Raw genomic sequence first — 57671 nt, forward strand, 5'->3', positions numbered from 1 at the left:
CCATCGACCCCCGGAATTTATTTAGCGCAGGTTCCGGGGGTTTTTTATTTGCCAACTTCTCTTTTATTTGGTATAATATTTTCATAAAATAATCTAAGGATGAGAAAGATTCTTTACATTGTTTTAGATGGTTTAGGCGACCGGCCACATCCAAATTTTGGGGACCAGACTCCTTTGGAGTCAGCAGCTATTCCTTACCTTAATCGGCTGGTAGAAGCAGGGCAGTCAGGTTTGGTTTATACGGTGGGGAAGAACATTGCTCCTGAATCTGATGTGGCGGTAATTAGTATATTGGGTTATGATGCGCATAAATATTATACCGGTCGTGGTCCCTTAGAGTGTTTTGCCGAAGGTTTAAAAGTAAAGGATGGAGATTTGGCTTATCGCGTCAATTTTGCGACACTGGGGGAGAAAAGAGAGATAATTGACCGGCGAGTAGGGAGAAACCTTACTACTCCGGAAGCTACTCTTTTGGCAAAAGAGATAAATGAAAAAGTAAAACTCAGGGAAGCCGAGTTTGTTTTCAAAAATACCATTGGGCACCGCGGGGTACTACTTATCCGCTCTAAAAAAGGGAAATTGTCCGCCAAAGTTACCAACACTGACCCCGCCTATGGTAAAGAAGGAGTTTTTGGGGTTGCAAAAGAAGAATTTGAGAACTTTGTACAGAAATGCCTTCCCGAAGATTCTACCCAAGAGGCAAAATTAGCAGCAGAACTTACTAATGAGTTTATGGAGAAAAGTCAGGAGGTTCTTGCTAAATCAGAGATAAATAGGAAGAGAGTAAAGGAAAATAAGCTACCTGCCAATGTAATTTTAACCCGGGATGCTGGAGATAAACTGCCAAAATTTCCCTCCCTAAAAGAGAAATTTGGGATAAATTTTGGTTGTTTTGTGGAGATGCCTGTAGAGAAGGGAATTGCTTTGCTTACGGGAATGGAGATTATAGATTTGCCTCTTCCTACTGGAGATCTAAAGAACGATTATACTCTACGTGCTTCTCGGACTTTAGAAGCGATTAATAAATTTGATGGCCTCTATATCCATCTCAAGGGTCCCGATGAACCCGCCCATGATGGGAATTTTCTTAAGAAGAAGGAAATCATTGAAGCGATAGATCGATTTTTCTTTGGAAGGCTATTAACCTCCCTTGAACTTAAGGATTGTGTTATCGCGGTTACTGCTGACCATTCCACGCCCTGTATCCTTAAAGCGCATTCCGCTGACCCCGTACCGCTAGTTATCTCAGGTGGAAATATCCCAAGCGATGAAGTAAAGTTGTTTTCAGAGAATCAGGCTCGAAACGGAGCATTGGGAGAGTTGGAGGGAAGGGAGGTTCTTTCCAAGATTATAGAGTTTGCTTCTCGTTAATTTTTTTTCTTGCCATTTACCTTATTTTTAAGATAGAATTATAAAATAAAATAATAATTTTAGAGAGCAGAGTTTTTAATTCTGCAAACCCCGGAGGTGAATGATGGAAAAGAAAGATTTGGCTAAATTTACAAAAGAAGAACTTCTGGAACTGGCCAAGAAACTGAAAATTGTTGGCAGGTATGCGTATACTAAAGATGAGTTGATGGATAAGATTGTTAAAAGATATAAAACTCTGAATAAAAATAAGGCTAAACCTGCCCCTGAGAGGAAACTGCCACGGATAATTGAGAAAGTAAAAAAGGTTATTACTCGGGGAAGGAAGAAGAAAGAAGTTAGCCCTGTTGTTTTAGGAGAAAAAAGAGTAGAAGAAAGGGCCCCCCGGCCATATTGGGAGGCACCGGTAGAACCTGCTCAAACAGTTCCTCAGCCACAAAAGGAAGAAATTTCTGTAGCCGTTGCCCCTGCGCGAGAGGAAATGTTTACCTTCCCTCGTGCATATGGTGATACTAAAATTGTTCTTTTAGTACGCGACCCTTGGTGGTTACATGCCTACTGGGAGATCAATAGGGAAAAAGAGGAAGAACTGAGGAAGAAATTGGGAGATTTATATGCTCGTTCAAAATACCTTTTAAGAGTTTATGATATTACGGATATTATTTTTGATGGGACAAATGCCCACTCCTATTTTGATATTGAGATTAATGGTGGAGCAGACAACTGGTATATTGAAGTGGGGAAACCCAATCGTTCCTGGTGTGTAGATTTGGGATTGTTGACTCCCGACAAAAAATTCTTCTTAGTCTGTCGTTCCAACGTAGTGCGCACCCCCCGTTTTGGAATGTCGGAGATTACCGATGAAGAATGGATGAGTCTGGAAGAGGATTATTGGAAGTTATTTGGGGTAGCCGGCGGGTTTGGTTTAGGTAGTTCGCCTGTTCAGGCAAAGCGTGCCTTTAAACGTCGTTTCAAAGAAGACATTTCTTCGGGTGCTCCCTGGAGTCTTTTTAGTCTGCTGGAGAAAGAGAAGGAACGCAAATTCTGGTTGGTAGTGAATACCGAGTTGATTGTCTATGGAGCAACCGAGCCCGATGCCAAGGTTACAGTGCAGGGGAAGCTAATTAAACTGCGCAATGATGGGACATTTACTCTGCGTTTTGCTTTGCCCGATGGAATGCAATACATCCCGGTAGAAGCAGTTTCTTCTGATGGAGTAGACAAGCGGAAAGTTACTCCGGTAGTTTCCCGTCGCACCGAATAGAAGAAAGCAAACTCAAATTGCAAAAATCAAAAAAGTAAGAGGATTCTTGTTTTTCAAAAATTTACCAAATGAATGAGAAAGGTTATCTTGCTTTAGTTTTACACGCCCATCTTCCTTTTGTCCGCCATCCGGAATACGAAGACTTCTTGGAAGAGCGTTGGTTATTTGAAGCCATTACGGAAACCTATATCCCTCTTTTAAATGTTTTTGAGCGTTTATTAGAGGAGAATATGGATTATTGTCTTACCATGTCTATAACCCCGACACTTGCCTCTATGCTTACCGACCCCCTTTTACAGCAAAAATATTTAAGGAATTTAGAAAAACTGATTGAGCTTGCCGATAAAGAAGTTACCCGCACCCGTTGGCAGAGTGATTTTCACCAGCTTGCACTGATGTATTATCACCGTTTTACCCATACCCGCTATGTATTTGTAGATAAGTATAAAATGAATCTTATACCCGTCTTTCGCAGACTTCAGGAAGCAGGAAGGCTGGAGATTATTACCTGTGCAGGAACCCATGCTTATTTACCTCTGGCTTTACATCGTCAGGCAGTAAGGGCACAGATAAAGACAGGGGTAGATTTATATCAGAAGTTGTTTGGAACGCGTCCAAAGGGAATTTGGCTTCCAGAATGCGGTTATAATCCCGGTGACGATGAAATTCTTAAAGAGGAGGGTATAAAATATTTTATTATGGATACACATGGGATACTTTTTGGCTCTCCCCGGCCAAAATATGGAGTTTATGCACCCTGCTATTGCAAATCAGGAGTGGCTGCTTTTAGCAGGGATATGGAATCTTCTAAATCTGTTTGGTCTTCTATTGAAGGTTATCCCGGAGATTATAATTACCGTGAATTTTATCGCGATGTGGGATATGACTTGGATTATGAATATATTAGACCCTATATAAATCCCGATGGAACAAGAGTAAATACCGGTATAAAATATTATCGGATTACCGGAAAAACCGACGATAAACAGCCGTATGTTCCAAGTTGGGCAACTGCCAAGGCAGCCGAACACGCCGGTAATTTTATGTTTAACCGGGAAAAACAAGTAGAGTACCTCTATAGCATTATGCATCCACGCAAACCCATTATTATTTCCCCTTACGATGCCGAGCTATACGGCCACTGGTGGTTTGAAGGACCACAGTGGCTTGACTTTCTTATTCGTAAAATAAATTTTGACCAGAAGACTATCAAATTGATTACTCCTTCTCGCTATTTAGAAATTTATCCCAAGAATCAGGTGCTTACTCCTTCAATGTCTAGCTGGGGCTGGAAAGGTTATTCCGAGGTTTGGTTAGAGGGGTCCAATGATTGGATATATAGACATCTACATAAGGCAGCCGAGAGAATGGCGGAACTTGCAAAGGCAAACAATCATCCTCATGTGGATGGTCTTAAACAGCGCGCTTTGAATCAGATGGCACGTGAACTGATGCTTGCTCAATCAAGCGACTGGGCCTTCATCTTGAAAACCGGAACTTTTACCACTTATGCAGTAAGGAGGATTCGCGACCACATTGCCCGCTTTACCTACCTTTATGAACAGGTCAAAGAAAACCGCATAGATGAGGGATGGCTGAAGTCAATTGAGGATAAAGACAATCTCTTTCCGGAAATTAACTATCGAATCTATGCAGAGTAAAGGCGGTATAAGACCATAATCGAGCAAATCCCATCCTCTCTTTTCAGCTTTATTTCCCCTAAGCTATTAAATTGATTTGACAGCATTAATTTTTAATGATAATATTATTCCCTAAAGAAAGGAGATTGAGCATGGTTAAGAAAATTTTATGGTTTATGGTTATTTCTCTCTTCTTTATTAATCAAGGTGTTCAAGCATACTGGATTTGGACACCTAAAACCGGAAAGTGGGTTAATCCGAAATATGCGGTAAAAGACTCTCCCCAGGAACAATTAGAGTGGGCAATGAATTTATATATGAATAAGAATTACGAAGGGGCTATTGGCGAGTTTAAAAAATTAATCAAATATTATCCCAATTCTCCTCAAGCCTGTGATGCCCAGTATTTTATTGGTAAAGGGTATGAGGAGCTGGGTAAGTTTTACGAAGCTTTTAAGGCTTATCAAAAGGTAATTGATACCTATCCGTATACACAAAAGGTAGAAGAAGTTATTGAGCGAGAGTATCGTATAGGAGACCTTTATTTCACTGGGCATCGAGATAAAATCTTAGGGATGGGAATAGCTTCTCCGCTGGAACGTGCTCTGGAGATATTCCAAAAGGTAGTAGATAATGCCCCCTATGGCCAATATGCACCCCCCAGTCAGTATAAAATAGGTATCATTTTGGGGAAATTGGGGAGGAATGAAGAGGCAAAGCAGGCATTCTTGAAGCTGGAGAAAAACTATCCAGATTCAGAATTTGCCAAGGAGGCAAAATACCAGATCGGTCTTTTGGGCTATAAAGCTTCTCCCAAGTCTTTTTACTCCCAGGAAGAAACGGAGACTTCCATTAAAGAGGTAGAGGAATTCTTGCGCACCAATCCTTCCTCTTCCCTTAAAGACGATGCCCAGAAAATTCTGGGTGATTTAAGGAATAAGAAGGCAGAAAGCCTTTTTAAGACCGCGCAATTCTATGAACGTCAGAAGTATTTTGATTCCGCAGTGTTATACTACGATGATATTGTTAATAATTATGCAGACACAGAATGGGCAGCTAAGTCATTGGAGCGTATTTCTATTATTAAAGAAAAGAGAAATAAATGAACAAAGATTTCAAACATTGTATTACAGAGGTTTTTCTATTCGTTGGAATTTACTGTTTACTGGTTACGGGATTTAGTGGCTGTGGTTACACCACCCGTTCTGTTTTACCCTCTTCTTTTAAAACTATCTACATCCCTACTTTTGTAAATAGCATAAGATTTGACGACACTGGTTCAGAATATCGGACATACTACCCTGGTTTAGAAATAAAAATCACCAATGCAGTGGTAGACCGTTTCGTTTATGATGGTAATCTTCGTGTTGTCAGAGAAGAAAATGCAGATTTGAAATTAGAAGGGGATTTGGTAGATTATCTTAAACAGCCCTTGCGATATTCAGAGTCTGATGAAATTGAAGAATACAGAATCTCTCTTGTTGTAAATTTGGTTTTAAAAGATAGAGAAGGTAACATTGTTTGGGAAGAGAAAAATTTTATGGGAGATACGACCTATCGTCTTTCCGGTTCCTTAGCGAAGACTGAACAAGAAGCCTTGGGGGATGCTGCGGAAGATTTAGCGCGTCGAATAGTTAACCGGACCATAGAGCATTGGTAAAATCCTTTCTTTCTAATCCTTTCGTACGACTTGCTAAGATAAAATGGGGAGAGTTTTTCTCTATTTAGGGGAAGAAGATTTTCTTAAAAGAGAGGCTTTAATAAAATTAAGAGATTCTTATGGAGAGAAAACTGCTTATTTTTCATTTTGTCCAGAGGATGATGGTTTTAGGATGGAAGAAGTCATACGTTTAGCAAGGACCAATAATCTTTTTTCCCCCCACCAGATAATCGTGATAAAAGACATTGATAAGGTTTCACCATCAGATAAAGAGGTTCTTCTTTCTTATATAAAAAATCCCACCCATTATACCGATTTAGTTTTACTTACAAGATTGAAGATTAAAAAGTTGGATAATGAGGATAATCTCTGGATAAAAAAACTCTGTAATGAGCCAGGTGTAAAATTTAGAGAATTTTCTCCCCTTTCCGAAGAAGAACTTCGAAATTGGATAGTTGCTGAGGTTGATAAATGCGGTAAGAAAATTTCTCCTCCCGCTTTAGCTCTTTTGTTTAACAAATTAGGCAATAATACCTTTCTTATCTCTCAGGCGATAGAGAAGGCTATTCTTTATATCAAGGATAAGAAAACAATAGAATGGGGGGATTTGGAACAGACGGTCGGCAAGGAAATTTCTCTTGATGTGTACAAAATGCTTGGTGCATTTCTTAATGGAAAGATTTATGAAGGGATGGAGATATTACGGGATATACGGGATTTTAATGTGAAACCGGATAAAATATTAGGAATATTAGTAGCAGAATGGAGGAAATTCTATCAGGCAAAGAAACTTCTCCGAAAAGGGCTATTACCTGCCCAGATTAAAAAAGAACTAAATTTATTTTACGCTGATATTTTCTTCTCTAATTTAAAAAAGATTACGCTAGATAAGATAGAGAAATCTCTGCGCGAGCTTCTTACTATAGATTACGCGATAAAAACAGGGAAATCAAAACCATTTTTTGCTCTGGAGTTGTGGTTCTTGAAGAATTTTAGTTAGTTTTGTCTTTAGGCGATATTGCCTGGTTGAGTTTTTTATAAAGGCGAGAAATCTTGCGGCGAGCATTGTTTTTGTGGATGATGCCCTTTGTTTTTGCTTTACTGATTTTTGAAATAAGGAATTGAAGATATTTCTTTGCTTCCTCGGTTTTCTGTTCAGCAAGTAAGACGTTGAACTTTTTTATATAGGTTTTAAGGGCTGATTTTATCTGTTTGTTTTGCAGAGTTCTTTTTCTGTCTTTTTTTATTTGTTTATAGGCAGAATGGTGCACGGGCATAAGTACCTCCTATTTTTTATTTTTAATACTATAACATAACTTACCTTTTTTGTCAAATATAATTATGGGAGAACTTGGTAAAGTCCATAGGAAATTAGCTAATTCGGCGGTAATAATTGGCATAGGGACAGCTATTAGCCGTTTCTTGGGTTTGATAAGGGATATAATCATTGCCCGTGTTTTTGGCACCTCAATTTTAGCAGATAGTTTTTTTGTTGCTTTTAGGATACCCAATCTTCTCCGCGACTTTGTAGGGGAGGGAGCGACCAATTCCGCTTTTGTTCCCGTTTTTAGTGAGTATTTGGTAAGAAAAGAATTTAATGAGTATCAGCGGTTGGTCAATGCTTTGTTCAAAATTGCTGTATTGATTCTCTTAACAGTAAGTATTCTAGGGATAATTTTTTCTCCGTTTATTGTAAGTATTATTGCCCCTGGTTTTAAATTAACGCTTAATAAATATCAAATTACTGTAAGCCTTACGAGAATAATTTTCCCTTACATATTTTTTATTGGTCTTACTTCCTTCTTTATGGGGATATTGCACTCCCATCAGCTTTTTGCCTCCTCTGCGTTCTCCCCTTGTATGTTAAATCTTGCTTTGATTATGGGAGCTGTTTGGTGGGTAAAGTACATTGGCGTTTATGGTCTTGCTTGGGCAGTAATTTTAGGTGGTATTCTACAGGTTCTAATTCAGATTCCTTCACTTAAAAGGACGAATTTTAAATTTAAATTAAAGGATTGCTTCAAACACCCCGGCGTAAATAAAATAGGTAAGCTTCTTCTTCCACGGGTCTTAGGTTCAGGTGTCTATCAGATAAATTTATTTGTGGATACTATTTTGGCTTCACTTTCTAAGATAGTAGGCGAGGGAGGAGTTTCTGCTCTATATTATTCCAACCGACTCGTTCAATTACCTTTAGCCATCTTTGGCATTTCCGTTGCTCAAGCAGCTCTGCCTACAATGGCGATTGAGTCTCAAGAGAATAATTTTGATAAATTGTCACAGACGATTTTATTCTCCTTGAGGAATGTTTTTTTTATTACCCTACCTTCTGCGGTGGGCTTAATAGCACTCTCTGTTCCCATTACCCGCATCCTTTTTCAGCGAGGGGAGTTTGGGATATATTCTACCCAAATTACTTCTTCGGCTTTGTTATTTTATTCTTTAGGGCTGTTCGCTTATGTAGGAATAAAAATTCTTGTTTCTGCTTTTTACTCACTCCAGGATACTTTTACGCCGGTAAAGATTTCCAGCCTTTCCTTACTTATAAATATAATCCTTAATGTTATTTTAATGTTTCCTTTGAAGGTTTCTGGTTTAGCTTTAGCCACTGCCCTTTCTGCCTCGTTTAATTTTTCTTTGCTTTTTAAACACCTTAGAAAGAGAATTGCGTCTTTAGAAGCAAAAGATTTGTTATTTTCTTCAATGCGCATTCTTCTTGCATCCCTGTGCATGGGAATAATGGTTAAGATTTCCTTTTATATTCTAAATTATCTTCTGAAAAACGAAATTTTACAAGTTTTGTTAGCAATTGGCATAGGTATAGTTTTTTATATTGTTTTTTGTTTTATCTTTAGGGTGAGAGAATTGTACCAGGTGAAGAAATGGATATTAGGGAGAAGATAAAGAATATTCCCGATGCTCCGGGGGTTTATCTTTTTAAAGATAAAGAGGGAAAAGTGATTTACATCGGTAAAGCCTCTTCTTTGCGTAAGCGGGTAATGAGCCATTTTTCTCAGAAAGATTCTTTAAAAGAAGAAATCTTAAAGCATAAGGTTAGAGATGTAGAATATTTGCCCACCGTTGATGAAGCTTTCGCCTTGCTTTGGGAGGCAGCATTGATTAGAGAAAAACAACCTACTTATAATGTTAATTATAGAGATGATAAGAGTTATCCCTTTCTGAAGATTAGCATAGCGGAAAAATTTCCCCGTATTTTTATCGGGAGGGGCAAGGGAGAAAAAAAGTGGTTGTATTTTGGCCCATATAGCAATGTTAAACTTCTTAGAGAAGCGGTAAAAACAATCCGCAAAATATTCCCCTTCCGTTCCTGTCGTGTTCTGCCTAAGAAACCCTGCCTCTATTATGCTTTGAGACTCTGTCCTGGACCTTGTGTAGGAAAGGTTAGCGAAGAAGAGTATAGAAAAATAATTTCTCAGATAGTTCTTCTGTTAGAAGGAAGACGAGAAGAATTGGAGAAAGAGTTGATAAAAAAGATGCAAGAGAAAGCAGCACTACACAATTTTGAAGAGGCAGCCCAAATAAGGGACCAGATTCAAGGTCTTTCCCAGCTGAAAGCCCTACGCCTGGGAACCGAAACTGTTTTAAAAGAGTTGAAAGATGTTTTGGGACTGAAGCGGTTTCCTTATCGTATTGAAGCCTTTGACCTTTCTCATCTTTCAGGCTCGGAGGCTGTGGGGGCAATGGTGAGTTTTTATAGAGGAGTTCCGGATAAAAATAATTATCGAAGGTTTAGAATCAAAACCGCACATCCTCAAGACGATTTATCGATGTTAAAAGAAGTTATCTGGCGTCGTTTTAGAAGACTTAGCGAAGAGAAAAAAGAACTACCGGAATTGGTTATTATTGATGGAGGGAAAACGCATCTGGAAACAGCTTTTAAGGAAATAGAGAAATTAGGTATAGAAATAGAGCTTATATCTTTAGCCAAGGGTGAAGAATTGATTTATACTTTAAAGAAAAAAGCGCCTTTAATTCTTCCTCGGGATTCAGTTGTTCTTAGATTTATCCAGCGCATTAGAGATGAAGTCCATCGTTTTGCGATAAATTATCATAAAAGATTGCATCGCAAAAATTTTCTTTTATCAAAACTGGACAGGATAAAGGGGATAGGTGATAAAAGAAAGAAAGAGTTACTGAAACATTTTGGTTCAGTAGAGATTCTTGAAAAAGCCAATCTGGATGAAGTTGCTAAAGTTAAAGGAATGAACCGGAAGATAGCCGAAACTTTGCTGAACTCTCTTAAGACTAATGAAAAGTAAGTTAGATAATCATAAGCTAACTCCGTTTCAAAAAGAAGTTTATAAGGTGGTAAAGAAGATTCCTTTTGGGGAAGTGCGTAGTTATAAATGGGTAGCCGAGAGAATTGGTAAACCGCGGGCCTATCGTGCAGTGGGTCAGGCTTTAAAAAAGAATCCCTATACCCAAGTAATTCCCTGTCATCGAGTTATCTGTTCCAACGGTTCTTTAGGAGGATATGTAGAGGGATTGAAGAAAAAACTCCTTCTTTTAGAAAAAGAAGGAGTTGACATAAAGCAAAGAAAGTAATTTCGTTGTTTTTATTGTTTTCTTGTAATAAAATAAAATGGTAAAAAAGGAGTGGAAATGCGTGAAGAATTAAAGTCACAGTGGAAAGATTTAGAGAAGAAATTGGAAGAACTAAGGGGGTATCTTTGAAGTAGATAAACGTTTTGAAGAGATACGCTTATTAGAAGAGAAGATGCAGAGTGCGGATTTCTGGAATAATTCCAAATCTGCTAACGAGGTAATTCAGAAGTTAAAAAAAGAAAAGAGTATCGTTGAACCGTGGCAGAGAATAGAAACTAATTTAAAAAATTTGCAGGAACTTATTCAGATTGTAGAAGATAGTGATGTAGCGTCACAAAAAGAGCTAAAAGAAGATTTGGATAAATTGGAACATGATTTAAAATCTCTGGAATTTTCCTGTATATTCTCTGACGAATCTGATAGTAATAATGCTATATTGAGCATAAATGCAGGAGCAGGAGGAACCGAATCCTGTGACTGGACGGCAATGCTTTTAAGAATGTTTATGCGCTGGGCAGAAGAAAGAGGTTTTTCCGTCAAAGTCCTGGATATGCTCGCGGGTGAAGAAGCAGGAATAAAAAATGTTACTATTTTAGTAAAAGGCGATTACGCTTATGGGTACCTTAAGTCTGAGCATGGGGTACACCGTCTTGTGCGCATTTCCCCTTTTGATGCTAATAAGAGGAGGCACACCTCTTTTGCTTCCGTAGAAGTGATTCCGGAGATAGGAGATGAGATAGAGGTAAAGATAGAGGATAAGGACCTGCGGATAGAAACATTTCGTGCCGGCGGTCCAGGTGGGCAACATGTAAATGTTACAGACTCTGCAGTGAGAATTATTCATATTCCTACAGGTATTATGATTTCCTGCCAGAATGAAAGGTCTCAGTATCAAAATAAGACAACCGCAATGAAAATCTTACGTTCTCGTCTTTATGAATTGGAAAGAAAAAAACGGGAGGAACAAGTGGTAAAACTTTCGGGAGAGAAGAAAGAGATTGCCTGGGGGAGCCAGATTCGGTCCTATATCCTGCATCCCTATCTTTTGGTCAAAGACCATCGCACGGGGTTTGAGACGGGTAATGCTCAAGGAGTTCTTGATGGGAATCTCGATGGGTTTATGGAAGCATATCTAAAATGGAGAAAAAATCCGAATAACTAAATATGGTTGGGTTTATTTTACGTAAAATTTTTGGCGATGCTAATGAGCGAGAATTGAAAAGACTTAAGCCAATTGTAGAGAGGGTTAATCAGCTTGAGCCAAAGATAGAGAGTTTGCGTAACGAGGAGATACTTGCTAAGACAGAAGGGTTTAGGGATTATATCCGTAAAAGGAAGCAAGAGTTTAATGTCCAGGAACTCGAACCAAGTTTGCAGAGGAAGAAAGAAGAAGAGATTTTGGAAGAGATTCTTCCTGAGGCATTTGCCTTGGTGAGGGAAGCGGGAAGGCGCACTATTGGTCTGCGTCATTTTGATGTGCAGTTGGTAGGGGGAATAGTTCTTCATCGGGGTAAAATTGCGGAGATGGCTACAGGAGAAGGGAAGACACTTGTAGCAACTTTAGCGGTGTATCTCAATGCTCTTTTAGGACGAGGGGTCCATGTAGTGACTGTTAACGATTATTTAGCCCGAAGGGACGCAGAATGGATGGGGCCGATATACAGGCTTTTAGGATTAACGGTGGGAGTTATTCAACACGATTCTTCTTCTGAAGATAGGAAAAAAGCTTATCTTTGTGATGTAACTTATGGTACAAACAATGAATTTGGTTTTGATTATCTAAGAGACAACATGGTTGTGCGTAAGGAAGAGCGGGTGCAGAGGGAACTTTTTTATGCAATTGTGGATGAAGTGGATTCTATTCTCATTGATGAGGCAAGGACTCCCTTGATTATTTCTGGACCGGTGGCTTTTGTTAATACCATCTACGAAGAAAGGAGACCGCTTATTGAAGAACTGGTGCGTAAACAGCGCCGTCTTATTGAGGAGATTCTTAACGAAGCAGAAACGCTCTGGAATCAGCCTGAAAAGGAATACTCCGCAGCGATAAAATTTCTTATAGCTTCACGAGGAGAACCAAAGAATAAAAGATTACTTCATTTCTTAGAGGATAATAAGATTCGTCGTCTCATTCAGAAAGTGGAACTGGATTATATTCGTGATAAGCGTCTTCATGAACTTGATGAGGAGCTTTTTTATGTAATAGATGAAAAAGCAAACTCCATAGATTTTTCGGAAAAAGGAAGAGAGTTTTTGGGTTCGCGTGACCCCGAGTTATTTGTCTTGAAGGATATTGCCGAAGAGATAAAGCACTTGGAAGATAAAGAGGATATTAGCTGGGAGGAGAAAATTAAACTAAAAGATGAACTTTTCCGTAAGGAAGCCCAGAAGCAGGAAAAGATTCATGCCGATAGGCAACTCATTCGTGCCTATGAACTTTTTGAGAATGAAGTGGATTATGTGGTTAAAGATGGGAAGGTACTCATCGTCGATGAGTTTACAGGAAGGCTTATGCCCGGGAGACGCTGGTCTGATGGATTACATGAGGCGGTGGAAGCAAAGGAACGTATTGCCCCAGAGCGAGAAAGTCAGACTTTGGCTACGATTACTTTGCAGAATTATTTTCGGATGTATAAAAAACTTGCGGGAATGACAGGAACCGCAATTACTGAAGCGCAGGAATTTCACGCCATTTATAAACTTGATGTCGTGGTGGTTCCTACTAATCGTCCTCTCATCAGGACAAATTATCCTGATGTAATCTATAAAACAGAGCGGGAGAAGTTTAAAGCGGTGGCGGAGGAAATTGTGGATTTGCATAAAAAGGGAAGACCAGTTCTTGTGGGTACGCTTTCTATTGAGAAGTCTGAACGTTTAAGCAGGATGTTAAAGGAGCGTAAAATTCCCCACAATGTATTGAATGCCAAGTATCACGAGTTAGAAGCGCATATTGTTGCCCAGGCAGGAAGGCTGGGGGCAGTTACCATTGCTACCAATATGGCGGGTAGAGGAACCGATATTCTTTTAGGGGGAAACCCTGAATATTTAACTAAAGATTTTTTGAAAGCAGGTCAAAGAGATGCCTCCAGTGTTTCTAAAGAAGAGTTTTTGAAGATATACGAAGAGGTGAAGAAGCAGGTAGAAGAGGAGCATAGAAAAGTTGTGGAATTAGGAGGATTACATGTAATTGGCACAGAAAGACATGAGGCAAGAAGAATTGACAATCAGTTGCGAGGAAGAGCAGGCAGGCAAGGTGACCCCGGTTCTTCCCGTTTTTATCTTTCTTTAGAAGATGACTTACTGAGATTATTTGGTTCTGATAGATTGGTGCTTTTGATGGAACGTTTTGGAATGGAAGAAGGGCAGGTCATAGAACATCCTTTGATTTCCAAGGCAATCGAAACTGCCCAGAAGAGAGTGGAAGAGTTTAATTTTTCAGTCAGGAAACAGCTTTTAGAATACGATAATGTAATGAATCGTCAGCGTGAGATTATTTATGAAGAGAGAAAACTTATACTGGAATCAGAGAGTCTTAAGAATCATATTTATGAAATGCTGGAGGAGTTGCTGGAAGAGAATATTCACCGTTATCTTTTATCGGCAACGGATGAAGCAGAAAATAACTATTCGGGTTTGTCTCTTTGGATTTATGAGAAATTTTTGGTGCGTATTAATCCTGAAGAGTTAAAAAAGTTAAATAATCCTGAGGTCAAAGAGTATATTTATAATAAGATTATAGAAAGTTACGAGGAGAGGGAAAAATTATTAGGAGAAAGACAGTTGCGTGAGTTTGAGCGTTTTGTTCTTTTGCGGACTATTGATGAGCGCTGGAAGGAGCATCTTTACAATATGGATGCTTTAAGAGAAGGGATAGGTCTGCGTGCTTATGGCCAGCGTGACCCGTTGGTAGAATATCAACATGAAGGGTTTGCGATGTTTGAGGAGATGATTTCCCGCATAAAAGAAGAATCCTTGAGTTCTCTTTTTAGATTGTACGGTATGGCAGAAAAAAGAATTTTTGGCGTATTTGAAGGTTTACCGCAGGAATTGGTGCATCGAGAGGTAGGACAATTCCAGAACTTGCCTTCGCGAATGCCGCAAGAGGCGCTTCCTACTACTAAGGATTTAGAAGAAACTCCTATGGCAAAAGGAGCAAAGAGAGGGGAGACTACTACCATTCCTTTTCGTCGTTCAGAACCGAAGGTGGGACGCAATGACCCCTGTCCTTGTGGAAGCGGGAAAAAATATAAGAAGTGTTGTGGTAAGTAAGAACTGCTTAACTTGAGATTCGTAAATCCGTAAATCGTAACTGGTAATCCGTAATTTGTAAAAACTTTTACATACGGATATTTTTTTTATTAAAGGCAAATATATTTATACATTTTAAATCGAAACAGATGTTTTTTTCTTTTTCCTTATGTTTTATTAGTGCTCTACTTTTAATTTTGTCTTTTCCCTCTACAGATTTTTATCTTTTTGCCTGGTTTGGTCTTGTTCCTTTGTTTTTTGCTTTAAAAAATAAAAATAAAAAACAGACATTTTTTTTATCTTATTTGTGGGGTTTAATTTTTTGGGCAGGAATTCTCTATTGGTTGGTTAAGGTGACTTTCTTAGGATATCTTTTTTTAGTTTTATATTTAGCCATCTATTTAGGGCTTTTTGGTTTAATTACTAATTACGGATTACGAGTTACGGATTATGGATTACTTTTTCTTCCCAGTGCTTGGGTTTTCTTAGAATTTCTTCGCAGTAATCTTTTTACCGGTTTTGCTTGGGTACTCTTGGGCTATTCTCAATATAAAAACCTTCCGCTTATTCAAATTGCCGATATAACCGGTGGATACGGCGTTTCTTTTCTTATTGTCTTGGTCAATGTAGCAATTTATTTAGTATTTATTAGTAAGGAGTCAGTATTCAGGAGGATGAAAAGAATACTTGCAGTTTTCGTCCTGCTTTCTCTATGCTCAATCTATGGCTACTTTAAAATACACACGCCACTTTCAGCTCACCACTCACTACCTCTGCGGATTTCCCTTATTCAGGCAAACATTTCTCCTTATGAAAAATGGGATGTGAAATTTAAAAATGAAATCATAGAACGTTATGTTTATCTGACACAAATGGCGGTAAGAAAAAACTCTTCGCTTATTATTTGGCCCGAAACCGCTTTTCCTGGTTTCTGGGAGGTGGAGGAAGATTTAAGGACAAAAGTTTTAGACCTAACCAAAGAGGTTAAAACAGGTATTCTCCTGGGAGCTCCTGTTTGGGAAGGAGAGTTAATTTATAACGCCGCAATTTTTATTTCTGGAGAAGGCGAAGAAATTAAGAGGTATCGCAAAATTCATCTCGTTCCTTTCGGTGAGTATACCCCTTTTCCCAAAATTCTTGGATTTTTGCAGCATAAGTTTGATATTGGAGATTTTACAAGAGGTAAAGAATATGCGGTTTTCCTGCACCGCCTACCGTGTACCGGATATCCCTTTAGCGTTTTGATTTGTTTTGAAGATATTTTCCCAAATTTAGTGCGTAATTTTGTAAAAAAGGGCGCGGAATTTCTCATTAACCTTACCGAAGATGGTTGGTATGGAAAAAGTTCTGCTTCCTTTCAGCATCTTCAAGCGCTGGTTTTTCGAGCGGTGGAAAACAGGCGTTATATGGTGAGGGCTGCTAATACCGGCTACAGTTGCGTGGTTAGCTCTTTAGGAAAGATTGTTTCGGAATTGAAGGATGATAGAGGAGAACGGTTATTTATCAGGGGAATTCATACCAGCGATATTCTCCCCAATTCAGAAAAGACAATCTATACCCGTTTTGGAGATTGGTTTGTTCTATTGTGCGTCGTCTTTTTAATTTTTCTCCTTTAAATCCTCGATGTCTTTTGTTATAATTTCCTCAATATGGAAGAGATTAATGAAATAATCAAAGTGAGGCTTAAAAAATTGGAGGAAATCCGTAATCAGGGGATTTATCCCTACGGAGAAAAATTTATTTATCAACCCATAGGGGAGATAAGAGCAGATTTTTGTGAGCAGAAAGAAGTGAAAATTGCAGGAAGAATTATGGCAATTCGTGCGCATGGCAAGGCAAGTTTTTTGGACATTCAAGACTCTACAGGGAAACTACAACTCTATTTTAAAGATGACCTTCTTGAAGAGTCCAAGGCAAAGCTGTTTAATAAGTTAGATATAGGAGACATTATCGGTGTAGAGGGAAAACTTTTCAGGACACGTACTCAGGAAGAAACTGTTCAAGTAAAAGATTTTAAACTTTTAGCCAAATCTTTAAGACCCCTTCCTGAAAAATGGCATGGCTTGAAAGATGTAGAACTGAGATATCGCCAACGCTATTTAGACATTATTGCTAATGCGGAAGTAAAAGAAATATTTATCCTGCGTACAAAAATTATCAAGAAGATTAGAGAATTTCTGGATAATCGCGGGTTTTTAGAGGTGGAAACTCCTATGCTCCATCCAATACCCGGAGGAGCGGTGGGCACTCCTTTGAAAACATCTTTAGATGTGTATGGCAAAGAACTTTTCTTAAGGGTCGCTCCGGAGTTATATTTGAAAAGATTATTGGTTGCGGGGTTTGATAGAATCTATGAATTAAACCGCAGTTTTCGCAACGAAGGAGTATCCACAAGGCATAACCCTGAGTTTACCATGTTGGAAGTTTATCAAGCGTATGGGGACTGTTCAGAGATGATGCGTTTGATTGAAGATTTAATTGTTTATCTTGCTAAAGAGGTTTTAGGAAAGACCAAAATACTTTACCAAGACAAGGAAATAGATTTAAGTCCCCCTTGGCGGAAGATTTCTTTTTCGGAAATGATGAAGGAAAAATTCGGAATAACTCCCGACCAACCACCAGAGGTCTGGGCAGATAGATTGGGGCTGCGGATGGATAGAGGTAAATTAAGTCGTTCTCAGATCGTCAACTTTATTAGTGAACAATTGGAGCCAACAGAGGAAAATCAACCTCTTTTTATTATTGACCTTTATTCAGCTTTTTGCCCTTGGGCAAAAACAAAGCCCGATAATCCTTATTTAAGCGATAGATTTGAGTTGTTTATTGGAGGTTTAGAGATTGCTAATGCCTATTCTGAGTTAAATGACCCTCTTGAACAAAGGAAAAGATTTGAAGAGTTGGTGAAGGAAAACCGTACAGAGAAAATTGATGAAGATTTTCTGTTAGCCTTAGAACATGGTATGCCACCCGCGGGAGGTTTAGGGATAGGAATAGACCGCTTAATTATGTTATTTTCCGGCCGTGCATCAATCAGGGAAGTGATTTTATTCCCCCAGTTAAAACCCGAGCAGGATTGATATGCGTTTTGAATTTTGGATTGCTTGGCGTTATTTTTTGAGTAAACGTCGTACGCGTTTTATCTCCTTAGTAAGTATTATCTCTGTCTTAGGGGTTACCGTTGGTGTAGCGGCGCTCATTGTTGTTCTGGCAGTAATGAGTGGTTTTGACTCCGAACTTAAAGAAAAAATTGTAGGGGTTAATCCCCATATTATCATCGAAAAAGATTATGGAATTTCTCATTTCCATTCGCTTATAGAACAGATAAATACACTTCCGGGAGTAAGAGGGGTAGCTCCTTTTATCAATGGTCAGGCAATGCTTATCCATCGTCAAAATGTTTTTGGTTTGATAGTAAGAGGGATAGAACCAGGATTGGAATTGAAAGTTACTCGTCTTGATAAATATCTTAAGGAGGGAAATTTTGAGATAAAAAAAGGGGAAATTATTATTGGTAATGTTTTAGCAGAGAAACTGGCGTTACAGTTAGGGGATAATTTACAGTTAATCTCTCCTTTTGACGGACAATATTATTCTTTTAAGATTTCGGGTATTTTTCACTCAGGAATGTATGAATATGATGCGAATCTGAGTTTAATAAATTTAAAAGATGCCCAGGAAATCTTTGGGCTCGAAGGGTTTGTTTCCGGATTGGGATTAAGTATCGATAAAGTAGATTCAGCAATGTATATTCGTAGAACTATCAGTGAAAAAATCGGGCCAAGTTACTTTGTGCTTACTTGGATGGACTTAAACAGAAATCTTTTTTCTGCACTGAAGCTGGAGAAAACAGTAATGTTTATTATCCTTACTTTAATTGTAATTGTGGCAGCATTTAATATTGCCTCCACTCTCATCATGTTGGTGATGGAGAAAACAAAAGATATAGGAATTCTTAAGGCAATTGGCATACCCACCTCTTCTATAAAATTAATCTTCAGTTATGAGGGGATGATTATTGGAATTTTAGGAACTGTTTTAGGATTAGTAAGTGGATGCGGTTTATGTTATCTTTTAGAAAATTATCAATTTATTAAACTTCCGCCAGATATCTATTATATAGACCGCATACCAGTGAGAATGGAGAGGTTGGATTTGTTTTTGGTGACCTTTTTTGCCCTACTTATCAGTTACATTGCTACCATTCACCCTGCGAGACAAGCCTCGCGACTTGAACCCATTGAGGCATTGCGGTATGAATAAAATTAAAATATCAAAAATCAAAATGTAAAATGGTAGAGGTTAAAAAAGTACACAAAATTTATACCAGTGAGGGTAAACCTTTGGAGGTTTTAAAAGGAATAGACCTTAAAATAGAAAAGGAAGATTTTGTAGCTATTGTCGGACCATCAGGCGCGGGTAAATCCACACTGTTACATCTCATCGGGGGCTTAGACCTGCCTACAAAAGGAGATGTTTACTTTGAGGGTTTAAATTTATATAATATAAGCGAAGAGGAAAGAGCGAAGATAAGGAATAAAAAAATTGGATTTGTTTTTCAATTTTATCATCTTCTTCCGGAATTTAATGTCTTAGAGAATGTCTATATTGCCGGTATGGTGTATGATAGTTTTCATAAGAGAAGAAGATACAGAGAGAAAGCTGAAGAGATACTTACTATGCTTGGGCTTGAGGAGAGATTTAATCATAAACCCAGCGAGTTATCGGGAGGAGAGCAACAGCGCGTGGCAATTGCTCGTGCCTTAATTAATGAACCCCTTCTTCTCCTATGTGATGAACCTACAGGAAATCTCGATTCCCAAATGGGAGAGCTGGTGCTTGGCTATTTGATGGAAATAAATAAGGAGAAAGGACAGACTGTTGTTTTAGTAACACATTCACAAGAGATAGCAGAAAAAGCAAAAAGGATTATCTATATAAAAGATGGAGAGATAACTGGCGAGAGCTTAAAAAAGGAGATTGTTTTTTAATAAAGAAGGAGAGGAAATGGGTATGAAAATCTATCTCAATGGGAAAATGTTAGATAAGGAAGAGGCAAAAATTTCTATTTTCGACCACGGTCTTTTATATGGTGATGGAGTATTTGAGGGTATTCGTTCCTATAATGGTTTGGTTTTTAAATTAAAGGAACATATTGACAGACTCTATGAATCAGCACATACCATAATGTTGAATATTCCTTTAAGCAAAGAAGAAATGATTAAGGCGGTGGTAGATACGTTAAAGATAAACCGTTTGAGAGATGCGTATATAAGAGTGGTCGTAACACGAGGAGAAGGGGATCTGGGATTAGACCCGCGCAAATGTAAAAAACCAAATATTTTTATTATTACCGATAAAATTGTGCTCTATCCCGAAAGATATTACCAAGAGGGTTTAGAGATAATCACTGTGCCTACACAGAGGAATATTCCTGAGGCACTAAATCCCCAGATTAAATCTTTGAACTATCTCAATAATATTCTTGCTAAGATTGAAGCTATTAATTGCGGCGTAGAGGAAGCGATTATGCTCAATTTCTTGGGATATGTAGCGGAATGCACTGGGGACAATATTTTTATAATAAAAGATAAAATTCTCATCACCCCTCCTCCTTATGTAGGGATACTTAAGGGAATTACCCGCAATACGGTAATGGATATAGCAATTAAAGAGGGATTAGAGGTAAAAGAGACTATACTTACACGACATGAACTCTACAATGCGGATGAATGTTTTCTCACGGGAACAGCTGCAGAAATTATTCCCGTAGTAAAAATTGATTTTCGGATTATCGGAAAGGGTAAGCCTGGGGAAATTACCTCAAAGTTAATGCGTGAATTCAAGAAATTGACGAGAACCGAAGGGATAAGGTATAAAATTTAAATTTTTGATTTTTGTGCTTTAATTTCTATATTTGTGACGACCGAAGGGAGGAATAATGTTATGTGACATTTGTGGGAAGAAACAGGCAACCGTCCATGTAACGGAAATTATTAACAATCAGATAACCGAGATGCATATTTGTGAGGATTGTGCACGAGAGAAGTCTATTCAGATGGAACAACAGTTTGGGGTTTCGGACCTTCTCGCCGGCATAGCAGACCTAGGAACTACTTTAGGAGAAAAAGCAAAGGAGGAGTTAAAACTTAAGTGTGATAATTGTGGAATGACTTATGAGGATTTTAAAAAGATTGGTCGGCTGGGCTGTAGCGAGTGTTACGCATCTTTTCGCAAGAATCTCGTCCCCCTTCTAAAACGCATCCATGGTTCTACGCAACATTTAGGAAAAGTGCCTCCTAAGATGGTTAAAGAGGTAAAACGGAAATCAGAACTTGATGTCTTGAAAGAAAAATTACAGGAATCCATTCAGAAAGAGGAGTTTGAGGAGGCAGCAAGATTAAGAGATAAGATAAGAGAGTTAGAGAAGAAAAATCAAAAGAAGACTTAACATTTCGTCAAAAGGGAGAATATATGGTCTTAGATGATTTATTGGTGCGTTTGGGAGAGTGGCTTAAAGGAGAAGGTTTAAATTCGGATATTGTGATGTCAAGTCGTGTGCGTCTTGCACGCAATGTGGATAAAATACCATTTACTCATTGGGCAAGCAAGAAAGAAAAAGAAGATATTTTGGAGATAATTAAGAATGTTTTGAAAGAGAGCGAGTTTCTAAAAGACGGCATTTTTCTTTTGCTGAAAGAAATTGATGAAATAGACCGAATTTTTCTTTTAGAAAGGCATCTTGTCTCCCATGAGTTTATTCAAAAACCCAATTCTAAAGCAGTGGCAGTCAGTACAAATGAAATGGTTAGTGGGATGATTAATGAAGAAGACCATCTCCGCCTTCAAGTGATGCAGTCGGGATTTAATATTTCTGGTGCGTTTGAGATTGCGCGGAAGTTAGATGAGTTTCTTTCTGAGAAGATAAAATTTGCTTTTTCTTCTGAGTGGGGTTATCTTACCGCCTGCCCGACTAATGTAGGAACAGGTTTGCGTGCTTCGGTTATGCTGCATCTGCCTGTACTTGTATTCACTAAACAGATAAACAAAGTTCTACAGGCAATTACCCGTCTTGGACTTACCGCGCGAGGTTTTTATGGTGAAGGGACGGAAGCAACAGGTAACTTTTTCCAGATATCTAACCAGGTGACTTTAGGACAGAAAGAAGAGGATATCGTTGATAATTTAGAGAAGATTATTAAACAGGTTGTGGAATATGAACAAAATGCCCGTCAGATGATTATGACCCAGGAAAAAGAAAGGATTACCGACCGCATCTGGCGTGCTTACGGAGTACTTAAGAATGCCTATATTATCTCTAGCAACGAAACGATAGAACTTCTCTCTCACGTAAGACTGGGTGTAGATTTGGGGATTATTAAAGATATTACTCGTCGACAATTGAACGAACTTTTTATTTTTATTCAGCCCGCCCATCTTCAGAAACTGGAAGGGAAAAAACTTACTCCTCAACAACGCGATGTAAAAAGGGCACAGTTAATTCGTAATAAACTGGGAGTGATTTAGAAAGTTTTCCCTACCCCCAAAGAGGTTTTTATTTGAAATTAGCTTTTTTGTGTGTTATTATATCTCTATAAAATAAAAAACAGGAGGATAAATTATGTTTAATCGATTTACCGAGAGAGCGAGGAAGGTAGTATTGTTGGCAAAGGAAGAAGCGCGGCGTTTTAACCACGATTATATTGGTACCGAGCACATCCTTTTGGGGCTAATTCGTGAAGGAGAGGGCGTGGCGGCAGCAGTATTGCAAAATTTGGGTTTGAATTTGGAAGGTATTCGGTTAGAGGTGGAGAAGATTGTTCAACCTGGCCCCAGCACCGTGGTTTCTGGAGACATTCCGTTTACACCGAAGGCAAAAAAGGTTATTGAGTTGGCCATGGAAGAGGCGCGTTCCTTGGGTCATAACTATATCGGAACAGAGCATCTACTTTTAGGTTTGATTCGTGAAGGAGAAGGGGTGGCAGCCCAGGTATTAGTTAATTTAGGATTAGACCTTACTAAGGTAAGAAGAGCGGTGATGGAACTTTTGGGAGCGGGTAGTTCTGGAAGTTCAATGTATGGGACTCCCGCTGGGCAGAAGACAAAAACCCCTGCCCTTGATGCTTTTGGCAGAGACCTTACTCAGTTGGCACGGGAGAATAAACTTGATCCGGTAATTGGAAGGAAAGAAGAGATTGAACGCGTAATGCAGATTTTGAGCCGAAGGACCAAAAATAATCCTGTTCTCTTAGGCGAAGCAGGCGTGGGTAAAACTGCAATTGTGGAAGGAGTGGCGCAGAAAATTGTACGGGGAGATTTACCGGAAGTAGTACGCGATAAACGTGTAATTACCTTAGACTTAGCCCTTATGGTAGCAGGGACAAAATACCGTGGACAATTTGAAGAGCGGATTAAAGCGGTGATGGATGAAATAAAACGCTCCGAAAATGTTATTCTTTTTATAGATGAATTGCACACCTTGGTAGGGGCGGGCGGTGCGGAGGGAGCAATTGATGCTTCCAATATTTTAAAACCTGCTTTAGCAAGGGGAGAATTACAGTGTATTGGTGCTACGACCTTAGATGAATATCGTAAATACATCGAGAAAGATGCAGCCTTAGAACGTCGGTTTCAAACAATTATGGTAGACCCGCCTACGGTTGAAGAGACTATAGAAATCCTCAAAGGATTGCGTGACAAATATGAGGCTCACCATCGGGTAAAGATTACTGATGAAGCAATTGTTGCCTCGTCCCGTCTATCCGACCGCTATATCTCAGGAAGATTTCTTCCCGATAAGGCAATTGACTTAATTGACGAGGCTGGTTCGCGTGCAAGACTTTCGGTACTTACCCCCCCGTCTGAAATGAAAGAGTTAGAACAAAGGATAGAACAGCTTACTAAGGAAAAGGAGGCGGCAATAAAAGGGCAAGATTTTGAAAAGGCAGCCCATGTACGGGACCAAGAGAGGCTTGCGCGTCAAGAACTTGAACAACTCAAACGGGAATGGGAAAAAAAGAAAAACGAAATTCAACCTCAGGTTACAGAAGAAGATATTGCTCAGATTGTTTCCAAATGGACAGGGATTCCTTTGATTAGATTAGAGCAGAAAGAATCAGAGAAACTTCTCCATGTAGAAGAGGAGATTCATCGGCGAGTAATTGGACAGGAAGAAGCAATTTCTGCCATTGCTCGCGCAGTCCGTCGTTCTCGCGCAGGGCTTAAAGACCTGCGTCGACCCATTGGTTCCTTCATCTTTCTTGGCCCTACAGGCGTGGGAAAGACTCTTTTGGGTAAGGCTTTGGCAGAGTTTATGTTTGGTGATGAAGATGCTTTGGTTCAATTGGATATGTCGGAATATATGGAAAAATTTAATGTTTCACGTCTCGTAGGTGCTCCTCCGGGCTATGTGGGATATGAGGAGGGAGGTCAGCTTACCGAGAAAATAAGGAGAAGACCATATTCAGTTATACTTCTTGATGAGATAGAAAAGGCGCATCCTGATGTTTTTAATATTCTCCTTCAGGTATTAGATGAAGGGCGTCTTACAGACAGTTTTGGTAGAAGAGTTGATTTCAGAAATACTATCCTTATTATGACTTCGAATATTGGTGCTGAATTTTGGAAGAAGCAGGCTAATCTGGGATTCCGCAGTGAAAAAGAGGAAATAAATTACGATACGATAAAGATGAGGCTTTTGGATGAAGTTAAAAGAACATTTAAGCCCGAGTTTATCAATCGTATAGACGATATTATTGTTTTTCGTCCCCTTACGCGAGAAGATTTACAGAAGATTGTGGAATTGGAGATTAGTGAGGTTCGCAGAAGGCTGGGAGAACAAGGTTATTTTATAGAATTGACTCCAGAGGCAAAAGAATTTCTGATTGATAAAGGTTTCGACCCGGTTTTAGGTGCTCGCCCCTTAAGGAGGACAATTCAGCGGTATGTTGAAGACCCTCTTGCTGAAGAAATAATTGCCGGTAAATTTAAAGTAGGAGATACGATAAGAATTGTATCCCATGAGCAGAGACTTGAATTTGAGACTGCGAAAGAAAAACAAGTTTTGAGTTAGTTTTTACATTGAAGGGCTAGATTATTTATTATAATGCGCAGTCGCATACAGAGAAAAAAGAATATTTTTTTAATATTTTTTTTACTAATCATTGGATTATCTTTGTTTATTTATGCAGAGCGTGGGCAATTATTGAACGAAATTAAAGCCTCGATCGAGAAAGAACTCAGTAGACAATTATCCGTTTCTTTAAAAATAGGAGATTTCAAACATTGGTGGGCGAGGAATTTAAATTTCGGTGACGTTCAGATAACAGATAGCAAAGACTCGTTTTTTATATCCGCCAAAGATGTTTATTTCAATTTTTCTCTGTGGGATATTTTTTTAAGAAGGAAAAGTGAATCAAAAGATATAGGTTTTTTTGTTAAAGATGCAGCTTTTTTTGTAAAAGGAATAAAGATACCTCTCCGCATTATTTCACTAAGCGCAGTTTTGAGTAGTGGGTATTTAGAGATTAAGGAATCGAAAGGAATTCTGGCAGAATTTTTCCCTTTTGAATTGAAGGCAATTCTGGGTAGCTTTGCCCAAAGAAATCCCAAGATAGACTTAAAGTGCCATTTTGAAAGGGATCCTTCCAGTAGATTTCTTTCTTCTTTTATCCCAACGTTTATTTATATGAGTGGAGATAGTGAAAAGATTCTTATAGAAGGGTTTAATGACTTAGAAAAACCGGTCTTTCATCTTAGCGGAGAATTTCTTCCCTTGGTCGGCAGATTTAGTTTGATATTTGAAAAATATCAAGACAATAAAAATTTTCCTCTGCGGATTGAGGGCGATTTTAAAGAAAAAAAGAAATCCATAAAAATAATTTTTAATCACTTTCCCTTAATGGATAATAATGAATTGATTTCCAATATTTTTATTGAGGGTGAATATGATTCTCAAGAGAAAATCTTGGAAGGAAAAGTTTATAGTTCAGGGACACTTTTCAATTTTTTGCCTTTACCCGAATTTGAAGGAAGTTACAGATTAAAGGATGGCATGTTAAATATAGATAGTTTTAAATGGGCAGATTCTTTATGGCTTGAGGGGGATATAAGATTTTTGGATTTTGTTTCGGGAAACCTCCGCGTTTTGCTCAGGAATCTTAACCTTCTTTATTTTGCTTATTTCTATTATCCTAACTGGAATGCCTGGGGAGGAATTTCTGGGGGGATTGATTTGCAAATAAGGGAAGGCAATGTATTTACTAAAGGAAGTTTTGATTTTACAGAAGGGGAATTTGGGCCATTTAAATTTAAAGGAGGGAAAATTAAATTTGAGGGTGAGAATAGCGTTTTCAGATTAACCGATACGCGGATTTATCAAGAAAAAGGATATTTTGACCTTGGTGGCGAGATAGATTTGAAGAAATTAGGGAAATACGATTTTGTAAGAAATATTGTACTCATACCCTATCAGGAAGGGATGGAATGGCAAGGTTGGCGTGTTTCACAAAAGGACTATACTGATTCCATTATTGCAGACAAAGGTATAGATGAAAAATTTAGCATCCAGTTTCGTTCTTATATGAAAGATAATCAGGGGATAACAAAGGAAAAAAGCGATGAATTTGGTTTAGAATATAAACTTAAGGAAGATAGAAGTTTGAAACTGCGGTTAAAAGAAAATGAGGAGATTTTTGGCTTTGAGCGAAAAGTTAGATTCTAAAGATAAAAGATAAAAATGCTTAGATATCTAGGGGAAAAATTTCTTTCTCTGACAAGTTACTTAGGGAGCATCGGGGTTTTGTGCACCCAGACATTGCTTTTATCTTTCGTCCCCCCATTCCGGCGCAAGAGTGTGTTTGAGCAGATGGCTAAAATAGGAGTGGAGAGTTTATCTCTTGTCTCTCTTACTTCTCTCTTTACGGGTATGGTTCTTGCTTTGCAAAGTGCTTACCAGATGCAGAAACTGGGAGCAGAGGTTTATATTTCCTCGCTGGTAGCGCTTTCGATTACTCGGGAGTTGGGTCCGGTTTTAACTGCTCTGGTGGTTGCCGGGAGAATGGGGGCAGCAATTACTGCTGAACTGGGGACAATGAAGGTAACCGAACAGATTGACGCCCTGGAAACTTTGGCTACCAACCCTATTAAATATCTTGTAGTTCCGCGGTTCCTTGCACTTATCACCATGTTGCCTCTTCTTACTGTTTACGCAGATTTTATTGGCATGCTGGGAGGTTTTATGATTGGAGTGGGTAAATTAGGGATTGGGCAAAATTTATATATAAGAATGACTTTTAATACCTTGACCTTTAAAGATGTTTTTACAGGACTAATAAAGGCTTTTTTCTTTGCAGTTATTATTGCTATTATTTCCTGTAGAGAGGGTATGGATACCGAGGGAGGGGCGGAGGGAGTAGGACGTGCTACTACGCGTGCGGTAGTTTTTTCTTTTATTTTGATTATTGCTGCTGACTGTTTGTTTACCGCTTTATTCTATTTTATGTACCGATGATTCTATAACCTAGATGATAGAAATAATTAACTTGTGTAAATCTTTTGATGGCAAGGTAATTTTAGATAACCTCAATTTACGCATAAAAACGGGGGAGACTATTGTAATTATTGGCCGTAGCGGATGTGGTAAATCTGTTTTACTTAAGTTAATCATTGGTCTTTTAAAACCTGATAAAGGAGAGATAATTATTGATGGCGATGACATTACCCGTCTTAGAGGTAAGGAATTGGATAGAAGGCGTATGAAGTTTGGAATGCTTTTTCAGAGCGCCGCTCTCTTTGATTCCCTAACTGTAAGAGAAAACGTAGGGTTCTTTCTTTACGAACACGGATATGCTGATAAGGATAAGATAGAAGAGAGAATAAGAGAATGTCTTAGGCTCGTTGGGCTTCCGGGAACGGAGGAGCTTTATCCAGCACAGTTAAGCGGAGGTATGAAGAAAAGAGTTGCTTTAGCCAGGGCGATATGTATGCATCCGGAGATAATTCTTTATGATGAGCCTACCACAGGTTTAGACCCCATTACTGCCGATGCAATAAATTCTCTTATTGTTGACCTTCACGATAAGTTAAGAGTAACGGCGGTTGCAGTAACTCACGATATGAAGAGTGCGTTTAGAATTGGGGATAGAATTGCCATGCTTTATAAAGGTAAAATTATTACCACAGGCACTCCTGAAGAGATCAATAATACAGAGGATCCTTTGGTAAAGCAATTTATTTTGGGAGAGGCAAAGGGAGTGATGGAAATAGAGGAGGAAGGGGGGATATAAGTTGAAGAGGAAGATGTTTGAGTTAAAGGTGGGGATATTTGTTTTAATCGGGTTAATAATTTTGACAATTATTGTACTTTCGATAAGTGATTTTAAGGCGGCAGTAGGAGGATATTATTTAAAGGTAATTTTTAATTTTGCCAATGGGATTGATATAGGAGCACCTGTGAGGTTAGCGGGAGTTAAGATTGGAGAGGTAAAAGATTTACAAATTGTTTATGCTCCGGATAATGAATTACCACATGTGGAGTTACTTACTTGGATAGATAAAAAGTTTGTTATTTATGATGATTCCACTCCTTATATAAACACCCTCGGCCTTTTGGGAGAAAAATATTTAGAGATTATTCCCGGCGTAAATAAAGAAGGTATTTTAAAACCAGGGGATGTTATTTATGGGAAAGATTCGGTTTCCATGGGGCAGATTGCGGAACTGGGTTATAGAATTGCTTCCAAGTTAGAAGATTCTATAAACTCGGTAAACACTATTTTGAATGATTCTGAGTTTAAGGTTGCTTTTAAAGAGGTAATTTTAAAAGCACAGAGATTAACTGAAGATTTGGATAAATTGAGTCTCTCCTTACAGGAGATAGTTGATAAAATTAATCAGGGACGGGGAACGGTGGGAAAATTAATTAGTGAAGAAGGTTTGTACAACGAGATTGAAGGCTTTGTGAAGGATTTGAAACAACACCCCTGGAAATTGCTTTATCGACCAAAAGTAAGGAAGTAGAAGTAAAGGACCTATGGCTAAGAATAAAACTATATTCACCTGTCAGAATTGCGGATATCGTTCTTTACGCTGGTTGGGGAGATGTCCTGATTGTGAAGAGTGGAATTCTTTTGTAGAAGAAGCAGTTGATTCCTTTGTTTCAGAAGAGCGAGAAAAATCAGAACTACCCCGTCTTCTCGCAGAGATTAATATTCAGGAAGAAGAAAGAGTTTCTACTGGAATAGAAGAATTTGATCGGCTTTTGGGAGGAGGGATTGTTCGGGGTTCAGTAATTCTGGTAGGGGGAAATCCCGGGGTGGGTAAATCTACTATCCTTCTTCAAGTTTCCCATAGTTTGAGCATGAGGGGAAATACAGTTTTTTATGTTAGTGGGGAAGAGTCCTTGAACCAGACAAAGATACGTGCAGAGAGGTTGGGTTTAGTGGGAGATAAACTTTTTATAGTTAATGAGAATGATGTAGATTTTATAATTGAGGATATTAAAAAAATAAATCCTGGGGTTGTAATTATTGACTCAATACAGATACTCTATAAAAAGGAATTCTCGTCCAGCACGGGCACAGTGACTCAAGTACGTGAATGTGCTCAACTACTCACCTCATTAGCTAAAGAGAAGGGAATTTCGATGTTTCTGATTGGGCATGTAACCAAGGAAGGAGTTTTGGCTGGGCCTAAGGTCTTGGAACATCTGGTGGACACAGTTTTATATTTCGAAGGTGAGGATTTCAGTCAAAGGAGAATATTACGGGCGGTAAAGAATCGGTTTGGTTCGACTAATGAGATAGCAATCTTTGAAATGTCTGCTAAAGGTTTGATGGAGGTGAGGAATCCTTCAGAGATGTTTTTAGGTGAACGTGGAGAAAATATTCCTGGCTCTTTAATCGTTCCTGTTATGGAAGGATTGCGCCCATTATTGGTAGAAATACAGGCATTGGTGGTTTCTTCTCTTCCCGGGATTGCTCGTAGGCGCTGTATTGGTTTAGATTTTAATCGTATACCATTACTGATTGCAGTAATGGAGAAAAGGTTGGGTTTACATCTTGGTGGTCAAGATATTTTTGTCAATGTGGTAGGAGGAATAAAAGTAATGGAACCAGCAGTAGATTTAGGGGTGATTTTGGGGATTGTTTCCAGTTTCCGTAATTTAGCGGTTTCTAAGGACACAGTGGTTTTGGGAGAAGTGGGGTTAGGTGGAGAGGTGAGGTCGGTAAGTTTTGCGGAACTGCGGATTCAGGAGGCACAGAAACTGGGTTTTAAGAAGGCGATTTTACCTAAAGGTAACCTTTCTTCCATAAAAGATCTTAAAAAAGATTTTGAGATTAGAGGAGTGAAAAATATTGAAGAAGCAGTAGACTTGGTTTTAGGATAAATTTATTTAAATGGAGGAATAAAATGGCTATTGTTTTTTTGAGATTTTTTTTTATTATTTGCTCTTCTTTTACAGGGTATTATCTTGGCAAATGGGGATGGTTTAGTCAGCCTTTATTTGGGTTTTTTGTTGGGCTTTTAATCTCTACTTTGGTTGTAGTACTAGAGATATTTATGCGCAGGGTCTCTCTACGTGATTTTTTTGCCATAATCTTCGGCCTTATTCTGGGGTTGGTTACTGCAAAACTTTTGGTTTGGATATTAGAACTTTTTCCTCTTGAACCAAAAATTCTCTCTTCTTTACGCCTTATCTTTACTTTCGTTTTTTCTTACTTGGGGATAGTGATTGCTTTGAAAGGTAAAGAGGAGTTTAGTCTTTTGATTCCTTATGTGAAACTTTCTCCTCAGAGTCGGAAAGAGGAGATTATAATTCTTGATACCAGTGTAATTATTGATGGAAGAATTGCCGATATTTTTCAGACCCGCTTTATAGAAGGCAAAGTGGTCATTCCCCGTTTTGTGTTAAAGGAACTTCAGCAAATTGCTGATTCTCAAGACCATCTGCGCAGGACGCGGGGAAGAAGGGGTTTGGATATTCTTAATCGGATAAAAAAAATTCCGCGTATCGAAGTAAGGATTCATGAGGAAGATTATCTGGATATTCCCGAAGTAGATGCCAAATTGGTTAAATTGGCAAAGAGTATTGAGGCAAGAATTCTTACAAACGATTATAATCTGAATAAAATTGCCGAACTTCAAGGAGTGACAGTTCTAAATATAAACGACCTTGCCAACGCTTTAAAACCGGTGGTTCTTCCTGGGGAAACGATGGTTGTGAAATTGGTAAAGGAAGGCAAGGAGCATAATCAGGCAGTAGCTTATCTCGACGATGGAACGATGATTGTGGTAGAAGAAGCTCGCCATCTTTTGGGTAAAACGGTGGACATCACAGTTACTTCTGTTCTCCAAACTTCTGCAGGAAGAATGATATTTGGTAAAGTGGGTAGATAACAATTTATGCTAACCAGAAGACAGCGCAGCTTTCTCCGTTTCTGGATTAGCACAATAATAATTAGCAAAGGGATATTGTTTTTATTGAATAGGTATCTTATTCTTCTCTACGCTATAATTTTTTTTCTTTTCTTTTTAGGTTTTTCCCTGCGAATTCTTAATCTTTATCCTGGGGAAAAAACCATTAATTTTAGATGGTCTGGCGGTTTTGATAGGGATACTTTTTGTTTTTCTTGCCGGAGTTTTCGCTTCTACAAAGTTAAGATTTCTTTTGATTACTCTTTCCTTTCTTATAGTTCTTCCGCATCTGGCTTATATCGTCAAGAATAAAGATATCTAAATAAAGTTTATTTGTTGAATATCTTCCTTCCTTGTGCTAAAATTTTCTCTAAAATGAGAATTTCTGCTATTATCCCTTCAGCAGGAAGAGGTAAGCGCTTGAGGGAAAATAAAGATAAAGTTTTTGTTACCCTGGATAACAAACCCATTATTTATTATACACTTAAGAGTTTAGAAGAAATAGAAGAGATAGGAGAAATTATTTTGGTGGTCAGTGGGCGGTCGTTCATGTATGCAAAGGATGAATTTCTAAAAAAAATTAGATTTACAAAGGTTAAAAAGGTTGTAAAAGGAGGACCTACACGCACCGATTCTGTATGGAATGGACTTAAAGAAATAGACAAAACAGCAGATTTAATTTTAGTCCATGATGGGGCAAGGCCTTTTATTAATAAGATTTTACTTAAAAAGGTAATAGAGGCAGGAGCAAGGTTTGGAGCGGCGGTATTAGGAGTTCCCATTAACGCGACGATAAAAAAGGTTAAAAGCGGTTCAGTCGTAGAGACAGTTTCTCGGGAATATATTTGGGAAACTCAGACACCGCAGGTGTTTAGAAAAGATTTGATTGTATCTTGTTATCAACAGGCAATTAATGAGGGATTTAAGCCTACTGATGATGCTCAAGTTTTAGAACATTATGGGAAAAAGGTTAAGATAGTGGAAGGCAGCATTTTAAATATAAAGATTACTACCCCCGAGGATTTATTTCTGGCAAAGGCAATTTTAAAATATCAAGTAGCAAAGAAAACGTTTAAGTCAATTCGTTAAGTTTGTTATGTTCTTTTGAATCACTTTGTGTCCTTTTACTAAATTAGCCGGGCTAATAAAATTTTCAAACTTAACGAATAAAAATTTTGGTTTTTTAGCCATGAGAGTTGGTTTAGGTTATGACATTCATCGCTTAGTAAAAGGGAGAAAACTTTTTCTGGGAGGGGTAGAGATTCCTTATGAGAAAGGTCTTTTAGGGTACTCCGATGGAGATGTAATCCTACATGCCCTTTCGGACGCACTCCTCGGAGCAATAGGAAAAGGCGATATTGGAGAACATTTTCCTAATAATGATCCAAAATATAAAGACATTGCGAGCAGAGAAATTCTTAATTTTGTTTTTAAATTGGTTTTAGCTAAGAGATTTATAATCAGGAACTTAGATATTACCTTAATTGCGGAGCATCCAGAGATTTCTAAGTATAAAGAGAAGATGAAAAAAAATATTGGTGGAATTCTTAGAATTTCTAGGGATAATATTAATATTAAAGCCACGACTCATGAAGGGATTGGTTCTATTGGTAAGGGCGAGGCAATGGCAGCATGGGCAGTGGTATTGTTAGATAAATAATATTTTTACAAGTCAAGATTTTATATAAGAGGCGAAGAAATTTCCGAAAGCGAAGCAGATTGATGAAAAAAATAATGAAGGAGTGATTTATATGTGGAATATAATTCTGTTAGTTCTTGCAATTTTTGCGATAATTATTGTTTTAATTTCCATTATCTTCCGTCCAGAAATAAAGGCTGCTTCAGAGCGTGACCCGGCAGCAAAATCGGCTTTGGAAATAATCTTAAATTATCCTAGTCTTCACGCCCTCATTTTTTATCGCATCTCCCATCTTTTCTGGAATCTGAAGATTCCCTTGATTCCGCGTTGTATTTCGCAGTTTGCCCGTAATGTTACAGGAATCGAGATTCATCCCGGAGCAAAGATTGGCAAAGGGTTTTTTATCGATCACGGTATGGGGGTGGTCATTGGAGAAACTACGGTTATTGGAGACAACGTTACTTTATATCAAGGAGTTACTTTAGGGGGAACGGGCAAAGAAAAAGGTAAACGGCATCCTACAATTGGGAATAATGTAGTTATTGGAGCAGGGGCGAAGGTTTTGGGAAATATTGTTATTGGCGATAACGTTCAGATTGGAGCAAACGCCGTCGTGATAAAGGATGTTCCTTCCAATTGTACAGTAGTAGGGGTTCCGGGGAGAGTTGTAAAGCATGAAGGTGTTCCTGTGCCTACGATTAGTTTAGACCATACTAATCTTCCTGATCCCCTGGCGCAAGCGGTTGAACGTTTACAGAGCGAGATTGAATTGATTGAGAAACAGTTGAAAGAATGGAGGACTAAAAAAAGTAGTGATAAAGATGATAAATCATAGATTATAAATCCCCTACTTCTAAACAGATTGATTCTTAGTATTTATGGTTTTGGGTAAATGGGATGGGAATAAGGATTTTTAATACATTAACTGGCAAAAAAGAAATTTTTAGACCTATAAATAAGGGTAAGGTGAGGATCTATGTTTGTGGTCCTACAGTTTATGATGAACCGCACATTGGACATCTACGTTCTGCCTACATTTTTGAAGTAATCAGACGATATTTGATTTTCAGAGGATATAAGGTTAAATTTGTAAAAAATATTACCGATGTTGATGATAAGATAATTGAAAAGGCAAAAGAAGAAATTAAATCACTATCTACTAATCCTCAGCCCCCAGTAGATTTAAAGAGTAAAGTTAGGGAAGTAGCAGAAAGGTATCTCAAGAAATATCACGAAGCGATGGAAGTTTTTGGTATAACTCCTCCAGATGTAGAGCCGAAAGTAACCGAACATATTCCCGAGATATTAAAAATTATAGAAGGGCTAATTAAGAAAGGTTTTGCTTATGAAAAAGAAGGTGATGTGTATTTCCGAGTAAAAAGGTTTTCTCGTTATGGTAAGTTGTCAAATCAGAGCACGGAAGAATTAATTACTGGTGCACGTGTTGAACCAGACGATAAAAAAGAAGACCCTCTGGATTTTGCTCTCTGGAAGAAAGCTAAAGAAGATGAACCAAGCTGGCAGACTCCGTGGGGAGAAGGTCGTCCTGGATGGCATATAGAATGTTCTGCAATGAGTATGCGATATTTAGGGAAGAATTTTGATGTGCATGGAGGAGGTAAAGATTTAATCTTTCCTCACCATGAAAATGAAATTGCTCAAGCCGAAGTTTATACCCGGAAAAGATTTGCCAACTACTGGATTCATAATGGTCTATTGACTATAAATGGCGAAAAAATGGCGAAGTCTCTGGGAAACTTTATCTCTGCAGATGAGATTTTCAAAAGGTATCATCCCGAGGTTTTGAAACTTTTTTTTCTCTCTGCGCATTACAGCCATCCCATAGATTTTAGTGATAAGAAAATGGATGAGGCAAAAAGGGCACGAGAGAGATTTTATATATTACTTAGGAAAATAGATGAAAGCATACCATTTAACGCTCACCAGTCACCAGTTAAGAAAAAAAAGTCAGCGACTGCTGTTGATAGGTTTCGGAAAGAATTTGTATCCGCGATGGATGATGATTTTAATACTTGCCGTGCGTTAGCAGTTCTTTTTGAAATGGTAAATTTTGCTAATAAAAGTCTCGATAAAAAAAGTATTCTTATAGAGGTAAAGAGATTACTTTTAGATTTAGGCAAAATATTTGGTTTGTTTGAGAGACAAGAGAGAGAGGAGGTATTAGAGAGTTTAATGAAATTGATTATTTATATCAGACAGGCTCTGCGCGAAAGAAAGGATTATACTTTAGCGGATAAAATAAGAAAGGATTTAAAAGAAATAGGGATAATTTTGGAAGACGATGCGAAAAATACAAGCTGGCGTTTCGAAGCGTAATACAAAAAATTTATTATGAAAGTACGCACAAAGGAAACTTTAACTGCTTACTTATTTCTTTTGCCCAATTTCTTAGGATTTTTGGTTTTTACCTCTCTTCCTGTAATTTTTTCTCTAATTTTGAGTTTTTTTGATTGGGATATATTGAATCCTCCCAAATTTGTGGGTTTAGGTAATTTTATAAAACTGTTGGGTTTTAGTTTTACTGATAAAACACTCACTTTCAATGATCCTCATTTCTGGTATTATGTTTTTAATACTGTTTTTCTGATGCTGGTAATTCCTCTGGAGATATTTGGGGCGCTAGTTATTGCTTTAGCCTTAAATCAAAGAATTCGGGGTATTGTTTTTTATCGCACTATTTTTTATTTGCCTTATATCTCCTCGGGTGTCGCTACGGCAATAATATGGAGGGGGATTTTAAACCCGGATTTCGGTCTTCTTAATACAATTATTGCCAAGTTGGGTAATTTTTTGCATTTAAGTTTTCAAGGGCCGAATTGGCTCTCTCATCCTTTTTGGGCAAGGATTTCTATGATGCTTGTAGGGCTATGGACAATTATTGGAGGAAATAACTGCCTTCTTTTTTTGGCTGCTCTTCAGGGGATCCCACGCGACTTATACGAAGCGGCGGAGATAGATGGAGCAAATTCCTGGCAGAAATTCTGGAGAATTACCTGGCCGATGATTTCCCCGACGACCTTCTTTATTGCCATTATGAGTATTATAGGAGGTTTTCAAGGTGGTTTTATGCTTGCCTATATTATGACCGGTGGTGGACCGGGAGGAGCGACTACTACCATTGAATATTATATTTTTAATAACCTCTATACCTTCCAAAAAGCAGGTTATGCTGCCAGCATTGCTTGGGTTTTATTTTTGATAATTCTTTTCTTCACAAGACTTTCCTGGAAGTTTGGAGGCAAAAAAGTAGAATATCATTGAAATATGAATAAGGTTTAAAGAAGATGAAAAAGTTGATTTTATAACCGCGGAAGAGTCCAAGAAAATGAAGAGAAGAAGGGAATTTTTAAAGAAATTTACGGTATATGTTTTACTTTCTTTGATTGGTGTAAGCATGGTCTTACCATTCTTATGGATGGTTTCTACTTCACTTAAAGAAGCCGAAGCGGTATTTATACAAGTAAAGCCGTGGTGGCGTAACTGGATTCCTCAGAAAATTGTCTGGGCTAACTATTATCGTGCTTGGAAGGCAGTTCCTTTTGGTAGGTTTTATCTCAACAGTATTATTGTAGCTTTTTGTGTTACTATAGGAGTAGTTTTTACCAGTTCGTTTGCTGCTTATGCCTTTAGCCGACTAAATTTCCCTGGAAGGGACAAATTGTTTTTTGCATACATCGCTACAATGATGATACCTGGTTCAGTAATCATAATTCCCCAGTTTGCTTTAATAAGAATTATGGGATGGATTGATACTTACCGGGCTTTAATTATTCCTGCTATGTTTACCGCCTTTGGGACATTTCTTTTGAGGCAGTTTTTTATGACCATACCCAAAGACCTTGAAGATGCAGCTAAAATTGATGGTTGTGGTTATTTTGGGATTTATTGGAGAATTATTCTGCCCCTCTCCAAACCAGCATTATCTACACTTACCATTTTCACCTTTCAGGGTAATTGGGGTTCTTTTATGTGGCCTCTTCTTGTTACCAATAGAACCGAATTACGTACCCTTCCCATTGGTTTAGAGTATTTTAAGAGTCAGTATACCACTGACTGGACTCTACTTATGGCAGGTTCAGTAATGGTCATTCTTCCCATAATACTCCTTTTTATCTTTAATCAACGATTTTTTGTAGAAGGAGTAAAACTGAGTGGTATAAAGGGTTAACGTATTTAAAACAAATTTTATGAAAAGGGGAATATTTATTACTTTTGAAGGTCCGGAAGGTAGTGGTAAATCTACCCATGCAAAAAGATTATCTAGTTTTTTAAAGAGCAAAGGACATTCTGTAATTCTTCTGAGAGAACCCGGGGGGACAAAGATAAGCGAAGAAATAAGGAGGATTCTATTGGATAAAAGAAATAAGAAAATAGATAGTAAAACGGAGGCACTTCTCTATCTGGCTGCGCGCGCCCAGTTAGTTAAGGAAAAAATAACCCCTGCTTTAAAAAGCGGTAGAATTGTTATTTTGGACCGTTTTCAAGATTCTACTATTGTTTATCAGGGACACGGCGGAGGATTGGATTTATCCCTTCTGGATAAACTGGGTAGATTTGTCACGGAAGGATTAATTCCTGATTTGACTTTTCTTCTTGATATAAATACCAAAGAAGGTTTAAGAAGATGCGGTCTAAAAGACCGCATGGAGAAAAAATCTTTTTCCTTCCATCAAAGGGTAAGAAAAGGATATTTAGAATTGGCTAAAAAAAACCCAAAAAGATTTTTTCTGATAGAAGTAGATAGAGATATTGATGCCGTTAGTAAAAGAATAGAGAAAAAAGTTTTGGAAATAATTTCAAGATGAGAAAAACAATTTTCCAAGAAAGCATAATTAATCTTTTGATAAACTCTTTTAAACAGAATAAGCTTAGTCATGCCTATATTTTTTTAGGACCGGAGGGAGTAGGCAAAGCTTTTACCGCAAAGTATTTTGCCCAATTTGTTAATTGCGAAAATAAAGACATTAGTCCCTGTTTTAGATGTTCAAATTGCATCAAGATTGAGAATGGCAATCACCCCGATGTGCATTGGGTAAGACCAGAGGATAATTCTCAAGGTATAAAAATTGAAGCAATTCGCAACCTGCAAGAGAGAGTTTCCCTTAAGCCCTATGAGGCAAAATTCAAAATATTTGTTATTGAAAAAGCCGACTTTATTTTGGAAGACGCGGGTAATTGCCTGCTCAAGACTTTAGAAGAACCACCCGGTAATTCCCTTTTGATTCTTCTTGCTGAAGAAAGGGAGAGATTTCTTCCTACAATCATATCTCGTTGCCAATTAGTAAGATTTCCTTTATTAAAGAGAGAAATTATAGAAAAATTTCTCCAAGATAATTATCATTTGGATAAAATAAAAACTTATTTTTATAGTAAGCTTGCAGAAGGAAGCATAGGGAAAGCTATTACCTTGGTGAATTCTCATTATATAAATAAACGCAATTTAGTATTGGAAAATTTTTTGAAAAATAAAGAATTAGGCAATGAGTTGCTCTGGAAAGAAAAGAGAAATTTTTTAGAGGCTTTAAGTCTGTTAAGTGGAATATTTAGAGATGTGCTTTTAGAAAAATTTGGCTTAGACAATCTAATTATAAATATAGACCAGAAAGATTTAATTAGGGAGATAACGCTTCTTTATTCCCCTAAAGAGTTATATAATTTAATTGACAGATTTATTTTTTATTATGGCTTTATCCAGCACAATGCTAATTTGCGACTGGCCTTTACTAATTTAGAGATGGATTTAGAGCGGAAAACAGGATGAATTTTGCTAAACTATAAATATTATTATTTATTAGGAGGGCACATTTTATGTTAGTGGCGCAGATAAAATTGAGAGAAGCGGGTAAAATTTCTCTTTTTGAGATAAGCGGAGAGATAAAACCGAAGATAGGAGATTTTGTGATTGTTGAACAGGATCGAGGTCTTGATTATGGACAGGTTCTTTCTGACCCAGAGACGGTTACAGATGTAGCCCAGGAAGAACCGGTATATAAAATAGTGCGCATCGCTACCGCCGATGATTTAAGTCAAATAAATAAGAATAAACGCCGAATAAAAGGGGTTATAAATCTGTGTCTTAAAAAAATTGCTGAGCATAAATTGGATATGAAATTGGTAGATGCGGAATATTCATTTGACCGCACAAAAATTATTTTTTATTTTACTGCCGAAGGAAGAATTGATTTCCGAGAACTAGTAAAAGATTTAGCCAAGGCATTTAAGGTAAGAATTGAATTGCGTCAGATTGGAGTGAGAGACGAAGCAAAAATGCTTGGAGGATTCGGCCCTTGTGGGAGGACTTTATGTTGTGCCACTTTCTTAAAAGATTTTGAACCGGTTACGATGCGGATGGCGAAAGACCAGAATTTACCCCTTAACCCCACGAAAATTTCTGGCTTATGTGGAAGGTTGATGTGTTGTTTAAGTTATGAAGCAGGATTGTATAAAGAGTTTTTACGCGGCCTACCTAAAGTGGGTGAATGGATAACAGTAGAAGGAGGGGTTAGGGGAAAGGTAGTGGAGTTAAATATTCTGAAACGAACTGCTACATTAGAATTAGAAGACGGAAGAAGAATAAATATAAGCTACAAGAAATAAATCCGAATGTCAAATTTTCGAAATCCGAAACCGGATTAGTTAAACCCTAAATCTTTAATTCAAGAACCCAAAAGATTTGATTTATTTAGGATTTAGAGTCTTGAACTTAGAGTTTGAACCGTATTTGTACTTGTTTTGAAATTATAAAGGAATGGATAAGTTATATATCACTACACCGCTTTACTATGTTAACGCTACTCCCCATATTGGTCATTCTTATACCAATATTGCTGCCGATTGTTTAGCAAGGTTTATGCGTCTTAAAGGTAAAGAGGTATATTTTTTAACCGGAACCGATGAACATGGTCAGAAAATTTTTCGTTCTGCGCAAAATTCCGGTAAGAGTCCTCAGGAATTTGTAAACAGCATTGTTCCTCATTTTATTGATTTATGGAAAACCCTTTCCATTTCTTATAATGACTTTATTCGCACTACTGAAGAAAGACACAAAAAGACAGTAAGTTTTGCTTTATCAAATCTTTATGATAAAAAAGATATTTACCTTACAGAATATAGTGGTTGGTATTGTACTCCCTGTGAAACATTCTGGACAGAGACCCAACTTGATTCTCCCCTTTGTCCTGATTGCCTGCGACCTTTAGAGGAACTAAAAGAAAAAAATTATTTTTTTCGTTTAGAAAAATACCGCAATTGGTTAATTAAACATATTGAGGAACACGCTTCTTTCATAAAACCCATAAGCCGTAGAAACGAAATTCTTAAATTTTTAGAAAAACCCCTCAATGACTTATGCATTTCTCGTCCAAGAACACGTTTAGAATGGGGAATTCCTATCCCTTTTGATTCCGGATATGTTACCTATGTTTGGTTTGATGCTTTAATTAACTACATTTCCGCAATTGGTTTTGGTCAAGATGAGGGAAAATTTAGGAAATATTGGCCTTGTGATATTCATTTAGTAGGGAAAGATATTTTACGCCAGCATACAATTTACTGGCCAATAATGCTTCATGCTTTAGGAATTGAACTTCCAAAAACTGTTTTTGCTCATGGTTGGTGGATGGTAGGAGAAGGGAAGATGTCTAAATCTAAAGGAAATATTGTTGACCCATTGGAGATGGTTAAAAAGCATGGTGAAGATGCCTATCGTTATTTTCTTTTAAGAGAAATTCCTTTTGGTCAAGATGGAAATTTTAGCGAGTCTGCTTTAATTTCACGCATAAATTCCGATTTAGCCAATGATTTGGGGAATTTATATTTTAGGACCTTTGGAATGCTTGAAAAGTATTTTTCAGGAAAAATTCCTGAAGTTTCTCCTTTAGATAAAGTTTTTAAAGAAAAATTGGGAAAATTACCTCAAGAGTTAGAAGAAGCAATAGAAGATTTAAACTTTCAAGAAATGCTTATTTCTATTTGGGAGTTAGTTAATCTTGCCAATAAATTTATTGAAGATTCTCGCCCTTGGGAACTTTCCAAAGAAAAAAAGATAGATGAACTTTCCTCCTTTCTGTATAACCTTATAGAAATTCTGCGTATTGTAACCATCTGTGTTTATCCCTTTATGCCTAAGTTTGCAGAAAAAGTCTGGAGACAATTAGGACAAAGAAAAGAACTTCAAGAAGTAAGTTTCTCAGAAATTTATCAATGGGGTTTATCTATTCCAGGTACAGAAATAGAAAAAGGAACCCCTCTATTCCCAAGAATTATTTAAGGGATAACCGAAATCGGTAAGATAAAAATTAAATGGGATATAAAAGATAAATATATTATAGAGAGGGTTTTAGGACATTACCAAAAATTTCTCTCTAAAAGTAAGAAAAAGGATATTGAGCTTAAGGTCTATAACCGAAATTTTTCCTTCCTAAAAAATTCCCTCTGATCACTACGCAAAGCTGGGATTATTTAAGAACAAAAGATAAATTATATTTTTGTTTTTCTCGTGGAGAAAATAGTTCGGTTGCTTGCGTATCTTGTGATTTTAAAAAGATAGATTTTTATACCCCTAACAAACATGGCCAATTACTTCTTTATCTTTTCCCTGAACTTCTTTATAGTCTAATTCTTCCTGAATTCAATGGCCTTCTAATTCATGCCGGTGGGGTAAAATTAAATAAAAAAATATTTGTTTTTTAGCCCCTACAGAAGGAGGAAAATCAACTTTAGCAAAGCTTGCTTTAAAGAAAGGTTTTCCTGTTTTAAATAACGACCGCATAATTTTAAGAAAAATTAGAAATAAATTTATTGCCTTTGGTAATCCTTGGCATGGTGAAGTAAGAAAGACTTCCTCGGATTATGGTAAGATAAAAGAATTATTCTTCTTAGAAAAGGCAGAGAAAATTATATTAAGGAAATAAATAAACAAGAAATGTTTCTTTACCTTTTAGGAAATACTTTCTGTTTTAGGGGAGATAAAGACCATTACAAAAAGTTGTAGATATTATTTTAGAATTGATAGATAATATAAAAGGATATACTTTAGGTTTTGACCCCACTGTAAGTATCTGGAGGTATTTAGATGAAAGATTTAGATAAAGTTTTCAAGAAAAATACTGAGCTTGCCTGGAGAATAATTGATAATGAGACAATGATCATCCCCCTTGATGAGCAAACTGTAGATACCGAAAAAATTGAAGTTTTAAATCCTACTGCAACGTGTATCTGGGAATTAATTAATGGGGAAAATACATTAAAGGAGATAATTGAAAAAATATGTGAAGAATATGAAATTGAATATGAAGAGGCGGAAAAAGAGGTGCTCGGATTTATAAGAGATCTAAGGAATAAGAATTTGATTACCTTAGGAGGTGAGCGATGAAGAAAAATAAGAAGAAATGGGAGAAGCCCAAGGTGAAAGAGATGAAGCTAAGGAGGGGAATAAGTCTTTACCTTTGCGACAAGTTTCCCCAGACGGCGCCCTACCATGATATTTGTGCTTCAGACTTCTCATGATTTATACTAAAATTATATATGTATGGTCTCAATTTGGTACAGAGGTGTTTTAAATAGAGTTACTGAAAATCTTATTCCTTTTCACTGCCTCTTAGAGCTTACCTACAGATGCAATCTCAAATGCCTGCACTGTTATGTGGTAAGGGATACTCAAAAAGAACTTACCACTCAGCAATTCTTAAGTATCTTAGATCAACTTAAGGAATTAGGAACTTTGTATCTCATCATTTCTGGAGGAGAACCGTTAGTAAGAACTTATTTTTTTGAAATTTGCAAACACGCTAAGAAGAATAATTTTGCATTACGAATATTTACGAATGCTTCCCTAATTAATACAAATATTGCGGAGAGGATTAGAGAACTTAAACCTTTAGTAGTAGAGGTGGGTTTATACGGGTTTGAAAAGACGCACGATGAAATAACCTAGGTTAGAGGTTCGTTCAAAAAGACTGTAGAAGGAATAAAGCTATTTAAGAAAAGAAATATCCCAGTTCTGGCAAAATGCGCTCTTTTAAATAAAAATATTTATGAAATTTGGAAATTGAAAGATTTTGTAGAAAAGGAGTTAAAAATAAAAATGCGGGGTATAGGAGGAGGTTTAGCTTTATCACCTTGTGATAATGGAGACTTAAGACCTTTAAATTATCTACCTACAGATGAGCAATTGAAATGGTATATGAAAGAAGAAAAAATATCTGAGGAGGAATCAAAACAGCCACCGGATTTTAGAAAACGCCGACTTAATTTTAACCTTTGTGGTTCAGGGATAAGCACTGTTAATATTACTCCCCATGGAGAAATCAATCCCTGTGTGCAAATAAGAACAAAAAATAAAATAAAATAAATCACAGAAGTATCAAAGATATCTGGCAAAATGCAGAGGAGTTTAAGTTACTTAGGCAAACGAAGATTAGAGATTTAGAAGAATGTCAAGATTGTGAATATGAAAAATATTGTTTCCGCTGTGCCGGGATTTCCTATCTACTTACCGCTTCCTTCATCAAATCCTATCCTGATGCCTGCAGGCAAGCACGTATAAGAAAAGAAATTTACGAGGGCTAATTTATTTTACAACCATCTTCTTTCCTGCTATAATTTTAAACTAACTATTTCCTACTAACTACTATCTCCTAATATGTTAATTGATACCCATTGTCATTTGGATTTTTCAGAATTTGATAAGGATAGAGACGAGGTAATAAACCGTGCAAAGGATAGAGGAGTAAAATATTTTATTAATGTTTCCTCCGATTATTCTTCTAATTTAAAAAGTTTAGAGTTAGCTAACAAATACCCTGAAATTTATGTCTCTTTAGGAATCCATCCCCATTATGCTAAAGATGTGGATGAGAGTATTTTTGAAAGAATTAGAGAATTAGCTAAGGAAAATAAGAAAGTAATAGCCATTGGAGAAGTTGGGCTTGATTTTTATAAAAATATCTCTCCAAAAGAAATTCAATTAGAAATTTTCAAGCGATTTTTAGAATTGGCAGAGGAATTAAATTTGCCCGTAATTGTCCATAATCGGAATGCCCCTAAAGAAATTTTAGAAGTAATTAAAAAATTTTCTTTGAAGGGAGTTTTTCATTGTTTTTCTGGAGACAACGATTTTCTAAAAGAGGTTCTTAATTTAGGTTTTTATATTTCTTTTACTGCTAATATAACTTATCCCAACGCAGAAAATCTCTGTGAGATAGTAAAAGAAACTCCCATTGAAAAAATACTTCTTGAGACCGACTCTCCCTTTTTATCCCCTCAAGAAAAGAGAGGTTTGCGTAATGAACCAGCAAATTTGGTCTATTTAGTTGAGAAATTAGCAGAATTAAAAGGTTTAAGCAAAGAAGACATTATACGCATTAGCGGTTTGAATGCAGTTCAATTATTTAGACTTCCGTTTGAAGATAAACCAAAAATTGTTTATCCCATAAGAGATTCTCTATATGTAAATATCACCAATCGCTGTACAAACAATTGCTCTTTTTGTGTAAGGTTTTATACTGACTATGTTAAAGGGCACAACTTAAAATTAAGAAATGAGCCATCTTTTGAGGAAATTATAAAAGAATTAGAAAAAGAAGATTTCAGAAAATATAAAGAAGGGGTTTTTTGCGGTTATGGAGAACCTTTTCTAAGACTTGAGATAGTTAAAAAAGTAGCAAAATATCTAAAAGATAAAGGGATTCGGGTAAGAGTTAATACCAATGGGCAAGGAAACTTAATTCATAAAAGAAACACTGTTCCTGAATTAAAAGATTTAATTGATGAGGTTTTTGTAAGTTTAAATGTGGATAATGAGGAAAGTTATGCTAAAATATGTAAGCCTGATTTTAAGGAGGGTGTTTTTAATAAAATAAAAGAATTTATCTTAGAGTGCAAAAAATACATCCCTTATGTTACAATTACTTTTATAGATTTACCAGAGGTAGATTTAGAAAGATGTGAGAAGATTGCTAAAGAATTGGGAGTTAATCTTAGAATTAGAAGATTACATCAGGTGGGATAGATATTAAGAATTCGTAATCCGTAACTCGTAATCCGTAATTCGAAACGAAATTATGTTTAAAAAATTGATTTTGGAAAATCAGGTTTATTTTTTACTCTTGTTTTTAAGTTTGGTTTTGGGTATTTTTTCTTATCTAAATCGCGATTACTTAGGAATATCGCCGTTAGAAGAAGCTTTTAAAGGAGAAATTTCGCAATATGAAAACATTAGTTCCGAAGGTTTTGTTAAAAATATCGAACAGAATATTCAGATTTCTTATCTTCTAAAAATTACTTTTTTCGTTGGGTTTTTATTTTTTATAATGGGGGTATATTTTTGTTTTTCTTTTTTATTTGCTTTATTTAGAGGAAAGGTCACGCTTTTTTCTCAAGATTTCCCTGCTGTAAATTGGCAAATTTTAGATATTTTTCGGGTAGTTATAGTCATAATTTTCTTTACAAGTTTTTTAAAGGTAATTGAGCCAATTTTTTTTAGAATATTTGGAATTAACATCTTTGTCCGTTTTATGCTCCATGTCCTATTGTTTGACATTTTTTGCTTGGGGTTAATTATCTATTTTGTATATCAAAAACATCGCTCAACGCTTATCAGTCTTGGTCTGGGCTTGAGTAATTTTATAAACAATATTTTGCTTGCTTTCCTTCACTATTTAGGAGTAATTCCTCTTCTGTTTTTATCTATATTTTTCTCTTTTTCTTTCACTCAACTCTTTAAATATAAACCGGAAATTTCTCCGCTCTTCTATTTCTTTTTTCTTCCTCAGCCAAAATTACTGATTTTCTTTACTACAATTTTTATTGCGATTATCGGTCCCGTAATCGAAGAGATTTTCTTTAGAGGGTTTTGCTATCCCGCTTTACGCAGTAAAATTGGTCCTTTAAAGGCAATGGTTTTAGTTTCTTTATTTTTTGCACTTTTACATATGAATGTGATAGGCTTTTTACCCATTTTTACTTTGGGTTTACTTCTTGTTTATCTCTATGAGAAGACACATTCCCTTTTCTCTTCAATTGGTGTACATATAATTCATAATAGTTTAATTCTCTATCTTGTTTTTCTCTATCGAGCTCTTTTGCTAAAATGAGTTCTCGGCTAGCCATTTTAAAGTGTTTTGATTACTCCCCTGCATTTATATCAGAGTCAATAGAAAAACTTTTTTATCTTTTAGGGGGGATAGAGAAGTTTGTTAAACCACAGGATAAAATTTTTATTAAACCCAACCTTTTATCAGCAACCTCCCCCCACAGAGGAATAACTACCCATCCTTTATTGGTTAAGGAAGTGGCAAAGAGATTCAAAGAAAAAGGAGCAGAAGTGTTTATTGGAGATAGTCCTGGGGGAGGGATAAATATCGATGAGGTTTATGAAAAAACGGGAATGCAAAAGGTTGCTAAAGAACTGGGATTAGAATTGGTTAAATTTGATAAGATTAAAAAGGTTAAAAATTACCCTCTTGCAGAGATAGTTCTTACATGCGATCGTTTTATTTCCCTGCCAAAATTAAAGACACATTCCCTAATGGTAATTACGGGAGGAATAAAAAATTCTTTTGGACTTGTTCCGGGCATATATAAAACCGAGCTGCATTTAAGGTTTCCTCGTCCAAAAGAATTTAGTAAAGTTATTGTAGATGTATTCAGTTTAAGAAAACCGGATTTGGTAATTGTAGATGGAGTTGTTTCTATGGCAGGAGAAGGTCCGGCGGGAGGAGTCTTGAAAAATACAGGAATAATTCTAGGAAGTTCTGATGCGGTAGCAATAGATTCGGTTCTGGCAAAACTTATGGGAATTAATCCCTTTAAAATTCCTACTATCTACGAAGCATATAAAAGAGGATTGGGGAAAGTAGATAAAATAGAAATGATGGGCGAGGATTTGAATTCCGTTTTATTTAAAGATTTTTCCTTACCTCGCTATTCTTTTCTCAATATTATTCCTCAAACAATTCTCAAATTGGGGGGAAGCTTAATTAGAACTTATCCTTTTATAAATGATGTTCTATGTCAAAGGTGTGGGATTTGTATTAAAGGGTGTCCTGCAGGAGCAATTAAAATGGCGTCCCAAAAGATAACAATTGATTATAAATTTTGTATAAAATGCCTCTGCTGTTATGAATTCTGTCCTCATAAAGCAATTTCTTTAAAGAAGGGAATTCTTTTAAAGTTATTGGACTTGGTAAGGAGATAAATTTGTGCTATTATAAAAATAGAAATGTCTTTTCAAACATTAAAGTGGCACAAAAATAAATTAATTTTACTTGACCAGCGAAGACTCCCTTTTGAATGTATTTATGTCGAATGTGAAGATTTAAAAAGTGTCTGGAAGGCAATTAATACGCTTACCGTAAGGGGCGCGCCGCTTATTGGAATAACTGCAGGTTTTGGAGTATATTTGGGGGTGAAGGATTCTTCTGCCCAGCATCACTCTTCCTTTAAAAAAGATTTTGATAAAGTAGTCTCCTATTTAGCTACTTCTCGCCCTACAGCAGTAAATCTTTCTTGGGTATTAGAAAGGATGAAAAATTTAGTGGAGAAAGAGAAAGATAAGCCTATTAAAGAATTAAAAAAAATAATCCTTAAAGAAGCGGAAAAAATTATGGAAGAAGAGAAACTTGCTTGCAGAAAACTTGCTGAATGGGGGGCGAAGTTGATTAACGATGGTGAAAGAATCCTTACTTATTGTAACACAGGAATGTTAGCTACAGTTGAATATGGAACAGCTTTGGGAGCCATTTATCGGGCAAAGGAGAAAGGGAAAAATATAGAGGTTTTTGTTTGTGAAACAAGACCATTTTTACAAGGAGCAAGATTAACTGCTTGGGAGTTGAAAGAAAATAAAGTTCCTTTTACTTTAATTTGTGATAATATGGTAGGAACTTTAATTGCCCGAGGTAAAGTAGATAAGATTTTTGTAGGTTCTGACAGAACTGTAGCTAACGGGGATACTGCCAATAAGATAGGAACCTATAATCTTGCAGTTATTTCTTATTACCATAAAATACCTTTCTATGTAGCTTGTCCTTTGTCAAGTTTCGATTTTAGAATTAAAAGCGGTAAAGATATTCCCATTGAAGAAAGACCCCAAGAGGAGATGCTCTATATAAGGGATAAACGCATTGCTCCCTATGGAGTAAAAGCATATTATCCTTGTTTTGATATTACTCCAGGAGAACTAATTACTGCCATTGTTACAGAAAAAGGTATATTTAAACCACCGTATACAAAGAGTTTACAAAAGTTAAAACTCTAAATACGAAATCCGAAATTCGAAACTGTTAAATAAAGGAGTAGAAAAATTGAAGAGGAGGATAAACGTAGAGGATATTGGTGAGTTTGGACTTATAAATTATTTAAGTAAAACCATTAAGGATAATAAATCAGTAGTTAAAGGAATTGGCGAGGATGCAGCAGTGATAAATTATTCTAAAACAAAATACTTGCTTTTTACTACAGATATGCTTATAGAGAATGTGCATTTTAAAATAAAAGAATCCAGTCCTTATCAGATTGGCTGGAAGGCTTTAGGTTGTTCTTTATCGGACATTGCGAGTATGGGGGGAATACCTCTTTATGCTCTAATTTCCTTAGGAGTTCCTAAAAATTTATCTTTTGATTTTATTAAAGGCATTTATTCAGGAATTAGAAAATTGGCAAATATTTTTAAGGTAAATATTGTGGGTGGAGATACAGATAGAGCAGATAAGTTAATTGTTGATGTATTTTTAGTTGGTGAAGTAGAAAAAAAGAAGGTAGTTTATCGTAGTGGGGCAAAGGTAAACGACATCATTGCGGTTACGGGGAGTTTGGGAAATAGTTACAAAATAAAAAAACATCTCAAATTTTTACCCCGGATAAAAGAAGCAAGATTTTTGGTTAATAATTTCAAAATAAATTCAATGATTGATGTTTCTGATGGTTTAAGTACTGATTTGTTTCATATTTTAAGAGAAAGTAAAAAGGGGGCAATAATCTTTGACAAAAAACTTCCTTTAGCAAGAAAGGCTACTATTGAGCAGGCTTTAAATGAGGGAGAGGATTTTGAGCTTTTGTTTACCCTTTCAGAAAAAGAGGCAATAAGACTTTCTAAAAATAAGAAAATAGCCGTTCGTTTTATTGGAAAAGTTACTGAAGATAGTGGAAAGATTATATTTTATAGTAGAAAAGGTGTTATAAACGGAATAAGACCCAAAGGTTTTAGGCATTTTTAGATGAAAGTTTTTATTACTAAAAGCGAAGCGGAGACAAAAAAACTTGGGGAAAATTTAGGGAAAAATTTAATTTCTGGAGATGTTCTTTGCTTAGTTGGAGAACTTGGTTCAGGAAAAACGGTTTTGGTAAAAGGGATTGCTCGGGGCTTGGGAATCTTGGAAGAGCTTATAAACAGTCCTTCATTTATTCTGATTAGGGAATATTCTTCAAAATTAAACCTTTATCACTTTGACCTTTATCGATTGAAGACATTGGGAGAAATAGAATCCCTGGGTTGGGAAGAATATTTATCCAAAAAAGGGGTTTTGGTTATTGAGTGGGCAGACAAAATGGAGGAAGTTTTACCTCAGGAACACTTGCGTATTGAGATGAAAATTTTTAGCGAAAAAAAGAGAAAAATTAAGCTAATTCCTAAAGGAAAAAGATATAAAGAGTTGATTAGGAAATTAAAATTTAGTTAATCTGTGTTATGAAAATACTTAGTTTAGATTCTTCTACAAAAATTTTAACCATGGCAATAAACGAGAGTCGTGATGTTGTTTTTGAGATTGAACGCGAAGCAGAATTTAGCTGTAATAAGCTTTTATTTTCTTTACTTAAAGAAATGTTTGAGAAGACCAGAATTTCTTTAAAAGATATTGAGCTTTTTGCTGTAGGCATAGGACCAGGTTCATTCACAGGAGTGCGTGTGGCTTTGAGTGTCATGAAAACATTCTCTTATTTGAAAAATAAACCTATAATAGGAATTTCTACTTTAGATACTATTGCCTCAAACCTTAAAGGCGAAGTTAAAGAATTGATTTGCCCCATAATGGATGCCAAAAGGGAAAAACTCTATAGTGCTATTTATCGCAAAGTGGATGAGAAATTAGAAAGAATTTCTGATTATTTATTGATTTCTTTAATTGATTTGTTCGAGAAATTAGATAAGGATGTTTTTTTCTTGGGAGATGGAGTTAATCTTTACCGAAAGGAAATTATTAGAAATAGACCAGAAGCCAAAATAGCCAGTTATAATTTATATTACCCTAAGGCAGGAAATTTAGGTATAATTGCTTATGAACGTTTTAAGGAAGGAAAAGTTGACTCAGTTTTTGAACTTCTACCTTTATATCTTTATCCTAAGGAATGCAGTATAAAAACTAAGAACTGAAATGGGAGAGATTATTGATATAAAAATAAAAAGATATAGTCGGCAAACCTGGGCAGAGGTTGATTTGTCTTCTTTAGGATTTAATCTTAAGCAGATAAAAAACATTTTATCTTCCGAGACAAAGATTATGCCCATTGTTAAAGCAGATGCCTATGGGCATGGTTTGGTTGAGGTAAGTAGGTATCTTGTCTCACAAGGAACAGAACAGTTGGGGATTGCGACGGTAGATGAAGGAATTGAATTAAGAGAAAATGGATTAGGCATATCTTTGTTTCTATTAGGCAATATTTTCCCTGAAGAGGCCGAAGCAGTTATTGAATACAATCTTATTCCTACTTTGTGTAACTTAGAAGTAGCCCAAAGGCTCAATGAAGTAGCCCAAGAAAAAAATATTTTTGTAAAAACACATGTTAAGATTGATACGGGGATGGGAAGAATTGGAGTCTCTTATAAAGAAGCAAAGGAATTTTTCTTAAAAATTAAAGAATTTTCTCATTTAGTTATAGAAGGTCTCTGGACGCATTTTGCCTCCGCAGAAGATGACTCTTTTACTAGTCTTCAGCTTACAAGATTTAATTTTGTTTTAGAAAGTTTGAAACAATTAGGAATTGGCTTTAACTATATCCATACCGCAAATTCCATGGCTCTATTTAGAAATAGAGAAACACATTTTAATTTAGTTAGACCGGGAATTACTCTTTATGGAGTTTATCCCGATGTTTCTTTAAGAGAAATTGTAGAGTTAAAGCCAGCAATGAGTTTAAAGACAAAGATTGTTTTTTTAAAAAAAGTTTATCAAGGAGAGCCAATTAGTTATGGAAGGACATTTTTTACTCAGAGAGAAAGTCTTATCGCTACCTTACCTATTGGTTACGGAGATGGATATAATTGGCTTCTATCCAATAAAGGAAGAGTATTAGTAAGGGGTCAATATGCTCCTATTGTAGGAAGGGTTTGCATGGACCAGATAATGGTTGATGTGACTGATATCCCCGGAGTTTCTTTAGGAGATGAGGTAGTTTTATTGGGTAGGCAAGGAGATTTAGAAATTACTGCTGAAGATCTAGCAGAGCTTTCAGGAACCATTTCCTATGAAGTTCTTTGTAGAATTGGGTCAAGGGTTCCGCGAATATACAAGGGTGTCTAAATTTAATTTTAAAAATTTAGATAAAATTATTGAGATTTTACGTAAAGAGGTAAGACAGTATCGCAAGCCGGTAGTAAGTTTTGTTGCCGATTATTCAAAAAACAACCCCTTCTTAGTTTTAATTTCTTGTCTTCTATCTTTAAGGACTCAAGATAAAACTACGGATAAAGCTACTAAAGGATTATTTTCCTTGGCAACAACTCCTCAAGAGATGTTAAGACTTTCATTAAGAGAAATTGAGAAAGCAATCTATCCTGTAGGATTTTATCGAGTTAAGGCAAGAAATATCAAAAGGATCTGTAAAATTTTAATTGATAGGTTTGATGGTAAGGTGCCTAGTGATTTAGAAACACTTCTATCTTTACCGGGGGTAGGAAGAAAGACTGCCAATTTGGTATTAACCGAAGGGTTTAATAAATTGGGGATTTGTGTAGATACGCATGTGCATCGAATTTCTAATCGCTTAGGGTTTGTAGAGACAAAAACCGCCAAAGAAAGCGAGTTTGCTCTACGCAAATTATTACCCCAAAAATACTGGAAAGAATTTAACTATCTTTTGGTTACCTACGGGCAGAATGTCTGTAAACCCCTAAGACCATTGTGTGCTAAGTGTAAAATTTATACTTATTGTTTGAGAAAAGGAGTATAATTATATAAGTGGAGCAATTTTTTATAGAGAAAGAGAATATAAAAGGAGATTGTCTTTTTATAAGAGAGTCAGAGGCCCATCACCTAAAGGATGTTTTGAGATACAAAAAAGGAGGGATTTTAAATCTCTTTGATGGAGAAGGTGGGGTATATCGAGGAGAAATTTTAGAGTTAAGAGGGAAAGAAGTAAAGGTAAAAATATTAAATAAAAAATGCAAAGAGAAAAATCCACCCTTTTTCCACTTAGTGCAAGCAATTCCCAAAAGAGAAAAGATGGATTTAGTTGTTGAGAAAGTTACAGAGTTAGGAGTTGAGGAAATCATTCCAGTAATTACTGAAAGAACTGTAATTCTTCCTGATAGAGAAAAGGGGGAAAAGCTTCTTGAACGTTGGAGAAAAATTTCTCTTTCGGCAGTAAAACAATCAAAAAGACTTTTTTTACCCAAAATAAATGAGATTAAAGAATGGTCTCAAGTTTTTAAAGAAATACCCGCTTCAGCGAGTTTATTTATTCCTTCTTTAGAAGAAAAGGGAATAGCTTTTAAGGAGATTGATTGGGGGAAGCTTAGTAAAGATATTTATATCTTTATTGGTCCCGAAGGAGATTTCACAAAAAAAGAAATCCAGAAGGCAAAAGAAAAAGGAGCAATTCCTGTGAGTTTAGGAGAGGCGGTTTTAAGAAGCGAGACTGCGGCAATATATTTATTATCGGTTTTAAATTATGAACTGAAATCCTAAGATGAAAAAAAGGCGTATTGGAATATTAACCGGTGGAGGAGATTGTCCGGGAATAAATGCGGTAATCCGGGCAGTAGTAAAAACTGCCATAAATAATTATGGATGGGAGATTATAGGCATTGAGGATGGTTATTTAGGTTTGATTGAAAACCGCATAAGAGTCCTCACTTATGATGATGTTTCAGGAATTTTGACTTTAGGAGGGACAATCTTGGGAACTTCTAATAAGACCAATCCCTTTGCTCAGCCTGTTAAATTTAAGAAAAGAGTTATTTTCCGTGACCTCTCCAAACGCTGTATAGAGAATTTTAAAAAGATGCGCTTAGAATCGCTGGTCTGTATTGGCGGAGACGGAACCCTGAGGATTGCTTATAAATTTCTTGAGAAAGGGCTTCCGATAATTGGAATTCCTAAAACCATTGACAATGATGTTTGGAAAACAGACTTAACTTTTGGTTTTGATTCGGCAGTAATAACTGCAACCGAGGCAATAGATAAGATCCATACTACCGCCCAGTCACATCACCGCGTAATGATTGTGGAAGTGATGGGAAGGTATGCAGGATGGCTTGCTTTATCATCAGGAATTGCTGCTGGGGGAGATATAATTTTAATTCCTGAAATTCCCTTTGAGATTGGTAAGATTTGTGAGAAAGTAAAAGAGAGAAATAAAAAAGGGAAGAGATTCAGTATCATTGTGGTCGCAGAAGGAGCTCATCTTAAAGGGGGGAAGATGGTTGTGCAGAAAGTAGTAAAGGATAGTCCCGATCCCTTGAGATTAGGAGGAATAGGGAATTTATTGTCAGAGGAAATTGAAGAAAAAACAGGTATTGAATGCCGCGTGACTGTTTTGGGGCATCTTTTGAGAGGAGGGAGTCCATCTCCTTTTGATAGAATTTTAGGCTCAAGGTTTGGAGAATATAGCATAAATTTGATTAAGGGATATAATTTTGGGCAAATGGTTGCTCTGCAAGGAAAAGAGGTGATTTCGGTGCCTTTAAAGGAGGCGGTGAGTCAGATTAAAAAAGTTCCTCTCGACCATCAATTAATTAAAGTTGCTCTTTCAGTAGGAACATATTTTGGGATTTAGGAATTCGGATTTCGAATTTAAACTTATGAAGAGAAGCGTTAAATTTTATACTTTTGGCTGTAAGGCAAATCAGTATGATACGCAGGTTTTACGAGAAAAATTTCTTTCCCAAGGTTTTGTAGAAACAGATAATGGTTTTGCTGATGTGTATGTAGTAAATACCTGTGTAGTTACAAAAAGGGCAGAATCGGAGTGCCAAGTTTTGTTAAATAAATTAAAAAGAAAATTTCCTTATAAAGAGGTTATTCTTAAGGGATGCTTAAAGAGGCTTATAGAAAAAGAGCATAAGGATAAACGGTTCTCTAAGGACTTGGCAGAAGAAAAGATTACCTTTTTTGCAAAACACAAACGTGCATTTCTAAAAATTCAAGATGGATGTGATAATTTTTGTGCTTATTGCATCGTTCCTTATGTAAGGGGAAAATCGACTAGTAAACCTAAGGAATTAGTCATCGAGGAGTTTAAGGGACTTTTGAGAAACGGCTACAAAGAGGTTGTTTTGACGGGAATTTGTTTGGGGGATTACGGCAAGGATTTTTTGCCTCCCTCAACCCTTGTGGCATTACTGAAAGAATTAGAGTCTATAGAAGGAATTTTTCGTATCCGTTTAAGTTCTCTTGATCCCCAGTATATCGATAATGAGCTGATTGATTTTTTGGCAAAATCTAAGAAAATTTGTCCTCATTTACATATTCCTTTTCAAAGCGGAGACGATTTTATTTTAAGAAAAATGAACCGTAAATATAGAAGCGATTTTGCTTATGATATAATAAAAAGAATAAGAAAGAAAATACCGGGGATAATTTTTACTACTGATATTATGGTAGGTTTTCCTCAGGAAAAAGAAGAAAATTTTAGTAACACTTTAACACTTTTAGAATATTTAAAACCCCTTAAGATTCACATTTTTAGATTCAGTCCGCGTCCAGGAACACCAGCGGAAAGTTTTCTTGGAAGAGTTAATTTAAAAGAGGAATTAGAAAGATTTAATTTGCTAAAAGAGTTGGATAAAAAATTTCGCGATTTTAATTTGAGAAAGTTTTTGAATAGAAAAATTTCTTTGCTTGTTGAAAGAAGAATTTCAAAGGGGGTATTTTCAGGGCACAGTGAGCATTACTTTAATGTGCTTCTAGAAGCTGAGGGAAAATTAATTGGTGAAATTGCTGAGGTAAAGGGAAAAGAAATCAAAGAAGATAGGCTTCTGTGTACTTTATAAAGTATAGGCTACTTTTGGTAAGTTGGTGTATTTAAGTGGTTTATGTGCCAAATTTTTAAGAAGTGCTTACCTTGACAAAAAGGGTATTGTGTGTTATAATTAGAAGGGAGTAGAGATTGTTTCCCAATTTATTAAAGGAATTCAACTGGGTTGATGCAGTTGTTTTAATCTTTATTATTCGCGGGATTTTTCGAGGAGCAAAGAATGGGTTTGTCCTTGAGGTCCTGAGTTTAAGCGGTTGGTGTGTTGCTTTATATTTGGCGCTTAAGTTTTATAAAACAATAGCCTCTACCCTTCATGAACGCACAGAAATTCCCCTTGTGCTGAATGAAGTTTTTATCTTTGGAGGAATTATTATAACCACCATATTACTGGCTAATTTTTTAGGGCAGATTCTTAAGCGCATAGTAAGGATAAAAGTTGTTGAGAGAATAAGTTTCTATGGTGGAGCGATTTTTGGAGTTTTAAAGGCTTGCGTAATTTTAAGTGCTCTTTTTTATTTCTTAGGAATCTTGGGTATTTCTTACATTAATAAATCTATACAAGAGAGGTCATTAAGTGGTAGAGCAATTACAAAGTTAGCCAGTGTTGTTTATCGGAATTTAGGAGCAGTTATAGCGGAAAGTAAATAGGAGGTGAAAATTGAAACTAAAAACACTATATGAATCGGTGGTAAGAGAGGGAATAGAACTTGACCCGCGAGGAAAGGAGAAGGTTCTTAAGACCTTGGAACGGGCAAAAAAGGAATACTCCTCTTTAAAAGAAGAAGAGAAAAAAAAGTTTGATTTAGAAAAATTGCGTAATCCTTATTCAGATACAAGAATATTAAACGGAGACCCCGAGCGAGAAGTAAAAACTATCCTTGCAGGAATAGATATGGAAGTAAGCGAGGTTTTACTTGCGGATAGGTTGAAAGAAAGAGGAAAGAAAATAGATTTGATTATGTCTCATCACCCTGAAGGTCGTGCTTTAGCAGGATTCTACGAAGTTATGCGGATGCAGGCAGATATTTTGAATAAAATGGGTGTTCCTATTACCGTTGCTGAAGGACTCTTAGGGGAAAGAATTAAAGAAGTGGAGAGAAAGGTTCTTCCCTTAAATCACACCAGAGCGGTAGATGCTGCGAAGTTGTTGAATTTAGCATTTATCTGTGTACATACTCCTGCGGATAACTGTGTTACAAGTTTCTTGCAAAAATTGATAGATAAGAAAAAACCGGAGTTTTTAGGTGATATAGTGGAGATACTTCTGGAAATCCCTGAGTATAAATTAGCAGAAGCAAACAATGCTGGTCCACAGATTCTTATCGGAGATAGAAATAAGAGAACCGGGAAGATTTTTGTAGAGATGACCGGTGGGACTGAGGGTTCAAAAGATATTTTTAGCAGACTTGCCCAGGCAGGAGTAGGAACGATTGTTGCTATGCATCTTTCTGAGGAACATTTTAATAAGGCAAAAAGTGAACATATAAATGTAGTTATTGCCGGCCATATTGCTTCGGATTCGTTGGGATTAAATCTGATTTTGGATGTTTTAGAGAAAGGTGAAAGAATGGAAGTGATTACCTGTTCGGGTTTTCAGAGAGTAAAACATAGCTAAAGATTATAAATACGCAGATTAAGATTTTTTCATAAAAAGGTAAACAAATTTACAACATTATGGCAGGTTTTATTGGGGATAATGTGATTGATGAAATCCTTTCAAGGGTTGATATAGTAGAGTTTATTTCTTCTTACTTTCCTTTGAAGAAAACGGGGAGAAACTTTAAGACAATTTGTCCTTTTCATAAGGAAAAAACACCCTCTTTTATTGTAAGTCCAGATAAGCAGATTTTTCATTGTTTCGGTTGTAATGAGGGAGGAAATGCAATACACTTTTTGATGCGTTATGAACATTTAGAGTTTCCTGAGGCAGTAAAAATCCTAGCTAAACGGGCAGGAGTGGTTATTCCCGAAATCAGGAAGGAATCTAAAGGAGTTCTTGATGTATATAAGATAAACAATTTAGCAATGCAGTTTTATCACAATATTTTGCTTAATTCTTCTCAAAGCGAAGGGATAAGAAAGTATCTTTCAAAGAGGGGTTTGGAAAAAGCGACGTGGGAGAAGTTTAAATTAGGTTTTGCTCCAACAGAGGGAAATATTTTGAGAAATTTCCTAAAAAATAAAGGAGTAGCTATGGATTTAGCAGAGAGGACAGGTTTGATTGTTCATAGAATAGAAAAAGATGGCTACTTCGATTTCTTTCACGGAAGAATTATCTTCCCCATATTTGATATCCGACAAAGGGTTATTGGCTTTGGAGGAAGAATTCTCGATGATTCTTTGCCGAAATATATCAATACTCCCGAGACAATTGCCTATAAGAAGGGAGAAAATCTCTATGGGTTAAATTTTACGCGCGAATCAATTCGTGAAAAGGGTGTGGTGATTATTGTAGAAGGATACATGGATTTAATTTCTCTTTATCAAGCAGGGGTAAACAACGTTGTTGCTACCTTAGGAACCGCTTTGACTCCAGAGCAGGCACGTTTGATAAAAAGACATACCTCTTCGGTAGTTATTGTTTATGATGGAGACAAAGCTGGTGAATCTGCTTCCTTGAGAGGGATAGAAGTTTTATTAGAGAGTGGTTTAGAGGTA

Annotated in this window: 54 protein-coding genes and 1 pseudogene (1 of these 55 only partly in view); 54 read left to right on the plus strand and 1 reads right to left on the minus strand. The window is 36.7% G+C overall.

Annotated features, from left to right (window positions below; translation table 11 throughout):
• The first annotated feature begins 99 nt into the window (after window positions 1-99).
• From NC818_02415 to holA, 6 genes are all read left to right on the plus strand, one after another.
• Window positions 100-1371 carry an alkaline phosphatase family protein gene (locus NC818_02415; protein MCM8783619.1) on the plus strand — a complete coding sequence of 424 codons (1272 nt, stop codon included), beginning with the start codon at window positions 100-102 and terminating at the stop codon, window positions 1369-1371.
• Window positions 1372-1474: 103 nt separating this feature from the next.
• Window positions 1475-2632 carry a DUF4912 domain-containing protein gene (locus tag NC818_02420; GenBank protein MCM8783620.1) on the plus strand — a complete coding sequence of 386 codons (1158 nt, stop codon included), beginning with the start codon at window positions 1475-1477 and terminating at the stop codon, window positions 2630-2632.
• Between the two features lie 68 nt (window positions 2633-2700).
• Window positions 2701-4293 carry a DUF1957 domain-containing protein gene (locus NC818_02425; protein MCM8783621.1) on the plus strand — a complete coding sequence of 531 codons (1593 nt, stop codon included), beginning with the start codon at window positions 2701-2703 and terminating at the stop codon, window positions 4291-4293.
• A gap of 131 nt (window positions 4294-4424) precedes the next feature.
• Window positions 4425-5378: an outer membrane protein assembly factor BamD gene (bamD, locus tag NC818_02430; protein MCM8783622.1), complete on the plus strand. Its 954-nt coding sequence runs from the start codon at window positions 4425-4427 to the stop codon at window positions 5376-5378.
• Complete coding sequence (gene lptE, locus NC818_02435; GenBank protein MCM8783623.1) at window positions 5375-5932, plus strand: LPS assembly lipoprotein LptE; 558 nt, start codon at window positions 5375-5377, stop codon at window positions 5930-5932. The genes bamD and lptE overlap by 4 nt, the downstream gene beginning before the upstream one ends.
• A gap of 43 nt (window positions 5933-5975) precedes the next feature.
• Window positions 5976-6932 carry a DNA polymerase III subunit delta gene (gene holA, locus NC818_02440; protein MCM8783624.1) on the plus strand — a complete coding sequence of 319 codons (957 nt, stop codon included), beginning with the start codon at window positions 5976-5978 and terminating at the stop codon, window positions 6930-6932.
• Here the strand turns inward: holA and rpsT are convergent.
• A complete protein-coding gene (gene rpsT / locus NC818_02445; protein ID MCM8783625.1) occupies window positions 6925-7209 on the minus strand; it encodes a 30S ribosomal protein S20 in 285 nt (94 codons plus the stop codon). The genes holA and rpsT overlap by 8 nt on opposite strands.
• Before the next feature lie 64 nt (window positions 7210-7273).
• Here rpsT and murJ point away from each other — a divergent pair, with 64 nt between their 5' ends.
• The 48 genes and pseudogenes from murJ to dnaG form a co-directional block, all read left to right on the plus strand.
• Entirely contained in the window at window positions 7274-8836 is a 1563-nt protein-coding gene (gene murJ, locus NC818_02450) for a murein biosynthesis integral membrane protein MurJ (GenBank protein ID MCM8783626.1), read from the plus strand.
• On the plus strand, window positions 8815-10212 hold the full coding sequence (locus tag NC818_02455) for an excinuclease ABC subunit UvrC (GenBank protein ID MCM8783627.1): 1398 nt from the start codon (window positions 8815-8817) through the stop codon (window positions 10210-10212). The genes murJ and NC818_02455 overlap by 22 nt, the downstream gene beginning before the upstream one ends.
• Window positions 10202-10498, plus strand: a complete 297-nt coding sequence (locus NC818_02460; protein MCM8783628.1) for an MGMT family protein — start codon at window positions 10202-10204, stop codon at window positions 10496-10498. The genes NC818_02455 and NC818_02460 overlap by 11 nt, the downstream gene beginning before the upstream one ends.
• Window positions 10499-10555: 57 nt before the next feature.
• A protein-coding gene (gene prfB / locus NC818_02465) for a peptide chain release factor 2 (GenBank protein ID MCM8783629.1) occupies window positions 10556-11660 on the plus strand; the annotation gives its coding sequence in 2 pieces (ribosomal slippage) (window positions 10556-10624 and window positions 10626-11660; 1104 coding nt in all).
• A 2-nt stretch (window positions 11661-11662) separates the two neighbouring features.
• On the plus strand, window positions 11663-14767 hold the full coding sequence (gene secA / locus NC818_02470) for a preprotein translocase subunit SecA (GenBank protein ID MCM8783630.1): 3105 nt from the start codon (window positions 11663-11665) through the stop codon (window positions 14765-14767).
• Window positions 14768-14895: 128 nt separating this feature from the next.
• Window positions 14896-16362, plus strand: a complete 1467-nt coding sequence (lnt, locus tag NC818_02475) for an apolipoprotein N-acyltransferase (protein ID MCM8783631.1) — start codon at window positions 14896-14898, stop codon at window positions 16360-16362.
• A 33-nt stretch (window positions 16363-16395) separates the two neighbouring features.
• The gene (gene lysS, locus NC818_02480) at window positions 16396-17823 is read left to right on the plus strand and encodes a lysine--tRNA ligase (GenBank protein ID MCM8783632.1); all 1428 of its coding nucleotides are present in this window, start codon (window positions 16396-16398) and stop codon (window positions 17821-17823) included.
• A 1-nt stretch (window position 17824) separates the two neighbouring features.
• Entirely contained in the window at window positions 17825-19006 is a 1182-nt protein-coding gene (locus tag NC818_02485; GenBank protein ID MCM8783633.1) for a lipoprotein-releasing ABC transporter permease subunit, read from the plus strand.
• A gap of 29 nt (window positions 19007-19035) precedes the next feature.
• Window positions 19036-19734: an ABC transporter ATP-binding protein gene (locus tag NC818_02490; GenBank protein MCM8783634.1), complete on the plus strand. Its 699-nt coding sequence runs from the start codon at window positions 19036-19038 to the stop codon at window positions 19732-19734.
• Between the two features lie 16 nt (window positions 19735-19750).
• Window positions 19751-20629, plus strand: a complete 879-nt coding sequence (ilvE, locus tag NC818_02495; protein MCM8783635.1) for a branched-chain-amino-acid transaminase — start codon at window positions 19751-19753, stop codon at window positions 20627-20629.
• A 55-nt stretch (window positions 20630-20684) separates the two neighbouring features.
• A complete protein-coding gene (locus NC818_02500; GenBank protein ID MCM8783636.1) occupies window positions 20685-21194 on the plus strand; it encodes a UvrB/UvrC motif-containing protein in 510 nt (169 codons plus the stop codon).
• Window positions 21195-21217: 23 nt separating this feature from the next.
• Complete coding sequence (locus NC818_02505) at window positions 21218-22270, plus strand: protein arginine kinase (protein ID MCM8783637.1); 1053 nt, start codon at window positions 21218-21220, stop codon at window positions 22268-22270.
• 94 nt (window positions 22271-22364) lie between these two features.
• Window positions 22365-24815: an ATP-dependent Clp protease ATP-binding subunit gene (locus NC818_02510; protein ID MCM8783638.1), complete on the plus strand. Its 2451-nt coding sequence runs from the start codon at window positions 22365-22367 to the stop codon at window positions 24813-24815.
• A gap of 33 nt (window positions 24816-24848) precedes the next feature.
• The gene (locus NC818_02515; protein MCM8783639.1) at window positions 24849-26465 is read left to right on the plus strand and encodes a hypothetical protein; all 1617 of its coding nucleotides are present in this window, start codon (window positions 24849-24851) and stop codon (window positions 26463-26465) included.
• A gap of 15 nt (window positions 26466-26480) precedes the next feature.
• Complete coding sequence (locus NC818_02520; protein ID MCM8783640.1) at window positions 26481-27254, plus strand: ABC transporter permease; 774 nt, start codon at window positions 26481-26483, stop codon at window positions 27252-27254.
• Between the two features lie 13 nt (window positions 27255-27267).
• Entirely contained in the window at window positions 27268-28029 is a 762-nt protein-coding gene (locus tag NC818_02525) for an ABC transporter ATP-binding protein (protein ID MCM8783641.1), read from the plus strand.
• 13 nt (window positions 28030-28042) lie between these two features.
• Entirely contained in the window at window positions 28043-28762 is a 720-nt protein-coding gene (locus NC818_02530; GenBank protein ID MCM8783642.1) for an MlaD family protein, read from the plus strand.
• Between the two features lie 13 nt (window positions 28763-28775).
• Window positions 28776-30131: a DNA repair protein RadA gene (gene radA, locus NC818_02535; protein ID MCM8783643.1), complete on the plus strand. Its 1356-nt coding sequence runs from the start codon at window positions 28776-28778 to the stop codon at window positions 30129-30131.
• A 212-nt stretch (window positions 30132-30343) separates the two neighbouring features.
• Window positions 30344-31141 (plus strand): annotated as a pseudogene (locus NC818_02540) (PIN domain-containing protein).
• Between the two features lie 393 nt (window positions 31142-31534).
• Window positions 31535-32248: a 2-C-methyl-D-erythritol 4-phosphate cytidylyltransferase gene (gene ispD, locus NC818_02545; protein MCM8783644.1), complete on the plus strand. Its 714-nt coding sequence runs from the start codon at window positions 31535-31537 to the stop codon at window positions 32246-32248.
• Window positions 32249-32348: 100 nt separating this feature from the next.
• Window positions 32349-32819 carry a 2-C-methyl-D-erythritol 2,4-cyclodiphosphate synthase gene (ispF, locus tag NC818_02550; GenBank protein ID MCM8783645.1) on the plus strand — a complete coding sequence of 157 codons (471 nt, stop codon included), beginning with the start codon at window positions 32349-32351 and terminating at the stop codon, window positions 32817-32819.
• 91 nt (window positions 32820-32910) lie between these two features.
• Window positions 32911-33633: a serine O-acetyltransferase gene (gene cysE / locus NC818_02555; GenBank protein MCM8783646.1), complete on the plus strand. Its 723-nt coding sequence runs from the start codon at window positions 32911-32913 to the stop codon at window positions 33631-33633.
• A gap of 62 nt (window positions 33634-33695) precedes the next feature.
• Window positions 33696-35135: a cysteine--tRNA ligase gene (gene cysS / locus NC818_02560; protein ID MCM8783647.1), complete on the plus strand. Its 1440-nt coding sequence runs from the start codon at window positions 33696-33698 to the stop codon at window positions 35133-35135.
• Window positions 35136-35150: 15 nt separating this feature from the next.
• Window positions 35151-36080 carry a sugar ABC transporter permease gene (locus tag NC818_02565; GenBank protein MCM8783648.1) on the plus strand — a complete coding sequence of 310 codons (930 nt, stop codon included), beginning with the start codon at window positions 35151-35153 and terminating at the stop codon, window positions 36078-36080.
• 64 nt (window positions 36081-36144) lie between these two features.
• Window positions 36145-36987: a carbohydrate ABC transporter permease gene (locus tag NC818_02570; GenBank protein ID MCM8783649.1), complete on the plus strand. Its 843-nt coding sequence runs from the start codon at window positions 36145-36147 to the stop codon at window positions 36985-36987.
• 19 nt (window positions 36988-37006) lie between these two features.
• On the plus strand, window positions 37007-37624 hold the full coding sequence (tmk, locus tag NC818_02575) for a dTMP kinase (GenBank protein ID MCM8783650.1): 618 nt from the start codon (window positions 37007-37009) through the stop codon (window positions 37622-37624).
• A complete protein-coding gene (holB, locus tag NC818_02580; GenBank protein ID MCM8783651.1) occupies window positions 37621-38580 on the plus strand; it encodes a DNA polymerase III subunit delta' in 960 nt (319 codons plus the stop codon). The genes tmk and holB overlap by 4 nt, the downstream gene beginning before the upstream one ends.
• A 47-nt stretch (window positions 38581-38627) precedes the next feature.
• The gene (locus tag NC818_02585) at window positions 38628-39416 is read left to right on the plus strand and encodes a stage 0 sporulation family protein (protein ID MCM8783652.1); all 789 of its coding nucleotides are present in this window, start codon (window positions 38628-38630) and stop codon (window positions 39414-39416) included.
• A gap of 151 nt (window positions 39417-39567) precedes the next feature.
• On the plus strand, window positions 39568-41088 hold the full coding sequence (gene metG, locus NC818_02590) for a methionine--tRNA ligase (protein ID MCM8783653.1): 1521 nt from the start codon (window positions 39568-39570) through the stop codon (window positions 41086-41088).
• Window positions 41089-41892: 804 nt separating this feature from the next.
• A complete protein-coding gene (locus NC818_02595; protein ID MCM8783654.1) occupies window positions 41893-42192 on the plus strand; it encodes a PqqD family protein in 300 nt (99 codons plus the stop codon).
• The gene (locus NC818_02600; GenBank protein MCM8783655.1) at window positions 42189-42326 is read left to right on the plus strand and encodes a hypothetical protein; all 138 of its coding nucleotides are present in this window, start codon (window positions 42189-42191) and stop codon (window positions 42324-42326) included. Before NC818_02595 ends, NC818_02600 begins: the two co-directional genes overlap by 4 nt.
• 22 nt (window positions 42327-42348) lie before the next feature.
• A complete protein-coding gene (locus NC818_02605; GenBank protein MCM8783656.1) occupies window positions 42349-42753 on the plus strand; it encodes a radical SAM protein in 405 nt (134 codons plus the stop codon).
• A 150-nt stretch (window positions 42754-42903) separates the two neighbouring features.
• Window positions 42904-43170 (plus strand): hypothetical protein, encoded by a 267-nt coding sequence (locus tag NC818_02610; GenBank protein ID MCM8783657.1) that lies wholly within the window; start codon window positions 42904-42906, stop codon window positions 43168-43170.
• Between the two features lie 291 nt (window positions 43171-43461).
• Complete coding sequence (locus NC818_02615; GenBank protein ID MCM8783658.1) at window positions 43462-44829, plus strand: YchF/TatD family DNA exonuclease; 1368 nt, start codon at window positions 43462-43464, stop codon at window positions 44827-44829.
• Window positions 44830-44881: 52 nt separating this feature from the next.
• Window positions 44882-45913 carry a CPBP family intramembrane metalloprotease gene (locus NC818_02620; protein ID MCM8783659.1) on the plus strand — a complete coding sequence of 344 codons (1032 nt, stop codon included), beginning with the start codon at window positions 44882-44884 and terminating at the stop codon, window positions 45911-45913.
• Window positions 45910-47016 carry a DUF362 domain-containing protein gene (locus NC818_02625; protein ID MCM8783660.1) on the plus strand — a complete coding sequence of 369 codons (1107 nt, stop codon included), beginning with the start codon at window positions 45910-45912 and terminating at the stop codon, window positions 47014-47016. The genes NC818_02620 and NC818_02625 overlap by 4 nt, the downstream gene beginning before the upstream one ends.
• Window positions 47017-47040: 24 nt before the next feature.
• Complete coding sequence (mtnA, locus tag NC818_02630) at window positions 47041-48078, plus strand: S-methyl-5-thioribose-1-phosphate isomerase (protein MCM8783661.1); 1038 nt, start codon at window positions 47041-47043, stop codon at window positions 48076-48078.
• Between the two features lie 46 nt (window positions 48079-48124).
• A complete protein-coding gene (gene thiL, locus NC818_02635) occupies window positions 48125-49036 on the plus strand; it encodes a thiamine-phosphate kinase (GenBank protein MCM8783662.1) in 912 nt (303 codons plus the stop codon).
• Window positions 49037-49498, plus strand: coding sequence for a tRNA (adenosine(37)-N6)-threonylcarbamoyltransferase complex ATPase subunit type 1 TsaE (gene tsaE, locus NC818_02640; protein ID MCM8783663.1), 462 nt, complete (start codon window positions 49037-49039; stop codon window positions 49496-49498).
• A gap of 8 nt (window positions 49499-49506) precedes the next feature.
• Window positions 49507-50190 carry a tRNA (adenosine(37)-N6)-threonylcarbamoyltransferase complex dimerization subunit type 1 TsaB gene (tsaB, locus tag NC818_02645; protein MCM8783664.1) on the plus strand — a complete coding sequence of 228 codons (684 nt, stop codon included), beginning with the start codon at window positions 49507-49509 and terminating at the stop codon, window positions 50188-50190.
• A gap of 1 nt (window position 50191) precedes the next feature.
• Window positions 50192-51337: an alanine racemase gene (alr, locus tag NC818_02650; protein ID MCM8783665.1), complete on the plus strand. Its 1146-nt coding sequence runs from the start codon at window positions 50192-50194 to the stop codon at window positions 51335-51337.
• The gene (locus NC818_02655; GenBank protein MCM8783666.1) at window positions 51330-51986 is read left to right on the plus strand and encodes an endonuclease III; all 657 of its coding nucleotides are present in this window, start codon (window positions 51330-51332) and stop codon (window positions 51984-51986) included. Before alr ends, NC818_02655 begins: the two co-directional genes overlap by 8 nt.
• 8 nt (window positions 51987-51994) lie before the next feature.
• The gene (locus NC818_02660; GenBank protein MCM8783667.1) at window positions 51995-52723 is read left to right on the plus strand and encodes a 16S rRNA (uracil(1498)-N(3))-methyltransferase; all 729 of its coding nucleotides are present in this window, start codon (window positions 51995-51997) and stop codon (window positions 52721-52723) included.
• A gap of 1 nt (window position 52724) precedes the next feature.
• On the plus strand, window positions 52725-53813 hold the full coding sequence (locus NC818_02665; protein ID MCM8783668.1) for a 6-phosphofructokinase: 1089 nt from the start codon (window positions 52725-52727) through the stop codon (window positions 53811-53813).
• 25 nt (window positions 53814-53838) lie between these two features.
• On the plus strand, window positions 53839-55029 hold the full coding sequence (locus NC818_02670; protein MCM8783669.1) for a MiaB/RimO family radical SAM methylthiotransferase: 1191 nt from the start codon (window positions 53839-53841) through the stop codon (window positions 55027-55029).
• Window positions 55030-55145: 116 nt separating this feature from the next.
• Complete coding sequence (locus NC818_02675; protein MCM8783670.1) at window positions 55146-55661, plus strand: CvpA family protein; 516 nt, start codon at window positions 55146-55148, stop codon at window positions 55659-55661.
• A gap of 10 nt (window positions 55662-55671) precedes the next feature.
• The gene (locus tag NC818_02680; GenBank protein MCM8783671.1) at window positions 55672-56628 is read left to right on the plus strand and encodes an NGG1p interacting factor NIF3; all 957 of its coding nucleotides are present in this window, start codon (window positions 55672-55674) and stop codon (window positions 56626-56628) included.
• A gap of 59 nt (window positions 56629-56687) precedes the next feature.
• Window positions 56688-57671: the 5' portion of a DNA primase gene (gene dnaG / locus NC818_02685; GenBank protein MCM8783672.1), read on the plus strand. Its footprint extends 789 nt past the window's final position; 984 of the gene's 1773 nt are visible here — the first part of the coding sequence; its start codon is at window positions 56688-56690; the stop codon falls past the right edge of the window.

This window comes from Candidatus Omnitrophota bacterium (assembly GCA_023819145.1).
In the GTDB taxonomy this organism is placed as follows: Bacteria; Omnitrophota; Gorgyraeia; order DTHP01; family DTHP01; genus JBFWKV01.

Coding starts and splice junctions, on each gene's coding strand:
- NC818_02415 (MCM8783619.1), top strand. CDS start 100: ATGAGAAAGATTCTTTACATTGTTTTAGATGGTTTAGGCGACCGGCCA.
- NC818_02420 (MCM8783620.1), top strand. CDS start 1,475: ATGGAAAAGAAAGATTTGGCTAAATTTACAAAAGAAGAACTTCTGGAA.
- NC818_02425 (MCM8783621.1), top strand. CDS start 2,701: ATGAATGAGAAAGGTTATCTTGCTTTAGTTTTACACGCCCATCTTCCT.
- bamD (MCM8783622.1), top strand. CDS start 4,425: ATGGTTAAGAAAATTTTATGGTTTATGGTTATTTCTCTCTTCTTTATT.
- lptE (MCM8783623.1), top strand. CDS start 5,375: ATGAACAAAGATTTCAAACATTGTATTACAGAGGTTTTTCTATTCGTT.
- holA (MCM8783624.1), top strand. CDS start 5,976: ATGGGGAGAGTTTTTCTCTATTTAGGGGAAGAAGATTTTCTTAAAAGA.
- rpsT (MCM8783625.1), bottom strand. CDS start 7,209: ATGCCCGTGCACCATTCTGCCTATAAACAAATAAAAAAAGACAGAAAA.
- murJ (MCM8783626.1), top strand. CDS start 7,274: ATGGGAGAACTTGGTAAAGTCCATAGGAAATTAGCTAATTCGGCGGTA.
- NC818_02455 (MCM8783627.1), top strand. CDS start 8,815: ATGGATATTAGGGAGAAGATAAAGAATATTCCCGATGCTCCGGGGGTT.
- NC818_02460 (MCM8783628.1), top strand. CDS start 10,202: ATGAAAAGTAAGTTAGATAATCATAAGCTAACTCCGTTTCAAAAAGAA.
- secA (MCM8783630.1), top strand. CDS start 11,663: ATGGTTGGGTTTATTTTACGTAAAATTTTTGGCGATGCTAATGAGCGA.
- lnt (MCM8783631.1), top strand. CDS start 14,896: ATGTTTTTTTCTTTTTCCTTATGTTTTATTAGTGCTCTACTTTTAATT.
- lysS (MCM8783632.1), top strand. CDS start 16,396: ATGGAAGAGATTAATGAAATAATCAAAGTGAGGCTTAAAAAATTGGAG.
- NC818_02485 (MCM8783633.1), top strand. CDS start 17,825: ATGCGTTTTGAATTTTGGATTGCTTGGCGTTATTTTTTGAGTAAACGT.
- NC818_02490 (MCM8783634.1), top strand. CDS start 19,036: ATGGTAGAGGTTAAAAAAGTACACAAAATTTATACCAGTGAGGGTAAA.
- ilvE (MCM8783635.1), top strand. CDS start 19,751: ATGGGTATGAAAATCTATCTCAATGGGAAAATGTTAGATAAGGAAGAG.
- NC818_02500 (MCM8783636.1), top strand. CDS start 20,685: ATGTTATGTGACATTTGTGGGAAGAAACAGGCAACCGTCCATGTAACG.
- NC818_02505 (MCM8783637.1), top strand. CDS start 21,218: ATGGTCTTAGATGATTTATTGGTGCGTTTGGGAGAGTGGCTTAAAGGA.
- NC818_02510 (MCM8783638.1), top strand. CDS start 22,365: ATGTTTAATCGATTTACCGAGAGAGCGAGGAAGGTAGTATTGTTGGCA.
- NC818_02515 (MCM8783639.1), top strand. CDS start 24,849: ATGCGCAGTCGCATACAGAGAAAAAAGAATATTTTTTTAATATTTTTT.
- NC818_02520 (MCM8783640.1), top strand. CDS start 26,481: ATGCTTAGATATCTAGGGGAAAAATTTCTTTCTCTGACAAGTTACTTA.
- NC818_02525 (MCM8783641.1), top strand. CDS start 27,268: ATGATAGAAATAATTAACTTGTGTAAATCTTTTGATGGCAAGGTAATT.
- NC818_02530 (MCM8783642.1), top strand. CDS start 28,043: ATGTTTGAGTTAAAGGTGGGGATATTTGTTTTAATCGGGTTAATAATT.
- radA (MCM8783643.1), top strand. CDS start 28,776: ATGGCTAAGAATAAAACTATATTCACCTGTCAGAATTGCGGATATCGT.
- ispD (MCM8783644.1), top strand. CDS start 31,535: ATGAGAATTTCTGCTATTATCCCTTCAGCAGGAAGAGGTAAGCGCTTG.
- ispF (MCM8783645.1), top strand. CDS start 32,349: ATGAGAGTTGGTTTAGGTTATGACATTCATCGCTTAGTAAAAGGGAGA.
- cysE (MCM8783646.1), top strand. CDS start 32,911: ATGTGGAATATAATTCTGTTAGTTCTTGCAATTTTTGCGATAATTATT.
- cysS (MCM8783647.1), top strand. CDS start 33,696: ATGGGAATAAGGATTTTTAATACATTAACTGGCAAAAAAGAAATTTTT.
- NC818_02565 (MCM8783648.1), top strand. CDS start 35,151: ATGAAAGTACGCACAAAGGAAACTTTAACTGCTTACTTATTTCTTTTG.
- NC818_02570 (MCM8783649.1), top strand. CDS start 36,145: ATGAAGAGAAGAAGGGAATTTTTAAAGAAATTTACGGTATATGTTTTA.
- tmk (MCM8783650.1), top strand. CDS start 37,007: ATGAAAAGGGGAATATTTATTACTTTTGAAGGTCCGGAAGGTAGTGGT.
- holB (MCM8783651.1), top strand. CDS start 37,621: ATGAGAAAAACAATTTTCCAAGAAAGCATAATTAATCTTTTGATAAAC.
- NC818_02585 (MCM8783652.1), top strand. CDS start 38,628: ATGTTAGTGGCGCAGATAAAATTGAGAGAAGCGGGTAAAATTTCTCTT.
- metG (MCM8783653.1), top strand. CDS start 39,568: ATGGATAAGTTATATATCACTACACCGCTTTACTATGTTAACGCTACT.
- NC818_02595 (MCM8783654.1), top strand. CDS start 41,893: ATGAAAGATTTAGATAAAGTTTTCAAGAAAAATACTGAGCTTGCCTGG.
- NC818_02600 (MCM8783655.1), top strand. CDS start 42,189: ATGAAGAAAAATAAGAAGAAATGGGAGAAGCCCAAGGTGAAAGAGATG.
- NC818_02605 (MCM8783656.1), top strand. CDS start 42,349: ATGGTCTCAATTTGGTACAGAGGTGTTTTAAATAGAGTTACTGAAAAT.
- NC818_02610 (MCM8783657.1), top strand. CDS start 42,904: ATGCGGGGTATAGGAGGAGGTTTAGCTTTATCACCTTGTGATAATGGA.
- NC818_02615 (MCM8783658.1), top strand. CDS start 43,462: ATGTTAATTGATACCCATTGTCATTTGGATTTTTCAGAATTTGATAAG.
- NC818_02620 (MCM8783659.1), top strand. CDS start 44,882: ATGTTTAAAAAATTGATTTTGGAAAATCAGGTTTATTTTTTACTCTTG.
- NC818_02625 (MCM8783660.1), top strand. CDS start 45,910: ATGAGTTCTCGGCTAGCCATTTTAAAGTGTTTTGATTACTCCCCTGCA.
- mtnA (MCM8783661.1), top strand. CDS start 47,041: ATGTCTTTTCAAACATTAAAGTGGCACAAAAATAAATTAATTTTACTT.
- tsaE (MCM8783663.1), top strand. CDS start 49,037: ATGAAAGTTTTTATTACTAAAAGCGAAGCGGAGACAAAAAAACTTGGG.
- tsaB (MCM8783664.1), top strand. CDS start 49,507: ATGAAAATACTTAGTTTAGATTCTTCTACAAAAATTTTAACCATGGCA.
- alr (MCM8783665.1), top strand. CDS start 50,192: ATGGGAGAGATTATTGATATAAAAATAAAAAGATATAGTCGGCAAACC.
- NC818_02665 (MCM8783668.1), top strand. CDS start 52,725: ATGAAAAAAAGGCGTATTGGAATATTAACCGGTGGAGGAGATTGTCCG.
- NC818_02670 (MCM8783669.1), top strand. CDS start 53,839: ATGAAGAGAAGCGTTAAATTTTATACTTTTGGCTGTAAGGCAAATCAG.